The 57,353-nt window shown below is 55.1% G+C and carries 53 protein-coding genes, 3 tRNA genes and 1 pseudogene (1 of these 57 running past the window's edge); 23 read left to right on the top strand and 34 right to left on the bottom strand.

Features of this window, described 5'->3' with window-relative positions:
* Window positions 1-795: the 5' portion of an MFS transporter gene (locus HMPREF1144_RS11525; protein WP_009652825.1), read on the bottom strand. 567 nt of this gene lie to the left of the window's left edge; the window shows 795 of its 1,362 coding nt (coding positions 1-795); its start codon is at window positions 793-795; its stop codon lies off the left edge, out of view.
* Window positions 796-974: 179 nt separating this feature from the next.
* Window positions 975-1,889 carry a GntR family transcriptional regulator gene (locus HMPREF1144_RS11520; RefSeq protein WP_042927565.1) on the bottom strand — a complete coding sequence of 305 codons (915 nt, stop codon included), beginning with the start codon at window positions 1,887-1,889 and terminating at the stop codon, window positions 975-977.
* 139 nt (window positions 1,890-2,028) lie between these two features.
* Between HMPREF1144_RS11520 and HMPREF1144_RS11515 the strand changes: the two genes are divergently transcribed.
* From HMPREF1144_RS11515 to HMPREF1144_RS11470, 10 genes and pseudogenes are all read left to right on the top strand, one after another.
* Window positions 2,029-3,051, top strand: a complete 1,023-nt coding sequence (locus HMPREF1144_RS11515) for a zinc-binding alcohol dehydrogenase family protein (protein WP_004098339.1) — start codon at window positions 2,029-2,031, stop codon at window positions 3,049-3,051.
* Window positions 3,052-3,062: 11 nt separating this feature from the next.
* Window positions 3,063-4,508 carry a tagaturonate reductase gene (locus HMPREF1144_RS11510; RefSeq protein WP_004098341.1) on the top strand — a complete coding sequence of 482 codons (1,446 nt, stop codon included), beginning with the start codon at window positions 3,063-3,065 and terminating at the stop codon, window positions 4,506-4,508.
* A gap of 345 nt (window positions 4,509-4,853) precedes the next feature.
* Window positions 4,854-7,619 carry a sigma 54-interacting transcriptional regulator gene (locus HMPREF1144_RS11505; RefSeq protein WP_042927579.1) on the top strand — a complete coding sequence of 922 codons (2,766 nt, stop codon included), beginning with the start codon at window positions 4,854-4,856 and terminating at the stop codon, window positions 7,617-7,619.
* 99 nt (window positions 7,620-7,718) lie between these two features.
* Window positions 7,719-8,141, top strand: coding sequence for a PTS sugar transporter subunit IIA (locus HMPREF1144_RS11500; protein ID WP_004098345.1), 423 nt, complete (start codon window positions 7,719-7,721; stop codon window positions 8,139-8,141).
* A gap of 14 nt (window positions 8,142-8,155) precedes the next feature.
* Complete coding sequence (locus HMPREF1144_RS11495) at window positions 8,156-8,626, top strand: PTS sugar transporter subunit IIB (protein WP_009652836.1); 471 nt, start codon at window positions 8,156-8,158, stop codon at window positions 8,624-8,626.
* An 18-nt stretch (window positions 8,627-8,644) separates the two neighbouring features.
* Window positions 8,645-9,424, top strand: coding sequence for a PTS mannose/fructose/sorbose/N-acetylgalactosamine transporter subunit IIC (locus tag HMPREF1144_RS11490; RefSeq protein ID WP_004098347.1), 780 nt, complete (start codon window positions 8,645-8,647; stop codon window positions 9,422-9,424).
* Window positions 9,402-10,253, top strand: coding sequence for a PTS system mannose/fructose/sorbose family transporter subunit IID (locus HMPREF1144_RS11485; protein ID WP_009652843.1), 852 nt, complete (start codon window positions 9,402-9,404; stop codon window positions 10,251-10,253). The genes HMPREF1144_RS11490 and HMPREF1144_RS11485 overlap by 23 nt, the downstream gene beginning before the upstream one ends.
* A 12-nt stretch (window positions 10,254-10,265) precedes the next feature.
* A complete protein-coding gene (locus HMPREF1144_RS11480) occupies window positions 10,266-11,327 on the top strand; it encodes an SIS domain-containing protein (protein ID WP_042927563.1) in 1,062 nt (353 codons plus the stop codon).
* 18 nt (window positions 11,328-11,345) lie between these two features.
* Window positions 11,346-12,356 carry an SIS domain-containing protein gene (locus HMPREF1144_RS11475; protein WP_009652848.1) on the top strand — a complete coding sequence of 337 codons (1,011 nt, stop codon included), beginning with the start codon at window positions 11,346-11,348 and terminating at the stop codon, window positions 12,354-12,356.
* Window positions 12,357-12,555: 199 nt separating this feature from the next.
* Window positions 12,556-13,008: pseudogene (locus HMPREF1144_RS11470) on the top strand (Rpn family recombination-promoting nuclease/putative transposase); the annotation flags it as partial.
* Between the two features lie 53 nt (window positions 13,009-13,061).
* Here HMPREF1144_RS11470 and opgB read toward each other — a convergent pair.
* From opgB to HMPREF1144_RS11440, 6 genes are all read right to left on the bottom strand, one after another.
* Window positions 13,062-15,353 (bottom strand): phosphatidylglycerol--membrane-oligosaccharide glycerophosphotransferase, encoded by a 2,292-nt coding sequence (gene opgB, locus HMPREF1144_RS11465; protein WP_009652830.1) that lies wholly within the window; start codon window positions 15,351-15,353, stop codon window positions 13,062-13,064.
* A 257-nt stretch (window positions 15,354-15,610) separates the two neighbouring features.
* A complete protein-coding gene (locus tag HMPREF1144_RS11460; protein ID WP_004098358.1) occupies window positions 15,611-16,105 on the bottom strand; it encodes a DUF2501 domain-containing protein in 495 nt (164 codons plus the stop codon).
* Window positions 16,106-16,170: 65 nt separating this feature from the next.
* Complete coding sequence (gene dnaC, locus HMPREF1144_RS11455; RefSeq protein WP_014227813.1) at window positions 16,171-16,908, bottom strand: DNA replication protein DnaC; 738 nt, start codon at window positions 16,906-16,908, stop codon at window positions 16,171-16,173.
* A gap of 2 nt (window positions 16,909-16,910) precedes the next feature.
* Window positions 16,911-17,450 carry a primosomal protein DnaT gene (gene dnaT, locus HMPREF1144_RS11450; RefSeq protein ID WP_009652817.1) on the bottom strand — a complete coding sequence of 180 codons (540 nt, stop codon included), beginning with the start codon at window positions 17,448-17,450 and terminating at the stop codon, window positions 16,911-16,913.
* A gap of 108 nt (window positions 17,451-17,558) precedes the next feature.
* A complete protein-coding gene (locus tag HMPREF1144_RS11445; protein WP_004098364.1) occupies window positions 17,559-18,032 on the bottom strand; it encodes a threonine/serine exporter in 474 nt (157 codons plus the stop codon).
* Window positions 18,023-18,799, bottom strand: coding sequence for a threonine/serine ThrE exporter family protein (locus HMPREF1144_RS11440; RefSeq protein WP_004098366.1), 777 nt, complete (start codon window positions 18,797-18,799; stop codon window positions 18,023-18,025). Before HMPREF1144_RS11440 ends, HMPREF1144_RS11445 begins: the two co-directional genes overlap by 10 nt.
* A 283-nt stretch (window positions 18,800-19,082) precedes the next feature.
* Between HMPREF1144_RS11440 and pobA the strand changes: the two genes are divergently transcribed.
* The 4 genes from pobA (at window position 19,083) to bglJ (ending at window position 22,801) form a co-directional block, all read left to right on the top strand.
* Window positions 19,083-20,267 (top strand): 4-hydroxybenzoate 3-monooxygenase, encoded by a 1,185-nt coding sequence (gene pobA, locus HMPREF1144_RS11435; protein ID WP_009652860.1) that lies wholly within the window; start codon window positions 19,083-19,085, stop codon window positions 20,265-20,267.
* Window positions 20,268-20,289: 22 nt separating this feature from the next.
* Window positions 20,290-21,159: a helix-turn-helix domain-containing protein gene (locus tag HMPREF1144_RS11430; protein ID WP_009652839.1), complete on the top strand. Its 870-nt coding sequence runs from the start codon at window positions 20,290-20,292 to the stop codon at window positions 21,157-21,159.
* A gap of 278 nt (window positions 21,160-21,437) precedes the next feature.
* Window positions 21,438-22,160 (top strand): helix-turn-helix transcriptional regulator, encoded by a 723-nt coding sequence (locus HMPREF1144_RS11425; RefSeq protein WP_004098371.1) that lies wholly within the window; start codon window positions 21,438-21,440, stop codon window positions 22,158-22,160.
* Window positions 22,121-22,801, top strand: a complete 681-nt coding sequence (gene bglJ / locus HMPREF1144_RS11420; RefSeq protein WP_004098373.1) for a DNA-binding transcriptional activator BglJ — start codon at window positions 22,121-22,123, stop codon at window positions 22,799-22,801. The genes HMPREF1144_RS11425 and bglJ overlap by 40 nt, the downstream gene beginning before the upstream one ends.
* Before the next feature lie 13 nt (window positions 22,802-22,814).
* On the opposite strand, the gene HMPREF1144_RS11415 is transcribed toward bglJ, so the two are convergent.
* Window positions 22,815-23,273, bottom strand: a complete 459-nt coding sequence (locus HMPREF1144_RS11415; RefSeq protein ID WP_004098375.1) for a YbaK/EbsC family protein — start codon at window positions 23,271-23,273, stop codon at window positions 22,815-22,817.
* Between the two features lie 340 nt (window positions 23,274-23,613).
* Here HMPREF1144_RS11415 and HMPREF1144_RS11410 point away from each other — a divergent pair, with 340 nt between their 5' ends.
* On the top strand, window positions 23,614-24,957 hold the full coding sequence (locus HMPREF1144_RS11410) for a PTS cellobiose transporter subunit IIC (RefSeq protein WP_004098377.1): 1,344 nt from the start codon (window positions 23,614-23,616) through the stop codon (window positions 24,955-24,957).
* A gap of 46 nt (window positions 24,958-25,003) precedes the next feature.
* Here HMPREF1144_RS11410 and fhuF read toward each other — a convergent pair whose 3' ends face one another.
* Both fhuF and HMPREF1144_RS11400 read right to left on the bottom strand, forming a co-directional pair.
* Window positions 25,004-25,792, bottom strand: a complete 789-nt coding sequence (fhuF, locus tag HMPREF1144_RS11405; RefSeq protein WP_009652838.1) for a siderophore-iron reductase FhuF — start codon at window positions 25,790-25,792, stop codon at window positions 25,004-25,006.
* A 108-nt stretch (window positions 25,793-25,900) separates the two neighbouring features.
* On the bottom strand, window positions 25,901-26,947 hold the full coding sequence (locus tag HMPREF1144_RS11400) for a GGDEF domain-containing protein (RefSeq protein WP_004098379.1): 1,047 nt from the start codon (window positions 26,945-26,947) through the stop codon (window positions 25,901-25,903).
* Between the two features lie 263 nt (window positions 26,948-27,210).
* Here HMPREF1144_RS11400 and HMPREF1144_RS11395 point away from each other — a divergent pair, with 263 nt between their 5' ends.
* Window positions 27,211-27,450: a DUF1435 domain-containing protein gene (locus tag HMPREF1144_RS11395; protein WP_004098380.1), complete on the top strand. Its 240-nt coding sequence runs from the start codon at window positions 27,211-27,213 to the stop codon at window positions 27,448-27,450.
* Between the two features lie 19 nt (window positions 27,451-27,469).
* Here the strand turns inward: HMPREF1144_RS11395 and HMPREF1144_RS11390 are convergent.
* From HMPREF1144_RS11390 to trxA, 18 genes are all read right to left on the bottom strand, one after another.
* Window positions 27,470-27,555, bottom strand: a tRNA-Leu gene (locus tag HMPREF1144_RS11390).
* A 22-nt stretch (window positions 27,556-27,577) separates the two neighbouring features.
* Window positions 27,578-27,653, bottom strand: a tRNA-His gene (locus HMPREF1144_RS11385).
* Window positions 27,654-27,708: 55 nt separating this feature from the next.
* Window positions 27,709-27,785 (bottom strand) — tRNA-Arg (locus HMPREF1144_RS11380).
* A gap of 105 nt (window positions 27,786-27,890) precedes the next feature.
* Window positions 27,891-29,273 carry a bifunctional threonine/serine APC transporter ThrP gene (gene thrP / locus HMPREF1144_RS11375; protein ID WP_009652865.1) on the bottom strand — a complete coding sequence of 461 codons (1,383 nt, stop codon included), beginning with the start codon at window positions 29,271-29,273 and terminating at the stop codon, window positions 27,891-27,893.
* Between the two features lie 231 nt (window positions 29,274-29,504).
* Window positions 29,505-30,245: a lipopolysaccharide N-acetylmannosaminouronosyltransferase gene (gene wecG, locus HMPREF1144_RS11370; protein WP_004097530.1), complete on the bottom strand. Its 741-nt coding sequence runs from the start codon at window positions 30,243-30,245 to the stop codon at window positions 29,505-29,507.
* A gap of 11 nt (window positions 30,246-30,256) precedes the next feature.
* Entirely contained in the window at window positions 30,257-31,603 is a 1,347-nt protein-coding gene (wzyE, locus tag HMPREF1144_RS11365) for an ECA oligosaccharide polymerase (protein WP_042927556.1), read from the bottom strand.
* Window positions 31,600-32,679, bottom strand: a complete 1,080-nt coding sequence (locus tag HMPREF1144_RS11360; protein ID WP_004097528.1) for a TDP-N-acetylfucosamine:lipid II N-acetylfucosaminyltransferase — start codon at window positions 32,677-32,679, stop codon at window positions 31,600-31,602. Before HMPREF1144_RS11360 ends, wzyE begins: the two co-directional genes overlap by 4 nt.
* Window positions 32,676-33,926 (bottom strand): lipid III flippase WzxE, encoded by a 1,251-nt coding sequence (gene wzxE, locus HMPREF1144_RS11355; RefSeq protein WP_004097527.1) that lies wholly within the window; start codon window positions 33,924-33,926, stop codon window positions 32,676-32,678. Before wzxE ends, HMPREF1144_RS11360 begins: the two co-directional genes overlap by 4 nt.
* Window position 33,927: 1 nt before the next feature.
* Window positions 33,928-35,058: a dTDP-4-amino-4,6-dideoxygalactose transaminase gene (gene rffA / locus HMPREF1144_RS11350; protein ID WP_004097526.1), complete on the bottom strand. Its 1,131-nt coding sequence runs from the start codon at window positions 35,056-35,058 to the stop codon at window positions 33,928-33,930.
* A 4-nt stretch (window positions 35,059-35,062) separates the two neighbouring features.
* On the bottom strand, window positions 35,063-35,737 hold the full coding sequence (rffC, locus tag HMPREF1144_RS11345) for a dTDP-4-amino-4,6-dideoxy-D-galactose acyltransferase (protein ID WP_004097525.1): 675 nt from the start codon (window positions 35,735-35,737) through the stop codon (window positions 35,063-35,065).
* Window positions 35,715-36,596 carry a glucose-1-phosphate thymidylyltransferase RfbA gene (rfbA, locus tag HMPREF1144_RS11340; protein ID WP_004097524.1) on the bottom strand — a complete coding sequence of 294 codons (882 nt, stop codon included), beginning with the start codon at window positions 36,594-36,596 and terminating at the stop codon, window positions 35,715-35,717. Before rfbA ends, rffC begins: the two co-directional genes overlap by 23 nt.
* 17 nt (window positions 36,597-36,613) lie before the next feature.
* Window positions 36,614-37,681: a dTDP-glucose 4,6-dehydratase gene (gene rffG, locus HMPREF1144_RS11335; RefSeq protein WP_009652852.1), complete on the bottom strand. Its 1,068-nt coding sequence runs from the start codon at window positions 37,679-37,681 to the stop codon at window positions 36,614-36,616.
* Window positions 37,678-38,940, bottom strand: coding sequence for a UDP-N-acetyl-D-mannosamine dehydrogenase (gene wecC / locus HMPREF1144_RS11330; RefSeq protein WP_004097520.1), 1,263 nt, complete (start codon window positions 38,938-38,940; stop codon window positions 37,678-37,680). Before wecC ends, rffG begins: the two co-directional genes overlap by 4 nt.
* On the bottom strand, window positions 38,937-40,067 hold the full coding sequence (gene wecB, locus HMPREF1144_RS11325; RefSeq protein WP_004097518.1) for a non-hydrolyzing UDP-N-acetylglucosamine 2-epimerase: 1,131 nt from the start codon (window positions 40,065-40,067) through the stop codon (window positions 38,937-38,939). Before wecB ends, wecC begins: the two co-directional genes overlap by 4 nt.
* A gap of 56 nt (window positions 40,068-40,123) precedes the next feature.
* Window positions 40,124-41,170: an ECA polysaccharide chain length modulation protein gene (gene wzzE / locus HMPREF1144_RS11320; RefSeq protein ID WP_014227454.1), complete on the bottom strand. Its 1,047-nt coding sequence runs from the start codon at window positions 41,168-41,170 to the stop codon at window positions 40,124-40,126.
* Between the two features lie 21 nt (window positions 41,171-41,191).
* Window positions 41,192-42,286, bottom strand: a complete 1,095-nt coding sequence (wecA, locus tag HMPREF1144_RS11315) for a UDP-N-acetylglucosamine--undecaprenyl-phosphate N-acetylglucosaminephosphotransferase (protein ID WP_009652819.1) — start codon at window positions 42,284-42,286, stop codon at window positions 41,192-41,194.
* A gap of 242 nt (window positions 42,287-42,528) precedes the next feature.
* Window positions 42,529-43,788 (bottom strand): transcription termination factor Rho, encoded by a 1,260-nt coding sequence (rho, locus tag HMPREF1144_RS11310; protein WP_002883293.1) that lies wholly within the window; start codon window positions 43,786-43,788, stop codon window positions 42,529-42,531.
* Between the two features lie 329 nt (window positions 43,789-44,117).
* The gene (trxA, locus tag HMPREF1144_RS11305) at window positions 44,118-44,447 is read right to left on the bottom strand and encodes a thioredoxin TrxA (protein ID WP_004097507.1); all 330 of its coding nucleotides are present in this window, start codon (window positions 44,445-44,447) and stop codon (window positions 44,118-44,120) included.
* Window positions 44,448-44,788: 341 nt separating this feature from the next.
* Between trxA and rhlB the strand changes: the two genes are divergently transcribed.
* A complete protein-coding gene (rhlB, locus tag HMPREF1144_RS11300) occupies window positions 44,789-46,054 on the top strand; it encodes an ATP-dependent RNA helicase RhlB (protein WP_004097504.1) in 1,266 nt (421 codons plus the stop codon).
* Between the two features lie 125 nt (window positions 46,055-46,179).
* On the top strand, window positions 46,180-47,676 hold the full coding sequence (gppA, locus tag HMPREF1144_RS11295) for a guanosine-5'-triphosphate,3'-diphosphate diphosphatase (RefSeq protein WP_162933681.1): 1,497 nt from the start codon (window positions 46,180-46,182) through the stop codon (window positions 47,674-47,676).
* A gap of 78 nt (window positions 47,677-47,754) precedes the next feature.
* Here the strand turns inward: gppA and HMPREF1144_RS11290 are convergent, their stop codons facing one another.
* Complete coding sequence (locus HMPREF1144_RS11290; RefSeq protein WP_004097500.1) at window positions 47,755-48,495, bottom strand: GntR family transcriptional regulator; 741 nt, start codon at window positions 48,493-48,495, stop codon at window positions 47,755-47,757.
* Window positions 48,496-48,715: 220 nt separating this feature from the next.
* Between HMPREF1144_RS11290 and HMPREF1144_RS11285 the strand changes: the two genes are divergently transcribed.
* The 3 genes from HMPREF1144_RS11285 to HMPREF1144_RS11275 are packed head-to-tail and all read left to right on the top strand — an operon-like array spanning window position 48,716 to window position 52,112.
* Entirely contained in the window at window positions 48,716-49,732 is a 1,017-nt protein-coding gene (locus HMPREF1144_RS11285; RefSeq protein WP_042927554.1) for an ADP-ribosylglycohydrolase family protein, read from the top strand.
* 18 nt (window positions 49,733-49,750) lie between these two features.
* Window positions 49,751-51,166 (top strand): purine-cytosine permease family protein, encoded by a 1,416-nt coding sequence (locus tag HMPREF1144_RS11280; protein WP_004097496.1) that lies wholly within the window; start codon window positions 49,751-49,753, stop codon window positions 51,164-51,166.
* Window positions 51,150-52,112: a PfkB family carbohydrate kinase gene (locus HMPREF1144_RS11275; protein WP_004097494.1), complete on the top strand. Its 963-nt coding sequence runs from the start codon at window positions 51,150-51,152 to the stop codon at window positions 52,110-52,112. Before HMPREF1144_RS11280 ends, HMPREF1144_RS11275 begins: the two co-directional genes overlap by 17 nt.
* Before the next feature lie 3 nt (window positions 52,113-52,115).
* On the opposite strand, the gene rep is transcribed toward HMPREF1144_RS11275, so the two are convergent.
* The 4 genes from rep to HMPREF1144_RS11255 all read right to left on the bottom strand — a co-directional run bounded on the left by rep (window position 52,116) and on the right by HMPREF1144_RS11255 (window position 56,443).
* On the bottom strand, window positions 52,116-54,134 hold the full coding sequence (rep, locus tag HMPREF1144_RS11270; protein ID WP_009652864.1) for a DNA helicase Rep: 2,019 nt from the start codon (window positions 54,132-54,134) through the stop codon (window positions 52,116-52,118).
* 102 nt (window positions 54,135-54,236) lie between these two features.
* Window positions 54,237-54,965, bottom strand: a complete 729-nt coding sequence (gene pnuC / locus HMPREF1144_RS11265; RefSeq protein ID WP_004097491.1) for a nicotinamide riboside transporter PnuC — start codon at window positions 54,963-54,965, stop codon at window positions 54,237-54,239.
* On the bottom strand, window positions 54,965-55,714 hold the full coding sequence (locus HMPREF1144_RS11260) for a nucleoside phosphorylase (RefSeq protein WP_004097486.1): 750 nt from the start codon (window positions 55,712-55,714) through the stop codon (window positions 54,965-54,967). Before HMPREF1144_RS11260 ends, pnuC begins: the two co-directional genes overlap by 1 nt.
* A 24-nt stretch (window positions 55,715-55,738) precedes the next feature.
* A complete protein-coding gene (locus HMPREF1144_RS11255) occupies window positions 55,739-56,443 on the bottom strand; it encodes a Crp/Fnr family transcriptional regulator (protein ID WP_004097483.1) in 705 nt (234 codons plus the stop codon).
* 194 nt (window positions 56,444-56,637) lie between these two features.
* Between HMPREF1144_RS11255 and ppiC (HMPREF1144_RS11250) the strand changes: the two genes are divergently transcribed.
* Together ppiC (HMPREF1144_RS11250) and ppiC (HMPREF1144_RS11245) are read left to right on the top strand one after the other, a co-directional pair.
* Window positions 56,638-56,919: a peptidylprolyl isomerase PpiC gene (gene ppiC, locus HMPREF1144_RS11250; RefSeq protein ID WP_004127352.1), complete on the top strand. Its 282-nt coding sequence runs from the start codon at window positions 56,638-56,640 to the stop codon at window positions 56,917-56,919.
* A gap of 52 nt (window positions 56,920-56,971) precedes the next feature.
* The gene (gene ppiC / locus HMPREF1144_RS11245; protein WP_004097481.1) at window positions 56,972-57,253 is read left to right on the top strand and encodes a peptidylprolyl isomerase PpiC; all 282 of its coding nucleotides are present in this window, start codon (window positions 56,972-56,974) and stop codon (window positions 57,251-57,253) included.
* Window positions 57,254-57,353 lie beyond the last annotated feature (100 nt).

Below are 57,353 nucleotides of genomic sequence, written 5' to 3'. Positions count from 1 at the left end.
GCCCAGCATCATTCCCCACATGGTTTTGTTTTTAAACAGGCTGCGCCATTCGGCAAAGCTCAGCGGGTCGCGGCGAACGTTGACGCTTCCGGCGTTAAGGTAGGCCTGCTCATCGGCGGTGAGGGGGATATCCTCCCGGTTGCGATAGAGCATATACCAGCCGATAGCGACGAAGATCCCCAGTACGCCGATGGTAATAAACATCCAGCGCCAGCCCATCATCAGCATCATGGCGGCAAGGATCGGCGGGCTGATCGCGACGCCAATCGTCGAGGCGGCGTTAAAGAAGCCCATCGGGCGGCCGCGCTCTTTAATATTAAACCAGTCGTTGATCACCTTGACGCCGCAGGGGTTCATCGGCGCTTCGCCGATCCCCATGCCGATACGCACCAGAACGAACTGGGTAAAGCTGTGCACCATCCCCGAGACCGCCTGAAACAGCGACCAGAAAAACATCCCCAGCCCCAGCATGATGCGCGGACCTTTACGGTCCAGCAGCGGCCCGCAGGGGAGCTGGGCGATACCGTAGGCCAGCGAGAAAACGGACAGCAGCGCCCCGATTTCGGTGGCGCTGAGCCCCAGCTCCTCGCGAATCGTTAAGTTCGCGACGGACAATGAACTTCTGTCGAGGTAATTAATCACCGCCGCCAGAAATAACAGGATCATTGCCGTTGTCTGAATTTTTTTAATGCGAGTACTACGCGTTAACGTATTATCTAACGGAACAGTCATCGTCTCCGCCTTTCCTTTATCAAAGGTTGTCTGCGGGTCGATAGTGATATTTCGTGATTCCACGCCTGACTCCTGGTTATTCTATTTGAACGACAAGTGACATCGAATGGTTTAAACCCCACCCACCTATTTCACAGTAAAGTAAGTCGACTTGTTTTCAGCATAAATAACCTTTTTTATGGCGCTGGTTTATGTTTTGAGATCTGTGCTGCTGATTATCATTTTCTGTTTTTAATCGGTACTTAATAAGCCAGGGATTCGCTCTGCCTGAGCGAGTTAATCATTGATTGCTTCGCCGAGTTCAGGTGGTTACGCAGCGCCAGGTTGGCGTCCAGATCGCTACGGCAGATGAGCGCGCTCAGGATAGTCATATGTTCATCAATGGCGATGATATTGCGCTGTTTAAGGTCGCTCTCATCCCACTGATAGTGAAAGTGAAAAATCACGGAAATAATCTCAAGTGATTGATTAAAAAATATATTCTCAGCCGCGGACAGGAGCAGAGAATGAAAGTCGCGATCGAGCTGGGAAAACATACGAAAGCTGTCGCCGATGCTGTCGCGCAGGGCGCGATGGCGCTCAAGCAGGGTTTTCGCCTGCAGCCAGCGGGCGTCGTGGTCCGGGAGGTTGAGGAAGTGCTGTAGCGCGTGGGTTTCCAGCATTTCCCGCAGTTCGAACAGCTGCTCGGCCCAGGATTGCTCAAACTTCTTCATATTCCACTGGCCGCGCTTTTCGCTTTCAATCAGGTTGTAGCGGCTGAATTTCAACAAAAACTCCCTGACCACGACCGGGCTGACGCCGGCAGCACGCGCCAGCTGTAGCTCGGAAAATATCTCTCCGGCGCGCAGCTGGCGCTGGTTAATCATGGTGAAAAACGCCTGTTCGAAGAGACGGTTCTGTTCGGCCAGCGAGGCACTGGAGCCATCGAAGCCGTCCTGCATCTCCGGCTGGCGAAGGATCTGATAGTCCTGACCGCTCTGGCACAGCACGCCGCGCTGGCACAGGTGGCTGAGGATATGGCGCACGGTGGTGCGGCTGATGTTGTACATCTCCGCCAGCGCGCTTTGTGAGGGCAGCGGCGACGGAAGAAAGCCGCGCGCCATATCGTTAATCACCTGGTTAATGACGTTGTGACGAAGGTTTTGTGAGCGGCTCATCATGGTTCTCCTGTTATTTCTCTATTAAAACCGGATTTAAAACAGTTTTGTGCGCGAGATTTCACAATTTTTGCAATGAATTTATTCTCACCTCTGTTTTTCATCGATATCTAAACCAACAAATACGGAGGAAATTATTATGACGTCGATGAATACATTAGTGTGTCAGGAACCTAAAATATTGCGCTGGGAAAAACGCCAGATTCCCATTCCCGGCGATGATGAAGTGCTTATTAAAATAAAAACGGTGGGGATTTGTGGTACGGATATTCATGCCTGGGGAGGGAATCAACCTTTTTTTAGCTATCCGCGCGTGCTCGGTCATGAAATATGCGGTGAGATTATCGGTCTTGGTAAAAATATTCTTAATCTGAAAAGCGGACAGCAGGTTGCCGTCATACCCTACGTCGCCTGCGGTCAGTGTCCGGCCTGCCTGAGCGGCCGGACAAACTGCTGTGAGAAAATTTCCGTGATCGGCGTACATCGGGACGGCGGGTTTAGCGAGTACCTCTGCGTGCCGGTAAAAAATCTGCTGGTGGTGGATGACGTCGAGCCGGAAGCCGCGGCGCTGATTGAGCCTTTTGCCATCAGCGCCCACGCGGTGCGTCGCGCCGCAATCCAGCCGGGAGAGCAGGTGCTGGTGGTCGGCGCGGGCCCCATTGGTCTCGGGGCGGCGGCGATCGCCAAAGCCGACGGGGCGCAGGTGGTGGTGGCGGATACCAGCCCGGCGCGGCGCGACCACGTGGCGCAGCACCTTGGTCTGGCCACGCTCGACCCTTCCGACCCGCAGTTCACCGAACGGCTGTGTGCCACGTTTGGTGGTTCGCTGGCGCAGAAGGTGATCGACGCCACGGGGAATCAGCAGGCGATGAACAATACGGTGAATTTAATCCGCCACGGCGGCAGCATCATCTTTGTTGGCCTGTTTAAAGGTGAGCTGCAGATCCCGGACCCGGAGTTTCATAAGAAAGAGACGACCATGATGGGCAGCCGTAATGCGACGGAAGAGGATTTTGCCAAAGTCGGGCGGCTGATGGCCGAGGGGAAAGTGACCGCCGGGATGATGCTGACCCACCGCTACGATTTCAGGTCACTGGCCGAGATTTACGAAAACGACGTGATTAACAATCGCCAGCTTATCAAAGGCATCATTCATTTTTAGCAGGAAAGGCTATGAAATCGTTAAACAGAAAAGATTTTCCCGGGCCGCGGTACCCGACGCGCGTGATTCAGTTCGGCGAAGGCAACTTCCTGCGGGCGTTTATCGACTGGCAGCTGGACCTGCTGAATGAGCAAACCGATCTGGCGGCAGGCGTGACCATCATTCGCCCGATCAACACCGAGTTTCCGCCGTCGCTTAACATCCAGGACGGACTCTACACCACGGCGATCCGCGGGCTGGACGAACGCGGCGAGGCGGTGAGCGAGGCGCGGATTATTCGATCGGTGAATAACGAGATCAACCCGTGGCAGGATTTTGCCGGCTATCTGGCGCTGGCTCGTAATCCGGCGATCGCGTTCGTATTTTCAAATACCACCGAAGCGGGCATCAGCTATCACGCCGGAGACCGGCCTGACGATAAGCCGCCGGTCAGCTTTCCGGCGAAGCTGACCCAGCTGCTGTTCGAACGGTTCCGCCATTTCAACGGCGCAGCGGATAAGGGATGGACGATGATTCCGTGTGAGCTGATCGACTACAACGGCGAAGCGCTGAAGGCGCTGGTGCTGCGCTATGCCGAAGAGTGGCAATTGCCCGCGGCTTTTCGCGACTGGGTTGAGACCGCCAATACGTTTTGTTCAACGCTGGTTGATCGTATCGTCACCGGCTATCCGCGCGAGGAAGCGGAAAAGCTCGAAGCGGAGCTGGGCTACCATGATGCTTTCCTGGATACCGCCGAATACTTCTGGCTGTTCGTTATCCAGGGGCCGCAGGCGCTGGCGAAGACGCTGCGGCTCGAATGTTACCCGCTTAATATCCGTCTCGTAGAGGATATCCGGCCCTATAAAGAGCGCAAGGTTGCCATTCTTAACGGCGCGCATACCGCGCTGGTGCCGGTGGCGTGGCTGTGCGGCGTCGATACCGTTGGCGAAGCGATGCATGATCAGGCCATACGCCATTATGTGCAGCAAACTATCGACGAGGAGATTATCCCGGCGCTGGATTTACCCGCCGATGAGCTACGGCAGTTTGCCGATGCCGTGACCGGGCGCTTTCTCAACCCGTTTATTCGCCATCAGCTGCTCTCTATCGCCCTGAACGGCATGACTAAGTTTCGTACCCGGATCCTGCCACAGCTGCTGACGCGTATCCGCCAGCACGGCGCAATCCCGCCGCGGCTAACGTTCGCCCTGGCGGCGCTCATCGCCTTCTATCGCGGGCAGCGCGACGGGCAGGCATATCCGCTGCAGGATGATGACGTCTGGCTAAGCCGTTTTGCCGCAGGATGGGCGCAGGTGGCGCAAGGCCGTCCGCTGCATGAACTGGTCACCGAAGTCCTGCAGGATACCGGGCACTGGGGTGAAGATCTGACGGCAATACCGGGGCTTGCCGAACAGGTCACGCGGTATCTGGAAGTCATTTTGAGCGCGGGGATGCGGGAGGCCCTGTCGCGGCTGTAATCGGTTTGTTGTGCGGCGTCCGCGGATTTGGGCGCCGTTTTTTTTGTGCTCTGAACCGCAAAAAATAAATTAAGCGCCAATGGTTGGTGGATTTCCCGCATCATAAGATGCCTATCCCATTAGGGCTATTTTGCTTGCCATTTTGAACCTGGGCAGTGCTCAGACAAAACTCACAGAGTTTTGAACGCCCTTCAGGGCGGCCCGAAGGGGGAGCGTAGCGAATTATCCTCACGTACTACGTGTACGCTCCGGTTCTTCCGCGCTGGCCGTGTTCAAACTGCCTGCGCCAATAACGCCTACTGGAAGAGGCTCTAAGTACCTATGATGGCATTGATGGGGGATGCGATGCGTAAAACGGAACTGTTGGCTTTTCTGCAAAATCAGACCGATTTTTTTGATCCGGATAACCTGAGCGAGGTCTTCACCGCCGGCTACCTGGCCCGGCGTTTTGCGATGCAAAGAAACACCGCCAGCCACTATCTGAATCAGCTGGTGGCCCAGGATGTGCTGGTGAAGATTAATACCCGTCCGGTCTATTTCCTGCATAAGGCCGCCTTCTGCCAGCAGTTTTTCCCCCTTTCCCGCAGCGAGTACGCCAGCATGGCGGAGCTGCTCGCGGAGAGCGACCGGCAGCCGGAACAGGCGGATCATTTTTCATTGCTTACCGGCCATGACGGTAGCCTGCGCAAGCCTATCGAACAGATGAAAACCGCGCTGTTTTATCCCAACGGCGGGCTGCCGCTGCTGATCGTCGGCGATAGCGGAACCGGCAAAAGCTATATGGCGGAGCTGATGCATGAGTTTGCTATCGCCCAGGGACTGCTGGCGCCCGATGCGCCCTTTGTCAGCTTCAACTGCGCCCAGTACGCCAGCAACCCGGAGCTGCTGGCCGCCAACCTGTTTGGCTACGTCAAAGGCGCGTTTACCGGCGCGCAGGGGGATAAAGCCGGGGTGTTTGAGGCGGCAAACGGCGGCGTGCTGTTTCTCGATGAAGTCCATCGTCTGGATGCGCAGGGGCAGGAGAAGCTCTTCACCTGGCTGGATCGCAAAGAGATCTATCGGGTGGGAGAGACGGCGCAGGGGATGCCGATATCCCTGCGGCTGGTGTTTGCCACCACCGAAGATATTCACAGCACGTTTCTGACCACCTTTATTCGTCGTATCCCGATCCTCGTTAGTCTGCCTGATTTACAGACCCGCAGCCGCGGCGAGAAAGAAGCGCTCACGCTGCAGTTTTTCTGGCAGGAGGCCCGCACGCTGTCCGCCCGGCTGCAGCTGACGCCCCGGCTTTTACAGGTGCTGACGCACTACGTTTATCGCGGCAACGTCGGTGAACTGAAGAATGTCGTTAAGTACGCCGTCGCGTCGGCGTGGGCCAGGTCTCCGGGCAGCGAGAGGCTAAACGTCACGCTGCACGATCTGCCGGAAAATATCATGGCCGCGACGCCGGCGCTTAGTGAGCCGATGGGCCATGAAGAGCCGCTGCTTATCGAACCGCAGACCAGCCTGGTCTGGCTGCTGCGCGCGCGCGACCCGGTTCAGGGGCTGATTTATGATACTCAGTGCCGCGTTCTCGCGCTGTATGAGGCGGTGCTGAGCAAAAAAAGGCTCTGGGAAGAAGCGCAAAAAAGCATGGGCGAGGAGATTGAAACCCTCTTCGATCGGCTGATATTTGATAATCACGATACCCAGAGTTCGCATATGCTGCTGCTGATAACCCATCAGGTGCGGGAAGAGTTTTATCGCCTTGAAAAGCGCTTCAATATTCAGTTTAACGGCAACTGTATCTATGCCCTGAGCCACTACCTGATTCATCGTTCTCGCCAGGCGCAGTCGACGATGAGCAATGAGAAAAGCCGCCAGCTGGAGGATTTCCTGGCGCAGAAATACCCGCTGCTGTATCGCTTTTGTGAAGAGATCCTCGCCGCGCTGGCGCTGAAGCTGGATATTGAACCCCGACGCATTGACCTGCTGCTGCTGGTACTGTGGTTACAGAAAAACGGCGCTATCAGCCAGCAGCAGGTGACCCGGGCGATTATCCTCGCCCACGGTTACGCCACCGCCAGCAGCATCGCCAACGTGGCGAATCGGTTGCTGAAAAGCCAGCTGTTTGAGTCATTCGATATGCCGCTCGACGTGACGCCGGAGGCTATCGCCGATCAGGTGATGGCCTGGATTGAGAGCCACGCGCTGGCCTCCGGGCTGATCATCCTGGTCGATATGGGATCGCTGAACGCCATTCACAGCCACTTCAACCGCCGACTGTCCACGCCGATGGCGATTATTAATAACGTCTCGACCGGGATGGCGATGTACGTCGGGGAGCGGGTTTTGCAGGGCGATATGCTGGAAGATATCGTCCGGGAGATAGGCGATGACCTCGCGGTTGAGCATCAGCTCTATTACCCGCACACGGACAAACCGCGGGCGATTCTTACAACCTGCGCCACCGGTCTGGGGGCGGCGGCGAATCTGTCGGCGCTGTTAAAAGCCAGCATTCCTGAGACGCTCGGCATCGATATTGTGGCATGCGATGTGGAAACCCTCGCCGATCCCGCGCGGCGGGCGCCAATGCTCAGCCGCTATGAGGTGCTGGCGATCGTCGGCACCCTCGATCCGCATCTCGCCGATCTGCCGTGGATCTCGCTGGATTCGCTGATTTCCGGCGAAGGAAGCCGCCCGCTGACGCGTATCTTCGGCGAACTGGCCTCCGCTGAGCAGGTCAGCGAGATCAATAACCTGATCCTGAAAAATTTCTCGCTGCGCCGGGTGATCGAGTCGGTGACGATCCTCGATACCGGTAAAGTGATCAATCAGGTCGAGCAGTTTTTACTGCGCTATGAGCATCTGGCCGGCTGCGATGTGCCTAACGATCGCAAGGTGGCGCTGTACGTGCATATCAGCTGTCTGATAGAACGCCTGATCCGTAACGCTTCGCCATCCCACTATTCCGGAAAACAGTGTCCGGAGAGCGAGCTGGTTATTCTGCGCGAGGCCTTTAGTGTCATTGAGAACGGATATAGTGTCAAAATGCCCGCCGTTGAGCTGTATTACATTCACGATATCCTGACGCGAGAAACAGAATTTATTCAGGAAGATCAAGAGTTTTAAGAGTCTTCATCGGTTCGTCCTTGCGCTAACCGGCACGCCACTGTTTCTGGCACGCCGGTTGCAATTAAGAAAGCAGTGGAATGCGCTTTCGAGGTAAGGATGAAACGACACTATATTTTTGCCAGCCATGGCACCTTTGCTAACGGTTTGCTGAACTCCGTGGAGCTGATCCTCGGTAAGCAGCCGGATATTCATACTCTCTGCGCCTATGTCGAAGAGGAGGCCGATCTGACGCAGCAGGTGGAGACGCTGCTGGCGCGTTTCCCCACCCAGGATGAGCTGATTGTCATTACGGATATTTTCGCCGGTAGCGTCAATAATGAGTTTGTGCGTTTTTTATCGCGCCCTAATTTCCATTTATTGTCCGGTTTAAACCTGCCGCTGATTATTGATTTACTTATTTCCGCAGGCGAAGAAAATACCGAGAAATTAATTTCTGAAGCATTAACAAGCGCCAAAGAGAGCATTCAGTACTGCAATCAGACGATTGCCAGTGCGATGACTATTGATAAAGACTTCTGAAATGAGGGAACACCATGATTACGCTATTAAGGGTAGACCATCGATTACTCCACGGCCAGGTCGCTTTTTCCTGGACCCAGTATGTCGGCGCCGATTGCATTTTAATCGCCAACGATAATGTCCCTGAAGATGAGCTGCGGAAAACCACAATTAAGCTTGCTAAACCGCCTTCGGTAAAACTGGTGATTAAAAATATTAACGACGCTATCGAATCGATAAAAAGCGGCGTGACGGATAAATATCATCTTTTTATCGTCGTGGAATCGGTCAATGACGCCTGGCGTATTACCAGCGCCGTCGAGGGGATAAAAAGTATTAATCTCGGCGGAATAAAAGCCAAAGAGGGCAGTAAAAATATTTCTAAGGCGATTAATTTACTGCCGGAAGAAATTGAACAACTGCAGCAGCTGGTCGGGAAAGGCGTCGAAGTTGAGATCCGCCAGGTCCCTAACGATCGCAAACAGCTTTTTGCGCAATGCGTTTAACTCTGCGGAGGACAGATTATGGTAGAGGCTCTCTTACTGGGTCTGGTGGCGTTTATCGCGCAATCGGAATATGCATTAGGGACGTCGCTGATTTCGCGACCTATCGTCACCGGGCTGCTGACCGGACTGGTGCTGGGGGATGTGCAGACCGGCGTCATCATGGGTGCAACGCTCGAGCTGGCGTTTATTGGATCTTTCTCCGTCGGCGCGTCGATACCGCCTGACGTGGTAACCGGCGGCATTCTCGGGGTGGCGTTCGCCATTACCTCCGGCGCGGGAACGGAAACGGCGCTGCTGCTTGGCCTGCCTATCGCCACCCTGACGCTAATCCTGAAAAACGTTTATCTGGGGATGTTTATCCCGCTGCTCAGCCAGAAGGCTGACGGCTACGCGGAACGGGCGGATACGCGGGGCATTGAGCGGATGCATCTGATTGCCGGCTTCGGGCTGTCGCTGATGCTGGCCACGGTGGTGACCGTTTCATTCCTGGTCGGCAGCAACGCGGTGAAATCCCTGCTCGATACCATCCCGGAATTTATCAAACACGGGCTCAGCGTCGCTACCGGCATTATTCCGGCACTTGGCTTCGCAATGCTCGCCAGGCTGTTGATTAATAAGAAAGTCGCGCCGTACTTTTTCCTCGGCTTCGTGCTGATGGCCTACCTGAAAATCCCGGTGACCGGCATCGCCATTCTTGGCGCAATCGTGGCGGTGGTCATGGTTAACGTCACCGCGTTGAGCTCACCTCGTACGACGACAGAACAAGGAGTCAGCGATGACGACGAAGATGATTTCTGAAGAAACTCTGCAACCGCAGGCGCAGGAAGAGACCCGTATTACGCCGCGTGATTTACGCCGGGTATTCTGGCGCTCCTTCCAGATGGAGTTTTCGTGGAACTATGAGCGGCAGATGAATCTCGCCTTTGTTTACGCGCTGATTCCGGTGCTGAAAAAGCTCTATCCGCGCAAAGAGGAGCTGGCCGGAGCGTTGAAACGGCATCTGGTGTTCTTCAATACCACGCCGCATATCGTCACGTTGCTGCTGGGGATCACCACGGCGATGGAGGAGAAAAATAGCCAGCAGAAAAACATGGACGCCAACGCGATTGATAACGTTAAAGCGTCGCTGATGGGGCCGCTGGCCGGGTTGGGGGACTCCTTTTTCTGGGGCACGCTGCGCCTGATCGCTACCGGCATCGGCACCAGCCTGGCACTAAAGGGCAACATTCTCGGTCCCATTCTGTTTCTGCTGGTGTTTAACGTGCCGCATATCCTGGTGCGCTGGTTCTTTACCCGCTGGGGCTACGTGCTGGGCACCGGGGTGCTGCAGCGGATCCAGAAGAGCGGAATGATGGAGAGCCTGACCTACGGGGCGTCGATTATCGGCCTGATGGTGGTCGGGGCGATGACCGCCTCAATGATTGATATCACCATCCCCCTCTCATTCGGCGCCGGAGAGGCGAAAACCCAGGTACAGGACATTATCAACGACATTCTGCCCTGCATGCTGCCGTTGCTGAGCTTTGGCATCGTTTACTGGCTGCTGGGGCGTAAGGTCAAACCGCTTTCTATTATTGGCGGGATGGCGCTGGTGGGCATTCTGGGTTCGTGGATTGGCTTGTTTTAACGGGAGTCGAAAATGGTACCAACAATGATGACGTATATCAGCGAAGAGCCGGCCTGTCTGGCGCAGATCCTGCGCGACTACCGGCAAAAGCTGGCGGCGATTGAGGATTTCGCCCGCCAGCATCCGGTACGCCGTATTTTGCTGCTGGCGACCGGATCGTCGCTGAACGCTGCGCTGTGCGCGCGCTATTTCTTTGAGCAGCGCTTCGGCGTGCTGGTTGAGATTAAAGAGCCGTACAACTTTACGCACTACGAGGCGGTCGATCCGCATACCGATCTGGTGGTGGCGATTTCGCAGAGCGGAAAAAGCGCCTCGACGCTGGCGGCGATGCGCAAGGTCCAGGCATTGAGCCTGCCAGTTTTTGCCTTGACCTCCGACCCGCAAAGCCCGATCGCCCGGGCCTGCGATGGGATACTGGATATCAATACCGGGATTGAGAGCGTGGGGTTTGTCACCCGCGGGTTTAGCGCGACGGTGCTGAATTTGCTGCTGATGGCGCTGATGATTGCCCGTGCCCAAGGGAAAGCCAGCGAGGCCGAGGAGCAGCGCTATCTTGCCGAACTACAGCGGCTGGCGGCGGCGATCCCGGATGTTATTTCCCGTACGGCATGTTTTATCGACAAACATAGCGAAGCGCTGCGGGGCGGCGAGCGCTTTGTCGCCACCGGCTATGGCGCGCTGGTGGGCGTGGCGAAGGAGTTCGAAACCAAATTTACCGAGACGGTGCGGGTCCCTTCTGGCGGATTTGAGCTTGAGGCCTACATGCACGGCCCCTATCTGGAGGCGAACGCCCGTCACGTGATGCTGTTTATTGAAGATGCGCCGGATGCGCGGACCCGGGCGCTGCGGGACTATATGGCGCCGTCCATTGCCCGCGCCTTTACGCTGACGCTGAGTGACGAAGAGGATGAGCAGGCGCTGGCGCTGAACTGTCCGTGTGACCATCACCTGGCACCGCTGCTGCTGATTGTTCCTGTTCAGATGCTGGCCTGGCATACCGCCGGCCTGAAAGGCATCGATTTGGCAAAACGTATTTTTGACGATTTTGACCGCGTATTAAAAAGTAAAATCTGATTATTCAGGAGAATAACTATGTTGGGTTTTAATCAGGACGAGTACCTGACCAGTGCTCGCGAGATCATCGCTGCGCGTCTGCAGGCAGAAGCCGTTGCCGACGATATTTATCACAGCGGCTGTAGCGCCTTATTTTTCGCCTCGGTGGGCGGTTCTTTGGCGCCGATGATGGCAATAAATGAGTTTGCAAAAGAATTAACCAGCGTGCCGGTTTACCTTGAGCAGGCGGCGGAATTAATTCATCGCGGACATAAAAAATTAAATAAAGATGCGGTGGTGGTGACGTTATCCAAGTCCGGCGATACCAAAGAGTCGGTGGCCATTGCCGAATGGTGCAAAGCGCAGGGGATTCGCGTGGTAGCCATTACCCGTAATGCCGATTCGCCATTAGCCGAGGCGGCGAGCTGGCATATTCCGATGTGCCACAAGAACGGCGTGGAATATGAATATATGCTGCTCTACTGGTTATTCTTCCGCGTCATTTATCGTCACGGTGATTTTGCCAATTACGATCGTTTTGCCAGCCAGCTGGAGTTGCTGCCAGAGAATCTCCTGCAGGCCAAACGCCAGTTCGATCCGCAGGCGGATAAAATTGCCGCTCAGTATCACGGCTGCGACTATATGATGTGGATCGGCGGGGCGGAAATGTGGGGCGAGGTCTATCTGTTCTCAATGTGTATTCTTGAAGAGATGCAGTGGAAGCGGACCAAGTCGGTGAGTTCAGCCGAGTTTTTCCACGGCACCCTGGAGCTGCTGGAAAAAGAGGTCCCGCTGTTCCTGGTCAAAGGCGAGGGTAAATGCCGGGCGCTGGATGAGCGCGTCGAACGCTTCGCTGAGAAGATCACCGACCATCTGGTGGTGATTGACCCGCGCGACTATCCGCTGAACGGCATTGATGACGCTTTCCGCTGGATTATGGCGCCGTGCGTGGTTTCCACCCTGCTGGTGGACAGGCTGGCGGCCCATTTTGAACACCATACCGGGCACGACCTTAATATCCGCCGTTATTACCGTCAGTTTGATTACTAAGCTTTGCTAATGGCGGCCAGCCGGGCTGGCCGCTGCGCGATTCTCCGAGGCGCTTCCCATAAAATCATCGCTAAAACCAACGAAGTAAAAACCGATGGTAGAGTCCGGCTTTCCTTCTCTTTCGGGCAAGCGGACGGCCATGAAAAAAGGGATGACCTCGATGCCGCACGATGCGGTCTTTAAGCGATTTCTTCGCCACCCGGAGACGGCGAGGACGCTGTACGCCTGCCCGTTTCCGCTGATTGACGTAACGGTGATGCCGGACGATGAAATCGTTCAGCTCCGGCGGGTCGCTCTGCTGGAGCTGATGCAAAAGCATATTCGTCAGCACGATCTCAGCGGGATTACGGGGTCGTTGGCGACCCTTGTGATGCTGGGATACACTAACCGCAGGCAGTTAAGAGTGCTGTTTCATTATATGCTGCAGTACGGCAATAGCGCCGATCCGAGCGTGTTTCTCCGCCGGTTGGCCCGCCGTCTGCCACACTATGAGGAGAGGTTGATGTCTATCGCTCAAAAGCTCAAGCAGGAAGGGAGCCGGAGGGAAGCCCTGCGCATTGCCGGCAGTATGCTGCAGAACGGTTTAGATATCGAGACGTTACAGCGGATTACCGGACTGTCTGCGGATGAGCTAAAGCCGCTGCATGGCTAATTTCCACCCATCGTCACCACGGCCCGGCGCAAAAAGCCGCCGGGCACGATGACTTATCCTTCGCTTTTCACCACTTTGATTTCAACCATGCCGATGCCCAGCTGACGCGGAGAGTGGCCGAGAATATTGCCCTCGTTCGTGGACTGCGGGTCCGGCGGCGCAATCGTCAATGTACTGCTGCGCGACGGATTATCGAAATGCAGGGTGGTGGTGGTGACATCATTGGCCAGCGTTAGCGTTTGTTCGCTATTGCCCACCCGTACCGGAATCGGTTTATTGGCATTCGGCCCGTAGGCTTTGGCGGTAATCACCAGATCGAATTTCTCCGGCAGCGGCTCTTTGTATTCAATTTTTACTTCACTGCCGAGCTGGGCATTAGACCAGCGCCCCCAGGTTTCCGGTCGGGAGATGCCGCTGAACTGCTTCACCTCTTCCGGCGCGCCGGCGACGTTAAACAGGAAGCTGTCGGCTTTATAGCGAATATCGTTATCGACGATCTTCAGCGTATCGACGTTGACTTTATAACGCTCCATATCGATAAGGGTATCTTTGAACGCGGTTTTACCTTGCCACTGGGCTTTGTCGACGCGCTGGACTTTCTGTTCGCCTCCCAGCTGGCCCTGCGAGACGCACCAGTCGGTGGAGAGCGCCACTTCCGGCGACCACAGCTGACCCATCTTGTAGCAGCGGTCAACCCAGACGAAGTTATCGCGCGGCGCGAAATCGGCCAGCTGGAAGCGCAGCGGTGCGGAGTATTCGCTTTCCGGCAGCGGCTCAACGCGCTTATCGGAGATACGCAGCAGCAGCGGCAGGCGGAAATGGCTGCCGGAGAAGGAGATCATATTCTTCTGTGAATCCACGGTGAAATTCTTCATCTCTTTGGGGAAATTCCACAGGCGGATGATATCCGGCTTCCACGCCAGCACTTTCTCTTTCATATTGAGGAACACCGCGGAGAGCGACTCGCCGGAAAGGCTGCTGCGTCCAAGGCCAATAAAGTTATCGCCGCCGAGGATATCGAGCACCGTCGCGCCGTTATCCATGGTATTACGCTTGATGGCCAGCGTATCCTGCCGGGGCTCATCGCCGCGCAGAACGAAAAACAGGTTGCTGCGATCCTGCTTATTCAGATAGTCCCAGGCGCTGTTTTTCATTGCCAGGTGATCGGATGACACTACGATGACCGTATTTTTGAACCACGGCGAAGCTTTAATCTTCTCAATTAACGCCGCGATATGCTCCTGACTACAGGAGACGGCGCTGAACGAAAGATTCTTTTTACCGTCCATATCGTAGCTTTTACGCTGGCAGGTTCGGGAGATAAAACCATCCGGATGATGGGTGTCGACCGTCAGCGCAAACAGCGAAAAGCGTTTTCCTGACTGCGAAAGCGCTTCGAATTTTTTCCAGGTTTCATCAAGAACCGTATCATCGTAGAACCCCCAGTCGTTACGATAGGCCGGATCGGCGACCGTGGTTTTTAGCTCTTCCGCGCCGTACAGATGATCGAAGCCGTGAGATTTAAGGAAAACGTCTTTTCCGGCGAAGCGCAGATTAGCACCCTGCACAAAGTAGTTCTCATAACCCGAGTTTTTCAGGATATCTCCAAGGCAGATATTCTGCGGGAAAAAGCTGGAAACCGAGGCCGAGGCGTTGCCTTCAAACGGCGCAAACAGCGGGATCCCGCACTGGGAGGCGACCATTCCGGCAATCGTGTAGTCGGTACCGGGGAGCTGGGCGGTGTTGCTGAAGTCCAGTCCCTCGCTTTTCAGTTTGCCGAGCTCTGGGGTCAGGTTCGGGAACGCATCGTTATCAAAATAAGTGCGCTCAAGGCTTTCGCCGTAAATGTACACCAGGTTCAGTTTCGGGTTGGCGATGCTTTTTGACGGTTCTTTGTAGTAAGCCACAAAGTCAGGATCGCCATCGCGGGACTGGGATTTAACCAACTCACTAATCTGGCGGAAGGCGGGGCTGGCATCCACTGACGCCAGCGCCAGAACCAGCGCCACCAGACTGTAACCAAAGTGATGAGGATGATGCCGGCGACGGCGGAGCACCCAGCCGAGTGCCCCAAATACCGCGACCAGCGCGACGACCAGCCCCACGCCCGGCAGAATATATTTGCCCACGCCGGCGCCCGTCAGGCTGTTGGTCAACGTATAAAGTACCGCGTCATTGATACCGTCGCCGGTGAAGTAATTGCTGGCGTAGAGGGTAATATTCAGAACAACGAACAGGCCCAGCACCGTGAGGGTGGCGGCGAACCACCAGGTATTACGACCGGCTTTTAATGCGTAAATCATCACCGAAGCAAGAAACAGGGCGATGGATAACAACTCTGACACAGCTCATCCTCATTCACGCCAGCTGTCGGCTGGCCAGATAGATCTTTTTTCACGCTACACTGTAATTGCAGCGCAATATTGCCGCAATTGTATCGTCATGAATTTGTGCTGTGGTTCAGAATTGGTTTAGAAATCGCCGTTTTTGAACTGCCTCACATCCAGTCAGCCAGGGGATTTGGGGGAAAGATGTTAAAAAACAGACGTTGCCGCCGCGCAGGCCAGGGTAACGCGCCAAACGCGGCATTAAGAGGATAAAATCAGGAGAGGAAGCTCACGCCCTGTTTTAAGACCAGATCGCAGGCTTTGGTTTTCACTTTTTCCGCCAGCGGGCTGCTGCCAAGGGTGTTCAGATTCAGCTGCTGGCCGTCTTTACTGGTCAGCAAGCCCTGAAGGCCCTCAAGATAGCTGGTGTCCTGTTTTTGTTTTTCCGGCGTGCTGAGACCCAGCTTATCCAGAACCTGATTTTTAACGTTTTCGGTATTGGTAACCGAAGCCAGCTTCTGTTTCGCGCAGTAAGACATAATCCCGGCGGCATTATTCATGCTGCTGGAAGTCAACGACTGGCTGCCGCCGTTGAGCAAACCGGTCAGCGAAGAGAGGGACATACCGCCGCTTTGCTGGCTTCCGCTCTGACTGCTGAGCTGGTTAGCGGCGCTGGAGAGCGAATCCTGCCAGGAGGTGGCGTGCGCGCCAAAGGTCAATAAAGCGCCGGCCACCATTGCCGTGCGGAACAACGTTTTTGCAGATTTCATAGACGTACTCTTCGCCGTGACTGAATAATCCCCTGATTATAACGCCGGCGGGGTTCAGAAATATCTTAATACTCTTTTCCGGTTACGCGATCGCGGTAGCTGTCCCAGTTGAAGTTAACCCACAGGCTATTGCCCAGCCGCATCCGGTCCATCACGCGCTCGCCGAGCAGCTTGTTCATCTCGTCCATGGTGCTGTTGGTTAACATACCTGTAGGGCGCTTTGACGAAGAGCGGCGATCGACGATCTGGTTAATAATCACTTTTTCGTAGCGTGATTCCGTTTGCATGCCGATTTCGTCAATAACCAGCAGGTCCACCTTGCTCAGGTCGGTGAGAAGCTGCTCTTCGCTGGTTTCCCGGTTGCCGAAGGTATCTTTCATCGCTGACATGATATCGGCGACGGTGATAATCAACACCGACTTACCCCGAAGCAGCAGTTCGTTGCAGATAGCGGCGGCGAGGTGGTTTTTTCCGGTGCCCGGTTTGCCGGAGAAGATAAAGCTGGCGATATTGCCGTCGAACTCCTCGACGTACTGGCGCGCCCGGGACAGCGCAATCATCTGGCCTTCACACTCCACCCGGTAGTTATCCAGCGAGCAGTTCTGATGCAGCGGGCGGATGCCGGAGCGGTTAAAGGTTCGCTGCATTTTCATGGCCCGGTTTTCGCGTTCCAGCGCCTCAGAACGCAGCTTGCCCTGTTCTTTTTGCCATGCCAGCAGCTCCTCACCTGTCTTAAACGCGGGTTCGACATGGGCTGGCATCATCTTTTGCAGGCGCTTCATTAAATCGCCGACATTTTTCATGCTCATCCTCGGAATCCTCGTGGAATGTGATTATCAGGTTCGCTAATCGCGTTGACGTCCCGGCGCGGCTGGCCGCCGTTGCTGGCACGGCCAATCTGTACGCTGCGCGCCAGCTTCTGCTGCCACTGGACATGATGAAAGACTTTACCTTCCGCCTGCCAGTAAGCGACAAATGCCGCTAGCTCTTCCGGCGTAACGGGCTGGCTCAGGGCGATACCCCACAGCGCGGCCAGGCGCTGAAAATCCGCATCCGGCTGCCAATCGGCGTACATCGGAAATTTCCCCATCGGAACCGCAACCGGGGTCGCCGTCGGCTCGTCAAAAAACTGCGCGTCCAGCGCAATATCGCTGTTAGGACGCGCGAGTTTTGCTTCCAGCTCCAGCAGCTGCGCCAGACGCTCCGGCGTCAGCGCATAGAATGCGGGGGCGTTGTTGGCAAATACGGCGACGGCGCCGCTGGCCGATTTTGCCAGTACCGCTGCGTGATCCTGCATGAAGTCATCCAGACCGCTAAAATCGGTAGTTAATATTCGTGAAGACATAAATCAATCTCAACTCTGAACAACTAAAAAGAGAGGGGTAGCTGCACACATAGTAGCATAGAGGTCGCTCAGGAAGGAGCGCCGCGGGCGACCCGGCGGCGCGATTAGCTAGACGCGCGGACGCTTGCGATACAGCCAAAGGCCGGGGATAGACAAGCCAATGGATAATGCGCCAACGATCGATGAAGCTTTAAGAAAGTTGCTCAGCAGCATAATCATCATCTCTTCCGAGTAGCCGAAATGGCTGATTTTCACCGCTGAAATCATCGCGGTGTAGGCGGAGATGCCGGGGAACATCGGGATTACCGCCGCTACGGTAAAAATCTTCGGGTGCGCCAGATACCAGCGAGACCACTGGATACCGATGCTGCCAACCAGCAGCGCCGCCATAAACGTCGCCCACTCAATATTAAAACCCGCCGTCATCATGACCATGCGCGAGCCGTGGCCGATAGCGCCCAGCAGCGCGCACCAGCGCAGCGCCCGCTGCGGGACGTTGAACACCATGGCGAACCCGACGGCGGGAATGGCTGCCAGCATCATATCCAGCGCCAGTTCGTAGAGATAGAAAATTATGCCCATCCGCGTAGCCCCCACATCGTCATCGCCATCACCACGCCGATACAGGTGGCGAGCGTCAGCAGGCTGGCAATGGCCCAGCGCGCCAGGCCGGTGTTGATATGCCCCTTAAACATGTCGGCAACGGCGTTGATCAGCGGAAAACCGGGTACCAGCAGCAGCACGCTGGCGGCCATCGCGATCGTCGGCGTGCTGACGAAAGCCGGCAGGCGCAGCATCAGCCCGGAGATAGTCGTTGCGACGAAGGCGGTGAGGCAAAAGTTGATTTGCGGATGCATTGAACGATGGGTGAGTACCTGGCGAATATACATGGCTACCGTACTGGCGCAGAAGGTGACCAGCGCACCGTCCCAGCCGCCGTTGTTAAGTTTGCAAAAGCAGGCGCAGGAGAGGCCGACCATGAAAACCAGCAGCCAGCGCGGATAGCGCAGCGGCTTGATTTGCGCGAATCGCTTTTCGACATCCTTATAATCCAGCAGCTTATGCTCTGCCATAATCACAATATGCTGAACCTCCGTGACGACGTGCATGTTGATGCCGCGATCGGTGTTTTTTCGCGTTGAGGTCAGACACTCCCCGTCTTTAATAGTGGTGAGAACAATCGCATTCGAAGAGATGGCGCTTTCCACGCTATCCATCCCTAAGGCCAGACCCAGACGGGTTGAGAGCTCCTCAACCAGCGCGCTTTCCGCGCCGTGTTGTAATAAGAAAAGACCACACTGAATACACAATCGCGTGATAGCGCGCTGAGTTGCCCGATCTGCTTGCATAAATACCTGCTGTCCATGATGCCCGTTGCCGTAGTGTCTGGCGATACTTTTACCTGAAGTCTTGTTTTAGCTGAGCGGTCAGGATCAAACAATGTGTAAAAAACCACCCGCTCTACGGGAACCCTGAAATTTGAACTCTGCCACACTTCCGCAAGATTGGTGAAAAGTCCAATTTTTGCACCCGTTTCTCCCTTCTTTTTCCCATCAGAGTTATCAAAAATGCAAATTCAAACTTTTAATAAACAAAAAACAAACAAATAATTAACCATGCTGAGGCGATGCGATGAAAACACAGGTGGCGATTATCGGAGCGGGCCCGTCGGGACTTCTGCTGGGACAGTTATTACATCACGCCGGGATTCAGACCGTCATCCTTGAGCGACAGACGCCTGAGTATGTACTGGGGAGGATCCGCGCGGGAATTCTGGAGAGCGGAACGGTAGAACTGCTGCGCGAAGCCGGGGCGGCCCGGCGAATGGATGCGGAAGGGCTGGTCCATCACGGCGTCGAATTTTTGTTTGAGGGCAAGCGCGTCCCGGTTCCGCTAACGGAACTGACGGCAGGCAAAAGCGTGATGGTGTATGGCCAGACAGAAGTGACGCGGGATTTGATGGCGGCGCGGGAGGCATGCAAGGCAGCGACGATTTATGGCGTCAGCGATGTCACCATTAATGAGGCAAAAAGCGATCGACCGTCGGTCTCTTTTATCAGCAATGGCGAAAACTGCCGCCTTGAGTGCGACTTTATCGCCGGCTGCGACGGCTTTCACGGGGTGTCCCGCCAGAGCATCCCGGCAGGGGTGCTGAAAGAGTACGAGAGCGTCTGGCCGTTTGGCTGGCTCGGGCTGCTGGCCGATACGCCACCGGTGCACCCGGAGCTGATTTACGCCCATCACGAACGCGGGTTTGTGCTCTGTAGTCAGCGCTCACTAACTCGAAGCCGCTATTATCTGCAGGTACCGCTTAGCGAAAAGGTGGAGGAGTGGTCTGATGAGCGCTTCTGGACTGAGCTCAAGCGGCGTCTCCCTGAAGAGTTGACCAATAAGTTAGTAACCGGTCACTCGCTTGAGAAGAGTATCGCGCCGCTGCGCAGCTATGTAGTGGAGCCGATGCAGTACGGGAGGCTATTTCTGCTGGGGGATGCGGCGCATATCGTACCGCCTACCGGGGCGAAGGGGCTGAATCTCGCGGCGTCCGATGTGAACTATCTTTGGCGGATCCTGCGTGAGTATTATCACCATGGCCGTACTGATCTCTTAGCCAGCTACTCGCGTTTGGCGCTGGATCGGGTGTGGAAAGGTGAGCGATTCAGCTGGTTTATGACGCGTCTGCTGCATGATTTTCCGCAACAAAGCGAGTTCGACAGAAAAATGCAGGCGGCGGACCGTCGCTACTATCTTGAATCACGCGCCGGGTTAACCACTATCGCTGAAAACTATGTGGGTCTGCCGATGGAACGCGTGGTGTAATAGAAAAGGCTCTGGAGTCGTGATGCAGGCAGCGAGTACCATTCCCGTTTTCAAACTGTATGGCGAAGATCAGGGCTGGCCAACGCCCGATCTTCTGCACTGTGAGTCCATACTCCAGCGCAGCCATCTTTATGAATGGCATATTCGCGTGCATCAGCACGCAGAGCTGGTGCAGCTACTGTATCTGCATAAAGGGCGAGCAGAGATTGAAATCGAAGGTGCGACCACCGTGATGACGGAGTCCTGTATTCAGGTGGTTCCGGCGCTATGTATTCATGGATTTCGCTTTTCGCCGGGTACGGAGGGCTACGTTTTGTCGTTGGCGTTGCCGCTGCTCGGAAGCCTTGAAAATCAGTTTGGCAGTCAGCTGGATGTTCTTGGCCACCCGCGTTGCGTGCCTGTGAAGACCTCCCGGGGCCATATCCGGGCGCTGTTTACCGCTTTGCAAGAGGAATACCGCGAAGATTACGATGCGCGCGAAATGATGCTGCATTCACTGCTGGGAGCGCTGTTGGTCTGGCTGAATCGGCAATATCAACCACAGCTCATAACGGAGGACAAAGCGGAACGTAAGCGGAGCGTCATCCGTCATTTCTCGCGTCTTATCGAAAGCCACTATCGTGAACATATGCCATTAGCCGGGTATGCCAGGGAGGTGGGGGTGTCTGCGACTCATTTGAATTATTTGTGTCATGAATTTTATGGCTGCAGCGCACTGGGGGTTTTACATCAAAGGTTAATGCTTGAGGCGCGTCGCAACCTGCAGTACACCAGCATGACTATCGCTCAACTTTCTGATTACTTAGGCTTTACTGATGCGGCCTATTTTTCTCGCTTCTTTCGCCGCTATAGCGGTGAATCACCAAAAGTATTTAGGAAAAAAATAAAATAAATAAATTTTTATTTAATATATCTTAAGTTAGCGTATCTAACGACGATGTTAACCATTTCTAATTTATTGATGACAACTACCTGTGTTAATGTTAATCATTGGTATGGATAACAGCAATATGTTACTCCTCATTATTAAGTTGGCTTTAGGGTGCGATATCGCGCACCCGCCAGGGATGATAAAGATTCATTTGGGCTAAATAATTACGATGACTATTAAATTATGCATCCGATTGTTTTTCCGCCGGCGGTGAGTCTTCGACAGGAAGCGGAGGGTTTATGTTACCAGGACAAGGTAAGTTCGGCATTATTATCAGCAGAATACCGGTTATGCAGTCCGGCTTAAAAGCCATCGTTGGGGAGCATCTCCCTGATTATGAATTGAGTTTTTGTCGTTCTCAGGATGAGCTAACCCTGCTGCAGCTGCGTCGTGCGGTGTTAGTCATTGCAGATCTGTCCGGTGAAATAGAGCATCCAAGAAATATTTGCGAACATTACTACTCTTTAATGACTCAATACAGGGATATACACTGGGTCTTTATGGTAGGAAACGCCTGTTTTCCGTTAGCTGTTCAATTATTAATGCGTCCTGAAAGTACATTAATTTCGGACAGTGAGCCGGTAAAACGTCTCATTGAGGTTGTGCGCGCGGGAGGGCTTGCCGCTGAACGGATTAGCCAGACGTTGTTCTCTCCTGAGGTAGAACGCATCGATGAAGAACCGCAAAATCTGGTTATTCTGACTCTTTCTGAGCGTAAAGTGTTGAGGCTTCTCGCAAAAGGATGGGGAATCAATCAAATTGCTGCTTTATTGAAGAAGAGCAATAAAACCATAAGTGCGCAGAAAAATAGTGCTATGCGCCGCTTATCTCTGCGTAGTAATGCTGAGATGTATGCCTGGATTAATAGTGCACAGGGAATGAAGGAGCTGAATATTTATTCAGCCTATGGAGATCAAACAGAATGGAAAAAGACCTCACAACAAGATATGTCGCTATCGTAGAGAAATGTGCGATGACAGAAGTGGCGCTTCGCCACATATTTATTAATGAAAGTGGTAAGAATTATCGTATTCAGTTCTTTAAAGATACGATGGTATTAAAACGGGAGTTTCAGGCTAAAGATTTTTCTGCGATTATTTTTTCACTTTCAGGTAACCGCAGATCCCGACTTGAAAGCTTACTTTTTCTCCATGAGATCGCGCGTTATTGTCCCGATACGCAAAGAATTATCTTAGCCAATGATGAAGCGGAAATGCGTTTGGTTAGTCATCTGACGCCTTCTCGCTTACACGGTATTTTGAATAAATCGGCCTGTCGGCTACAGCTGCAGGAGTGCTTGCTTCAGCTTCTCGATCGTAGCTATCCGGCGAATGAGAGCTCGTTAAGCCAAAAGCAGAGTATCTATAGCCAACTTTTGAGCCCAACGGAACATACCATCCTGCGATATATGTCTTATGGCTACTCGTTGCCGGAAATAGCGACGCAGCTGGAACGAAATATCAAAACGATTCGGGCCCATAAGTTTAACGCCATGACCAAGCTCGGCGTCAGTTCTGATATGGGGCTACTGAGCGCGGCAGACATACTCATGCGCCTGTCGGCGAATAATGATGATGCCACGGTGATGCGCCTTGCTCAGTAGCGTCAATGGTTTGTTACAGACAAACGTCAATCCATTTAGCATCAGTCAACTGCGCCAGCCGCTCGGGTGAAATGCGAACGGCGCTATATATTGAACCTGCTGCTGGCAGCACTTCCGGGTACTGCCTCAGTGAGATATCGCAGTACACAGCCAGCGGAACTTCCAGACCAAATGGGCAGACGCCGCCAATGGGATGTCCCGTCAGCGTAATAACCTCATCGCTGGTTAGCATGCGCGCTTTGGCGCCAAAGGCTTCCTTTAGCTTTTTATTATCCAGGCGTGCATCGCCTTTCGCGACAACGAGAACAACCCTTTCTTTTATTTTTAAAGACAGGGTCTTGGCGATTTGCCCGGGTTCAACGTTATGCGCCGCAGCGGCTAACGCTACCGTGGCCGTGCTCTGAGTAAGTTCGATGATTTCGATATCGGGGGCGTGGTCAGTAAAAAACTGCCGCACGGACTGCAGACTCATTGGAATCTCCTGATTAAGGCTTGTTAAAAATCTGTCACAAGCTTCGCAAAGTGTAAATATCCATGGTAGAGAATCAAGATTCTTTTTAATTTCTGGATCTCCTTCACATTCGCCGCAACCGGTTACTGTAACCGGTTGCGGTTATTCACGGAGACAGGAATACTGACAAGGTAACTTCCCAGCGTCACCTATAACAAAGAGCCGAAGATGAATCGAACCTGGTTGAGCAGTCGGGCAAGCAGGTTATCCGATTGGGTAACCCCTTCGCCGAAGCGGGTTCATCATAACGGCAAGATAATCGTTGTTGGGCCTTTTCATCTAGCCTGTCAGGAGGGCTGCTATGTCTGCTAACCATGCTGCATTTAATCTGATATTTCGCTTCGTAGAAAATTACATCAGCCCTGTCGCCGGACGCATCTCGTCTCAGCGCCACGTTATGGCAATCCGCGACGGTTTTATCTCCGCCATGCCGTTTATGATTGTCGGCTCTTTTCTACTGGTATTCGCTTATCCGCCGTTTTCACCGGATACCACATGGGGATTTGCCCGCGCCTGGCTGGATCTGGCAAAAGAGTTTGAAGGGCGAATTCTGACGCCGTTTGATATGACGATGGGCATTATGTCGATCTACATTTGCGCCGCGATCGCCTATAACCTCGGCAAGCATTACGAAAAAACCAATCAGCTCGACCCCTTTATGTGCGCCATGCTGTCGATCATGGCCTTCCTGCTGGTGGCGGCGCCAAAAACGAACGGCAACCTGCCGGTAGATAGCCTGGGAGGAACCGGGATATTTACGGCGATTCTGGTGGCGGTCTACTGCGTTGAAATGATGCGCTTCCTGAAGGCGCATAATATTGGTATTCGCCTGCCGGATCAGGTGCCGCCGATGATCAAAAACTCGTTTGATCTGCTGATCCCGGTACTGGTTGTCGTCCTGACGCTGTATCCCCTGAGCCTGCTTATTCAGCATCATTTTGATATGCTGATCCCTCAGGCGATTATGGCTATCTTTAAGCCGCTGGTTTCCGCCGCGGACTCCTTACCCGCAATTTTACTGGCGGTCCTGGTGGGCCACCTGCTGTGGTTTGCGGGGATCCACGGTGCGGCCATTGTTTCCGGCATGCTGCAAATGTTCTGGCTCACTAACCTCGGCATGAACCAGCAGGCCCTGGCTCAGGGGGCTCCGCTGCCGCATATCTTTATGGAAGCGTTCTGGACATTCTTTATTGTGATTGGCGGTTCAGGGGCGACGATGGGGCTGGTATTCTGCTATCTGCGCAGCCGCTCCGCGCATCTGCGTTCGATTGGCCGTCTGAGCGTGGTGCCAAGCCTGTTTAACATCAACGAGCCGGTTATTTTTGGCACCCCTATCGTGATGAACCCGGTGTTCTTTATTCCCTTCCTGCTGGCGCCGATGGTTAATGCCGTACTGGCCTGGGCGGCAATGAAGCTGGATCTTATCGGCCGGGTGATTTCGGTTGTTCCGTGGACTGCTCCGGCGCCGATTGGCGGCGCGTGGGCGCTGGGGTGGGATTTCCGGGCGGCGATTCTGGTGGTTGTCCTGGCCTGCGTTTCGGCGATTATCTACTTCCCATTCTTCAAGGTTTACGAGAAACAGCTGCTCGCGCAGGAGGCTGAAGAGGCGCAGCGCATGGCGGAAGAGACCCAGCAGACGGCATAAAAACAAACGGGCGGCTGAATAGCCGCCCGTTTGTTTTCACCATCGATTATTTCAGCGTACAGTCCCCGCACTGCTGTACGTCCGGCAGGCGATAGCGCTGGCAGCAGGTACGGCGCACGAGCTGCCCTTCACGTAAAACCACCGTACGCCACAGCGGGTTATCCTCACCGCCTGATAGCTGTTTGTTGAAGAAGAAGAGCTGACGCAGCGCGGCCACTTTTTCATCTCCGACCAGGGTTCTCATTTCCCCGAGATACCAGTTAATCAAATAACCCGTATTGCTCCAGATAAGTTTGCCATTGATATCGCCAGTGGCTTCAAGCGCCTGTACCACGGGTTGCAAAGCGGTAGTGACCAGCTTTTCCATCCGGGACTGCGCGGATTCTGCCGGGGAAGTACCTGCTGAATGGATATCGATCCAGAAACAGGCGGCACGGCCTGTTTCATGAAACTCGACGCGAAAATGCTGCGGCGCCAGGCTAACGGCGCGTTCTTCACTCAACAGCGCCAGCATTAAAGGGGGCACCAGTAAACCGATGTACCATTGTGCCCAGAGGGATAGCAGCGGTTTTTGCTCACGGGCTTGCCCGGGCTGGTTACGATAAATATGGTCAGACCAGGTCGCGATTAACGAACTCAGCGTCGCAGGCTGCGACCACTCAGCCAGGGTGAGGGCATGATGAGGGGCTTCTTCATTCAGACGGATAAAATCCAGCAAATGCGGACGTAACGCGGTAATGTTGTCCCGTATTGCGTTCGCCAGTTCACGCTCAGCCGAAGGGAGCGGAGCCCGCCAGATGATCTCATTGTTGAATGCGAGTGAACGGTAAGCCATCGGGTGCAAGATACAAATCTAAATGATAATGATTTCTGATACTAATGCCGCGACACCGGCTTGGCAAGAGATTTGTCCGCGCGGCGACGCCTGCCGCGCGGTAAAGGCCTAGCTGGCGAGAATAATGTTACGTCCCATATTTTTGGCTTCGTAGAGCGCGTTGTCCGCCCGTTTCAGCGCGCTGTCGATATCCGCATCCACCAGCGGCGTCATGCCGATACTGATGGTCACGTTGGTGGCGACGCTTTCATTAAACATATGCGGGATTTTCAGATCGTAGACCCGCTGGCGGATTCGCTCTGCGGCCTGAAGGGCGTTCTCCGCACTGCTGCTGGTCAACAGCACCATAAACTCCTCGCCGCCAAAGCGGGCAACGATGTCGCGCGAGCGCACGGCGTTACGAATGGCGGCGGAGACCTGAATCAATGCCTGGTCGCCCATCATATGCCCGTAGTGGTCGTTGTAGGCTTTGAAATGATCAATGTCCAGCAGCAGAACGTAATGCCCGGCGCTGTCGAGAGAAAGAATGGTGTCCAGCCGGTTTTGTAAGCCCCGGCGATTATACAAACCGGTAAGCGGGTCCAACATACTGAGATCGTTAAGGGTATTGCGCTCCTTCAGCAGCTTATCCATGAGTCCCTGAGTGAATACATCGCTGCGTTTCTGAATAAGGCTTTGCAGGGTGATACCGGCAATAGGCAACAGAAAGCACCAGGACATGCGCAGCCATTGTTCTCCTCCGCCAAGAATCAGGCAGATGAGGTATGTGGGTAAAGAGTGCAAAGTAAAGCCAATGATATTGCTGGAAAAAGCAATGGTGCCAATAAATAACACGCTTAATAAGGCGATCACCAGGTAGTTAAAATGCGGCGGCCCCATCACTATTGCTTTTAGCGCAACGTGCCACGCCCAAAGCAGGCCAAATAGCAGAGAAATAACCGGAATATTTATTTTGTGCTGAGAGAATTTACAGTGCCATAGCAGCAGGACCGTGCTGCAGGCAACTATCAGAAAACAGGGTAATGTAAAAGTGATGACGGTAAAGAGCGGGCTGACAAGGGATAAGACGGATGAAACTAAATTAAGCAGTAAAAATAGCCGTAAGGAATACTGATATTTCTGCTCGTAATGGGAGCGCCAGGATTGTGCAGTCATGTCGGAGTTGTCATTATTAATCGTTAAAATTCAATGTGATGTTAGTTTGAAGTGAATAATAAAAAACAGTGCGCAAAATAAGGTTTTTACGAAATAATCAGATAATTTAATATATTATTTTTTGCCGCTTAATTTATCACCTTCATGAATGTATGTCATTACCACAAACGTAAAGAATAAGGACGCGCTATTTTTCCCGGATGACAAATGATAAAGATTATCATATGATATTGGTTATCATTATCGTTGTGAGAGGCGAAAACATGTTGCAGCGGACTTTAGGGAGTGGATGGGGCGTGTTGATCCCTGGCGTACTGATTGCCGTCCTCGGGTTTGCCGATTTGTCGGTAGATGCCTGGCGCGGATTGTTGACGCTGGGAATGCTCATGTCAGCGGTGATGATTTGGCACCGTCAACTAAGGCACTTTGTTCTGCTGCCATCATGCGTGGCGCTGGTCAGTGGGATAATGCTGGTAATAATGAATTTGAAGCTGATGGGATAAAACGGAAGAGTAAGAATATTGGTGCGAGGGGGGGGACTTGAACCCCCACGTCCGTAAGACACTAACACCTGAAGCTAGCGCGTCTACCAATTCCGCCACCTTCGCAATATCACAACTTTCTAAATAATGGGGTGGCTAATGGGATTCGAACCCACGACAACTGGAATCACAATCCAGGGCTCTACCAACTGAGCTATAGCCACCACTGCAAATCTTTTACGCGGTATTGAAACCACCGCAGCTCCAGCACCGGGTAAATGGTGCGCCCGACAGGATTCGAACCTGAGACCTCTGCCTCCGGAGGGCAGCGCTCTATCCAGCTGAGCTACGGGCGCTTAGCGCCGTTGCGGGGTCGGATAATACGGACTTCCTACCCCGCTGTCTAGTGCCTTTTTAAAGAAAATTATTGTTTGCTCATGCTTTGTGCGTTTTGTTGCTTATTACGCCACATTATCAACATTTCCACGTCGGCCAAGGCCAAATATCTTATAAATAAGCGTCACGGCGGCGAGGAAAATCATTCCGACAAAGAGCGACATACGCGTATCTTCGTTAAATCCCATCCCTATCAGCACGCAAATCAGGAACGCCATGGTCAAATAGTTCGCCCACGGGAACAGCAGCGAGCGAAACGGATGGCTGGCCATCGCTTCTTTATGCACGAGACGAAAACGCAGCTGGCTAATCAGAATCACGAACCACGGCACCATCCCCGGCAGCACGCTGGCGCTGTAGACGTAGACGAAAACGCGCTGTGGATTAGGGATAATGTAGTTCAGGCACGAGCCGACCAGCAGAATCAGGATCGACAGCGCCACGCCCGCTGACGGCACGCCGTTGCGCGAGACTTTGGCGATGGCCGCGGGCAGCTGACGGTTTTTTGCCAGCGCGTAGAGCATGCGTCCACAGCTGTACATGCCGCTGTTACAGCCGGAAAGCGCCGCCGTGAGCACCACAAAGTTGATAATGCCCGCCGCCGCGGTGATGCCGATTTTGGCAAAGGTCAGTACGAACGGACTGCCGTTGGAGCCAATTTGATCCCACGGGAAAATAGTGACGATCACAAAAATCGCCCCTACATAGAAAATCAGGATTCGCCACAGCACCTTGCCAACCGCGCTACGCAGCGTAACCTGCGGGTTCTTCGCTTCACCGGCGGTAATCCCGATAAGCTCGACGCCCTGATAAGACGCGACCACGATGCACAACGCCGTCAGGAAGCCCTTCCAGCCGCCGGCGAAGAAGCCACCGTGCTCGGTCAGATTGCCAAAGCCAATGGCGTGCCCGCCGTTGCCAAAGCCAAAGAAAATAACGCCCAGCCCCACCACGATCATCACAATAATGGTGGTGACCTTAATCATGGCAAACCAGAATTCAATTTCGCCGTACAGCCGTACCGCCGCGAGGTTCGCCAGCGCCACCAGCCCGACGGCAATCAGCGCCGGAATCCACTGCGCCATATCCGGGAACCAGAACTGGACATAGACCCCGATAGCCGTAATTTCCGATATCCCGACCGCCATCCACATAAACCAGTAGGACCATGCGGTGAGATAGCCGAAAAACGGGCTCATATAGCGGTGGGCGTAAACGGCGAACGATCCGGTTACCGGTTCGAGGAACAGCATTTCGCCCATCGAACGCATAATAAAGAAGACAAAGAGCCCGGCGATAATATACGCCAGCAGAACCGAAGGTCCGGCCCACTTCAGCGTACTGGCCGCGCCCATAAATAACCCGACACCAATTGTCCCACCAAGAGCGATTAGCTCAATGTGCCGCGCCTCCAGTCCCCGCTGAAGTTCCGCTTTTTTCTCAGTCATATAGCCTCTTGTGTTTGCCCTGCTCCGGGTTTAAGCGCATCCCAACAGGGATGTGTCTATGCCGGTTATTTTTATTGAATGAATAGCCCTGCCTGCGCGACGGTAAACTGACCGTCGCGTTTTAAGCATGCGAATGGTTAATGAATTTGAGGGAAATGGCAAATAAAGTATCAGGCAAGTGAAAACATTACACAGAATACCCAGGTAAACCCGCCCGCTTGCAGTGGAATGTCACAGCTTATCGGTGTAATGCCAGCGTAAATAGCGCAGCAGGCGCGCCTGCCTTTTTATGCGGCTCGGCTGCGAAACCAGGCGATAGAACCACTCCAGACCCAGGTCCTGCCAGAACTTCGGCGCCCGCTGAACGTGGCCGGTAAAAACATCGTAGGTGCCACCCACGCCCATATACAGCGCCTGCGGATAAACGTCCCGACAGTCGCGCATCAGGATCTCCTGACGCGGCGAGCCCATCGCCACCGTGACGATCTTCGCCCCGCTATCGCGGATACGTTCAAATAGCGCCTGACGCTGGTCAGCGGCAAAATAGCCATCCTGGCTCCCAACGATATTCACGTTCCAGCGCTGGCGAAGCTGCTGCTCCGTCTGCGCCAGCACCTCAGGCTTGCCGCCGATCAAAAATACCGGCGTTCCCTGAACGCCTGCGCGCGCCATCAGGGCTTCCCATAAATCGGCGCCAGCAACGCGCGACACCTGAGCCTGAGGGTATTTTTTACGTAGTGAACGTACTACGCTGATGCCATCAGCGTATTTGAATTCTGCCGCTTCAATCAGCGCCCGGACCTCGGGGCTGTCTTCTACCGCCAGCATCTTCTCTGCATTAATCGCCACCAGCGTTCCCGTGCGGATCTCACCATCGGCGTACAGATAATCCAGAGCGTGTTGCATATCGCGCCAACCAATGAGTTGTAGCCCTCTCAGCAGGTACAACGGCGCGGATGTGGTCTCAGTCATGTACACCCTTATCAGACTTGAGGTTGCGTCAGCGGTTTGGCCCGCCGGTGAATCAGCCCCACGCTATCCAGGAACCAGTACAGCAGTTTTGCCGCCAGCAGGCAGATCCCAAAGATAACGAGGAAAAAAACCACGCGAGAGCCAAATGAATCCAGCCCTTCACGCGCCAGCACGATCATGTTGAAGATAGCGCCAAAACAGAAACTGTGCAGAATCGCTGCTTTATAGCGGTTCGTTTCCCGGTTGCCAAGCTCGTACAGCCAGTCAAACCATTTAATAATCAGCCCAACCGCCACCGCGCCCAGCGGGACGAACCAGACGCCGCCCATCACCACCAGCGAGCCAATCAGGGTCGGCGAAATCGCCAGACCAGAATGATTATTCAATACTTCCCAGGTGAAATAGTTCGCGGTATTAAGCACCATTGTCGGACGACCGTGCCACAACCAGCTGGGGATAAAGACGTAAAAATCCCGGATGATTGGCGCCAGCCCCTGGAACTCAATCTTGTCGTAATTTTGCAGCAACAGGGCCAGATTCTCCCACGGCGAGAAGGTGTCACGGGTCAGATAGAGGAAAGTATAAAACGCCTCATCGCCGCTGACGTTCATGCCATAGCGCTTGAGGGCCAGCCAGAACATACCGACGATGCCCAGCACGCCCGCCGCCGCCAGCATCCACAGGCTGATCCAGCCGCGAATGATGCCGATAAACAGGAAGATGGCAAACGCGATGATGATATTCGCCCGGGTGCCGCCAACGATGGCGTAGGTCAGCAGGCCAAAGGCGACGGTGCTGACAAGGAAGAATATCCACGCTTTATAATCCTGACGCAGAAAATAGACCACCAGCATTGCCGGGATAAAAAAGTAGAAGAAGCGCTTTAGCGCCACGCCGGAGACTTCGCTGGAGAAGATCTGGCTATAGGAGTTGAGCTTGAATAACAGGAAGCCGTTATGCGCAAAGAAGATGCCGACGCAAAGCAGCGCCAGCCCCAGCAAAATACCCCAGGTGAGGTGGGTCTCCACGCGATTCATCGTAAACAGCTGACGATGCGGATGACCGTGCGTCGCCGACCGTAGCCGCGTTTTATAAGTCACGTAATAAACCGCATAAAAGCAGACGGAAACCAGCAGGGTTTGCAGCAGAATTTCCGGCGGGGCGACCGCGACGTCAAAGCGGAACACCAGAATACTGGTCAGCGGGAAGCCAAAGAAAAATGTCAGCAGATACAGCAGCGAGAAAAAGACGTTGAAGTTGAAGCGTACGCGACGAAATTCAAAGTACGTGGCGGTGGCGATAAAGAGCGTCGACAGCAGCCAGACCAGCAGCAGCCCGCTAAATTGCATTAATGTCATGCGTCCACCCCCGCAGCAATTCGCAACGCTCGTCGCCAGCCCGTCAGGTAATTCGGCCGGAAAAAGGCGATTTGATTTTTATCCACGCCGGCCAGCTGGCGCTGCGCTTCACGCACAACGCTCACGTCCAGCGCATCGCTGGTAAAGAGTACCGGAATATGCTGCTCCGACATATCCTGCCAGAAGGGATTCTCCCGGTTCAGCACGCAGGGGATCCCCGCCTGAATCAGCAGGCACAGCGTGCCGATACCCTGCTGGCGAGCAAAAAGGAAGTAGCCAAGATCGCAGCGGCGCAGCAGGGCAAGGTAGTCATCAAACGCCAGCTTGTCGCTCAATACCTGGAAATGCTGCGGGCTGAACAGCGCCGTGCCGGCCGCGCGGACTTCGTTGATGTAGTCGCCATTATTTGCCGGATAACCCATAGGCACGACAACGTTAACCGTATCGCCAAACTGCTGCCGAATCGCACGCAGCGCCGCAATATGCTCGTTGCTACGGTCGCCGGAATTACCCACCAGGATAGTCAGCGTGTCGCCGCGCGGCGCGCTATCGGCGAGCGAATTCAGCGCCGGATCCATGCGGGTCGGAAAGTAGAGTAGCTCTCCCGCTACGCCAGAATGGCGGGTGGCGAACCAGCTCAGATCGCCCCGGGTCGCAAACACGCGACCTACCCGGCCCTGCGCCAGGCGCCGCAGGGGATAAAACAGGCGAAACTTCAGGCTGGCGGAGTTCTCGTACAGATCCGCTCCCCAGATATGCCAGTTAAACTGCGCCGGGCGGATCCCGCCGCTGAGCAACGCCAGCCACAGGCCAGTATTAAACTGGCCGTGAAAGAAAAAGCGCTGCTGCCGGTTCGCCTTTGCCAGCGCGATAACCGCCTTTGCCAGCAACTTTTTCCCCGGATAGCAGCGAATGGAGAGTGCGGGATAAGCGGCGCAAATTTCTGTCGCATCACCGACGACCATAAACAGGCGAGCCTGTTCGTCATCCACGGCCAGCTCATCATTAAAGAACCGCAGCACGGTCTGGTTGTGGTGCGGGATATCCGATCCCAGTACATGTATCAGTGCTGTCATGCCCGTTTACGCCAAAGTAAAAACACGCCGCTGCAGAGGGCGAAATAAACAATATAGGTAGCCATATACGCCTGCGCCGCGCCGATTGCGCCGTGCGCCGGGATAAGCCAGTGCGAGAATGCGGTCAACAGCGTGAACTGGCTGATTTCCGTCAGAATATAAAAACGCAGCGAGGCTTTGGCGATCACCAGATAGCCATAAACATAAGCCCCGACCTTTAATACATCGCCCACCAGCTGCCAGGCAAACAGATCGCGCATCGCCGTAAAGCGGTCGGAAAAAAGTAGCCAGATAGCGAAATCACGCAGCAGCCACACCGTTAAGCTCGCTGCCGCCACCGCCGGGAGGACAAATTTTAACGATTTACCAATCTCGCGGGTGATATCGGCTTTCGCCGTCAGACGGGACAGCGTTGGTAAAAGATAAACGCTAAATGACGCGGTAATAAACTGCAAGTAGGCGTCGGAGATGCTGCTCACCCCTTGCCAGATCCCCACCGCGTCCCAGCCATAGTGGACCGCCAGCAGGTTACGCATCATCACGTAGGCGACCGGCAGCGTCACCGAGGTAATCAGCGCCATCAGGGTAAATTTCGACAGCTGCCCCGCCAGGCCGTTGTCCCAGCGCGGGCGCAGCGCGCTTAGCGGAATATTGCCGCGACGCCACAGTACGATAGCCGCCGGCACCACCACCAGCGCCGGCACCAGCGCCAGCCCCAGCAATGCGCCCTGATAACCGCCAAAACGGTAGCAGGTATAGTACGCCGCCACGCCAATCAGGCTCCCGGCGATAAGCGACAACGCATTACCCGCCGCATCGCGAAAGCCTTTCATCAGCGCTAACAGGAAATTCGCCCAGGCAATCCCCATCTGCACCAGCGCCACCAGCCGTACCAGATTCTGGTAATGTTGATGACCGAATAGCCCCTGGCTTATTGGCGCGGCCGCCACCAGGAAGATCAGCGCCAGCAGGGTGGAGAAACCGAGTACCATTGCTGAAGCGGTGCCAACGACGTTGTTCAACTGCCGGCGATCGTCATGATGCTGCGCCACCAGCTTCGTGACGCCGTTGAATATCCCGGCCCCCGCCAGCACGCCAAGCACGGTCACCAGCTGGCGGAAGTTACCCGCCTGCCCCACGCCAGCCGGGCCGAACGACACGGCAAGCAGTTTTACCACCAGCAGACCGGCGCCGATTTTGACCAGCGTGGACGCCGCAGTCCACAGAGACGCTTTTGCCAGCGACATATCAGGAGAAATAGCTCAGCAGCGAGTTAATCACCGTGCGCTGGTTAACGTTCGACAAATTGTAGAATAACGGCAGGCGCAGCAGGCGTTCGCTCTCCTGGGTCGTGTAGCGATCCGTCCCGTGGAACTCGCCGAAGTTCTCCCCTGCCGGGCAGCTGTGCAGCGGGATATAGTGGAATACCGCCAGAATTTCGGCCTCTTTCAGCCAGGCGATCAGCTTGCTGCGATCGTCAATATCGCGCAGCTTGATATAGAACATATGCGCATTTTGCCCACAGTCGGCAGGCACGATGGGCAGATCGATACGCCCGGCGCGCGCCAGCGGCAGCAGGGCGTCGTAGTAGTTCTGCCACAGCGCCAGACGCTGCTGGTTAATCCGCTCCGCCGCTTCCAGCTGCGCCCACAGATAGGCCGCCTGTAAATCGGACATCAGGTAGCTGGAGCCGATATCGCGCCAGGTATATTTATCCACCAGGCCACGGAAAAATTGGCTACGGTTGGTGCCTTTTTCACGAATGATCTCCGCGCGCTCTATCAGCGTGCGATCGTTAATCAGCGTTGCGCCACCTTCACCGCCCGCGGTGTAGTTTTTGGTTTCATGGAAGCTGAAGCAGCCAATATGGCCGATAGTGCCGAGCGCCCGGCCTTTATAGGTCGACATCACGCCCTGAGCGGCATCCTCCACCACAAACAGATTATGCTTGCTGGCGATAGCCATAATGGTGTCCATCTCGCAGGCCACGCCGGCGTAGTGGACCGGTACAATCGCGCGGGTTTTCTCGGTGATGGCCGCTTCAATCAGCGTTTCATCGATATTCATGGTATCGCGACGAATATCAACGAAGACGATTTTCGCGCCGCGCAGCACAAAGGCGTTGGCGGTGGAAACGAAGGTATAGCTCGGCATAATCACTTCATCGCCCGGCTGAATATCCAGCAGCAACGCCGCCATTTCCAGCGAAGCGGTACAGGACGGCGTCAGCAGCGCTTTCGCGGTGCCGAAACGCTGCTCCATCCACTGCTGGCAGCGGCGGGTAAAACCGCCATCGCCGCACAGCTTGCCGCTCCCCATCGCGGACTGCATATAATCAAGCTCGGTACCCACCACCGGCGGCGCGTTAAATGGAATCATCATGTCACCTGTATAACCAGTACGCGGTGCTTTCGACATTGGCACCGCTAAGAATGTAACGTTTAAGCGCGGCGGTGTTGCCCATCTGGGTCGCCACCCGCAGTGTCGTCAGCTCGCGCAGCGCGGCCCAGCGCTGCGCCGCCTGCATTAATTCCGCTCCGGCGCCGCGTCCGGCCAGCAGGCCAATCCTCGCCTCGCGCTCGCTGAGCTGGCGCAGGGAGACAAACGCGCGGATATCGCCGTCAGGGGCGCGAAGCACCAGACACTGGTGATCGAAGGTTCCGCGCACCGCATTTTCAATCCACTGGGCATAGAAACGACCGCTGGCATCATCGGCGTACCAGGGGGCGCGAAAACGGCTCTGCGCAAAGGCCAGCGCCGCCAGTTCGCGCAGCCGGGGGATATCCACCTCAGTCGCCGGCTCGGCGCCGATATCATCAGAAGCCGCGGGCGAAAGCGCAAGATCGACCTCGCCCTCCACCAGCCGGAAGCCTAATGCCTGCAGCGCATCCAGGCGCGCGGCATCATCCGCCGCGACTTTCGCCTGCACCCGCGACCATCCCGCCAGCGCTTGCACCGTCAGCGGCGGCGCATCGTCGCCAAAGCGGAGAATGGCGCTATTGACGCCGAAGAAGCGGTTTTCCCACTCAAGGGGCTCAATACTGGCGCGGGCGGGCACGGAGCAAATCCAGTAAGTATTGGCCGTAGCCGGTTTTTTCCAGCCGTTTCGCCGCTCGCTTCACGCCGTCGTCATCCAGCCAGCCATTGCGCCAGGCGATTTCTTCCAGGCAAGCAATTTTAAAGCCCTGACGCTTCTCCACCGTCTGCACAAACATGCTGGCCTCGATCAGGCTATCGTGCGTGCCGGTGTCCAGCCAGGCAAAACCACGTCCCAGCAGCTCCACCGTCAGTGCACCATCGTCGAGGTACATTTGATTGATGGAAGTGATCTCCAGCTCACCGCGCTGTGAGGGTTTAACCCGCTTCGCGTACTCTGCCGCTTTACCATCGTAAAAATAGAGGCCGGTTACCGCCCAGTTAGACTTGGGCTGCCTGGGCTTCTCTTCCAGAGAAATGGCGCGGAATTCGTCATCAAACTCCACCACGCCAAAGCGTTCCGGATCCATCACCTGATAGCCGAACACCGTCGCCCCGGTCATGCGGGCCGCGACGCTACGCAGCTTCGGGCTAAAACCCTGGCCGAAAAAGATGTTATCACCCAGCACCAGACATGATGGTTCACCGTTGAGAAACGCCTCACCGATGATAAAAGCCTGCGCCAGCCCGTCCGGGCTTGGCTGCGCAGCGTAGCTTAGCTGCACGCCGAACTCCGAACCATCACCAAGCAGTCGTTGGAAATCTCGCTGGTCATCCGGAGTGGTAATGATCAACACTTCGCGAATCCCGGCTAGCATCAGCACCGAGAGCGGATAGTAGATCATCGGCTTGTCGTAGATAGGTAGCAGCTGTTTTGAGACGCCGCGCGTGATCGGATGCAGGCGAGTACCCGATCCGCCTGCCAGAATAATGCCTTTCATTTTTCCCCCTCAAGCGCTCAGGCATGCAGCCCCAGGCGTTCGCCCTGATAGCTGCCGTCCAGCACCTGCCGCCACCAGTATTCATTGGCCAGATACCACGCAACGGTTTTGCGCATCCCGCTGGTAAACGTTTCATCCGGCGTCCAGCCCAGCTCACGCTCTATTTTCGTCGCGTCAATGGCATAGCGCAGGTCATGGCCGGGACGATCGGCAACAAAAGTGATGAGATCGCGATAGCACGCCAGGCCATCCGGCTTGTGCAGCGCCAGCTCTTCCAGCAGATCGCAAATGGTTTCTACCACCTCGATATTCTTCCGTTCATTATGGCCGCCAATATTGTAAGTTTCGCCCGGCTCACCGCGCGTTGCTACCTGATAGAGCGCCCTGGCGTGATCTTCAACAAACAGCCAGTCGCGGATCTGCTGCCCGTTGCCATAAACCGGCAGCGGTTTGCCCGCCAGCGCATTCAGGATGGTCAGCGGGATCAGTTTTTCCGGGAAATGATACGGCCCATAGTTATTCGAGCAGTTAGTGACCAGCGCTGGCAAGCCGTAGGTCCTCTGCCAGGCGCGAACCAGATGGTCGCTGCTGGCTTTCGAGGCCGAATAGGGACTGCTGGGCGCATAGGCCGTTGTTTCGGTAAAAAACGCGCCGCTGTCGTGTAGATCGCCATAGACCTCATCCGTTGAGATGTGGTGGAAACGAAAGGCGGATTTTTTATCGCTCGCCAGCGTATTCCACCAGGCACGAGCAGCTTCCAGCAGCGTATAGGTACCGACAATGTTGGTTTCGATAAACGCCGCCGGGCCATCAATAGAGCGGTCGACGTGGCTTTCGGCAGCCAGATGCATCACCGTATCGGGTTGATAATGGCGAAATACCCGATCCAGTTCGGCGCGATTGCAGATATCCACCCGTTCAAAAGCAAAACGCGGATCCCCGGCGACAGGCGCCAGCGACATCAGATTCCCGGCGTAGGTCAGCTTATCAATAATCACCACGTTATCGCTGGTTGCGGTAATGATTTCGCGCACCACCGCCGAACCGATGAATCCGGCGCCGCCGGTGACCAGAATCGTGCTCACCGCCACACCCCTTTGGTATCGACGATAAACTGCTGGCTAACGCTATTCCCGCCAACCGCTTTAAATTCTTTATGATCGACCAGCATCACCAGCACATCGGCGCTCGCCAGCGCCTCGTCCAGCGACGCCAGAGCGCACAGTCCGTCGAGCTTTTTCGGCAGCTGATGAATATTTGGCTCAACGACCAGGGTTTCGCCGCCGTGCCAACGGGCGATCTGGGCGGCAATGGCCATGGCCGGGCTTTCGCGCAGGTCATCAATATTCGGCTTAAACGCGAGGCCAAAACAGGCGATTTTTACCTCGCTGGCGCGTTTGTTGCTGGCGGCGAGGCAGTCGGCGACCCGCGCTTTGACCTGATCAATCACCCATTCTGGTTTGTGGTCGTTAACTTCACGCGCGGTCCGGATAAGCCGCGCCTGCTGCGGGTTTTGCGCCACGATAAACCACGGGTCGACCGCGATGCAGTGGCCGCCAACGCCCGGCCCCGGCTGGAGGATATTGACGCGCGGATGGCGATTCGCCAGACGAATCAGTTCCCAGACGTTGATCCCCTGATCGGCGCAAATTAGCGAAAGTTCATTGGCAAAAGCGATATTAACGTCGCGGAAGCTGTTTTCAGTCAGCTTGCACATTTCGGCGGTGCGCGAGTTGGTCACCACGCATTCGCCTTCGAGGAAAATTTTATACAGCTCGCTGGCGCGGGCTGAGCAAACCGGCGACATGCCGCCAATCACGCGATCGTTTTTAATCAGCTCAACCATCACCTGCCCCGGCAACACGCGCTCCGGACAGTAGGCGATATTGACGTCCGCCGCTTCGCCAACCTGCTGCGGGAAGCTCAGATCGGGGCGCATTTCCGCCAGCCAGCCCGCCATCTGCTCGGTTGAACCCACCGGCGAGGTGGACTCAAGGATAACCAGCGACCCTTTCTTCAGCGTCGGTGCGATAGATTTCGCCGCCGACTCGACGAAAACCATATCCGGTTCATGCAGGTCTTTAAACGGCGTCGGCACCGCAATCAGGTAAGCGTCGGCTTCTACCGGCGCGGTAGTGGCGCTCAGGTAACCCTGTTCGACCGCCGTTTTTACGACGCTCGCCAGATCCGGCTCCACGATATGAATTTCACCACGGTTAATGGTCTCCACGGCGTGTTGATTGATATCAACGCCGACCACCCGCTTTTGCCGGGAGGCGAACGCGGCAGCGGTTGGCAGGCCAATATATCCAAGGCCAATCACTGAAATGGTAGAAAAATTCATAGCGTTACCTGATTATTTTTAAGTGCAGACAAAATACGATGACACGCATGTCCATCGCCATACGGGTTATGCGCCCGGCTCATGGCCTGATACGCGGACTCATCTTGCAGCAGGCGCGTGACTTCATTGACGATGCGCTGGCTATCGGTACCCACCAGGCACACGGTGCCCGCGCTGACCGCCTCCGGGCGCTCAGTCATTTCACGCATCACCAGCACCGGTTTCCCGAGCGAGGGCGCCTCTTCCTGGATACCGCCGGAATCGGTCAGGATCAACCACGCGCGGTTCATCAGCCAGACAAACGGCAAATAATCCTGCGGCTCAATAAGTATGACGTTCTCAACGTGGCCGAGAATGCGCTTCACCGGTTCGCTGACGTTCGGATTCAAATGCACCGGATAGACGATCTGTACGTCCGGATTGTTCGCGGCGATCTCCGCCAGCGCATGGCAGATTTGCTCGAAACCGCGGCCAAAGCTTTCCCGACGGTGTCCGGTGACCAGAATCATCTTCTTGCCGTTGGCGAGGAAGGGATAACGCTGTGTCAGCTCGTTGTGCAGGGCTTCATCGCTCAAAACCCGGTCGCGCACCCAGAATAGCGCGTCAATAACCGTATTACCGGTTACCGTAATCCGATTGTCGGCGATATTTTCCCGCAGCAGGTTCTGCCTTGAGGTTTCGGTCGGCGCAAAGTGGTACGTCGCCAGATGCCCGGTCAACGTACGGTTCCCCTCTTCCGGCCATGGCGAGCTCAGATCGCCCGTGCGCAGCCCGGCTTCCACGTGTCCTACCGGGATCCGCTGATAGAAAGCGGCCAGGCTTGCCGCCATCGTCGTGGTGGTATCGCCATGCACCAGCACCACGTCTGGCTTAAACGACTCCAGCACCGGCTTTAAACCTTCAAGGATGCGACAGGTAATCTCCGTCAATCCCTGACCCGGCTGCATAATGTTGAGGTCGTATTCCGGAACAATAGAAAAAAGTTTCAACACCTGATCGAGCATCTCCCGATGCTGCGCGGTCACGCAAACTTTCGCCTCAAAATGAGGATCCTTTGCCAGCGCATGAACCAGAGGCGCCATCTTGATAGCTTCTGGTCTCGTGCCAAATACCGTTAGTACTTTCACATCGATTCTCTTCGATTAGGCGATGAAGGCGACATATCCTTCACCACAGGCCGCATTCACTGGACACGGCGACGCGATAACGCAACGCCTGCGCCGATGAGCGCGCCCACAATCCCCCACATCACCATCAGAAACACGCGGCGCGGGCTATCGCGTTTTACCGGTTCTTCAGGCGTTCGCAAATACCTGTAAGTCTGAAAACGCGGATCCAGGGTCGGCCCCACGTTCAGCGTCGTTAACATGGCGCGGCTTTGATCATAATCAAGATCGTACTGCGGCCCCACCGCCTGCAGATTTTCCAGCCGGGCCTGCAGCATTGGCCGCCCCAGTAAAAACAGCTCGGAATCCGGCAGCTGGTCTGGTGGAATATCGGTTTCGCTGCGGGAGATGTTGTGCTGCTGCGCGACTTTCAGCGCCTGTTCCACGCTGTGCATGCGGCGATTGAAAATCTCTCGCGCCACCTCTTCCTGGCGCTTCACCTGCGCTTTCATCTGTACGGTACGCGCGGCCCAGGCGCCTTTGAGCTCATCATTCAGATGCCCTGCCGCACGCTGGCTGGCGAAAGCCACATACTGGCGCAGCAGATTGTTGGCATCAGGCGCGGTTTCTGCCGTCAGCTTCACGCTATCGTTGATGCTTTTTAGCGCATCGCCGGGCATGAACTGGATATCGTTAATCAGGTCATCCAACAGCGCGGCATCGGCGCGAGCGTTACCCGACTGGCGCTGCTTGTAGTAGTCCGTTTGCAGCCAGAAGTCGCGGCGGGTATCCCACGAAGCCTGCTGCATGATGAACTCTTTATATGCTTCGTCCATGACCGAAGGCTGATCGACAGAGACGAGATTGGCCTTGATATCGAGATTGCGTAAGAACTGCTGTTGTGAATAGTATCCCCCCAGCATGTTCACCGTCGGTCGGTCGGTAATCGCCGTCGCGCTCCACTCCTGACGAGCAAAAAAGGTATAAACCAGAACAATCAGTGCAAAGAGCACTGCGATACCTGCTATCCAGCTTTTTCCGGCCCATAAGGCGCGAAACAGCCCGCGAATATCCAGCTCGTTCTCAACGTTCACTGTTTGTGCTCCCGGTAATGGTTGAGTCATCACGTCCCCAGATTGACTTGGTTAATTTGAATTATTGCCGCTGTGTCGCCGTATTCTGCGTCTAATGCGCTTAACCATGCGCGCCACTTTCCAGGCGCGTTTAATGCAGTAGCCATAAAGAAAAAAGGCTAACAAAAAGAGTATTAACATCACCCATTCAGGAACAATGCGGGTGTATTCCGCCACCACGCCAACCAGGGCCAGCAGCGCGGCGGCCAGGGTGATCAGCACAAACGCCTGACGGGAAGTAAACCCGGCGCGCATGATTAAATGATGAATATGCTGACGGTCCGGGGAGAATGGGCTCATCCCTTTGCGCAGGCGACGGTACATAATCGCCACCATATCCATCAACGGAATAGCGATAATCCACAGCGCCGTGACCGGGCTGATAGGATGCGTTTTTCCCTGCGTGGTCTCCAGCAGGATCCAGATGATAGTGAAGCCAATCATGGTGCTGCCGGCATCACCCATAAAGACCTTATAGCGACGACCAAGCGCACCGAGGTTAAGTAAAATATAGGGCAAAATGGCGGCGATCATCGCAAAACACCACATCGCCAGGCTGTACTGGCCATCAAACCACAGGATAATGCCCGTTGCCGCGAAAGAGACTGACGACAGACCGCCAAGCAGCCCATCGATACCATCAACCATATTGAAGGCGTTGATCGCCGCCCAGACGGCGAACAGCGTGAGGAAGAAGCCAAAGGGGCCGAGCACCAGCTCCCATGAGCCGAATATAAAACCCAGGCTACTAAGATGAAGATTACCCACCATCATCATAATGACGGCGATAGCGGCTTGAATAACCGCGCGAATTTTTACGCTGATATCAAAGCGGTCGTCCAGCGCACCGACCAGCACGAGCACCCCGGCACATCCCAGGTATAACCGAGCGTGGGGAATGTAATAATCGGCGATAGCAAACGTAAAACAAATACCTGCGAAAACTGAAATACCACCGACTAACGGAATCAAACCCTGATGCCGTTTGCGATAGTTAGGTTTATCCACCAGCCCAACTCTTTTTGCCGCCTTGCGAGCGATAAATATAAACAGGGTGGTGAATAAGAAAATACTGATTAATTCAGTAATAGCAGTGAGTAAATTCACAACGCATGTGCTCTCAGCATAGTTAATCCGGGAAGTATAACGATGATGCCTCAACTCCAGAAGGGGCAAAGCAGAACATTACAAATTTATTGTAGAAATTTTAGACTGTTAAAGCCGTCTCTGCCTGCCATCATCCTGCACATATCATACGTTAAGACCCATTTTGTTTTCCCTTCCTGGATCATACAAACCCGGAAAACAAAACGCCACGCAATAGCGTGGCGTTCTCTGGCGTTTTTAGCTTACGAGCGCTTCATCATGTCGAAGAAGTCATCGTTAGTTTTGGTCATCGCCAGTTTATTGATGAGGAATTCCATCGCGTCGATCTCACCCATCGGGTGAATGATTTTACGCAGGATCCACATCTTCTGCAGCTCTTCCTGAGTGGTGAGCAGCTCTTCTTTACGGGTACCGGAACGGTTGTAGTCGATAGCCGGGAAGACGCGTTTTTCTGCGATCTTACGAGAGAGGTGAAGCTCCATGTTACCGGTGCCTTTAAACTCTTCGTAGATAACTTCGTCCATTTTAGAACCGGTATCGATCAGCGCCGTAGCGATAATCGTCAGGCTGCCGCCCTCTTCCACGTTACGCGCGGCACCGAAGAAACGCTTCGGACGATGCAGGGCGTTGGCGTCCACACCACCGGTCAACACTTTACCGGAAGCCGGGACAACGGTGTTGTAGGCACGCGCCAGACGGGTAATGGAGTCGAGAAGGATGATAACGTCTTTCTTATGCTCAACCAGACGCTTCGCTTTCTCGATAACCATCTCGGCAACCTGAACGTGGCGAGATGCCGGCTCGTCAAAGGTAGAAGCGACAACTTCACCTTTAACCAGACGCTGCATCTCGGTCACTTCTTCCGGACGTTCGTCGATCAGCAGTACCATCAGAACGCAATCAGGATGGTTGTACGCAATGCTCTGCGCGATATTCTGCAGCAGCATGGTTTTACCGGCCTTCGGCGGCGCAACAATCAGACCACGCTGGCCGCGGCCGATCGGCGATGCCAGATCCAGGACGCGAGCGGTTAAGTCTTCCGTTGAGCCGTTACCACGTTCCATACGCAGACGTGAATTTGCGTGCAGAGGGGTTAAGTTCTCGAACAGAATCTTGTTACGCGCGTTTTCCGGCTTATCGTAGTTAACTTCGTTAACTTTCAACAACGCAAAGTAACGCTCACCCTCTTTAGGAGGACGAATCTTACCGGAAATGGTGTCACCAGTGCGGAGGTTGAAGCGGCGGATTTGGCTGGGGGATACGTAGATGTCGTCGGGACCGGCGAGGTAGGAGCTGTCTGCTGAACGGAGGAAACCAAATCCATCCTGCAGTATCTCCAGTACGCCATCGCCAAAGATATCCTCGCCACTCTTCGAATGCTGCTTGAGGATGGCAAAAATAATATCCTGCTTACGCATACGGGCCAGGTTTTCCAGCCCCATATTTTCGCCGAGAGTAATCAGCTCAGAAACCGGCGTATTCTTTAATTCGGTAAGATTCATAATGGTGTGGGTTCTTAAACTCGGGGTAATTCTCGAACTTAATGTTGTGAATGGTATGGCAGGAACATCCATGCCTGTTAACGGCCTTCATCTCGTGTCTGTACGTTGCCTGGTCACAGGAAAGAACGCAGAACTGAAACGACTAAACGGAATGAGTGATAAGCCCGGATTATAAGCCTCACGCGCATTTTTGCGGGACGCTTTGGGTAAAACAAGATTCAAACAAAGGTATGTTTAAAACGAAGTCTGAGATTAACTTAGCACGACTCTCGCCGGGCGTCCAGAGATCCGCAAAAAATTGGACGCTGGACGCCAGGAGAACAAGCCGCTTACGCCAGGTTGGCGTCGAGGAACTCTTTCAGCTGGCCTTTGGACAGCGCGCCAACTTTGGTCGCTGCCACTTCGCCATTTTTGAACAGCAGCAGGGTCGGGATGCCGCGAATGCCGTATTTCGGCGCAGTACCCGGGTTCTGATCGATGTTCAGTTTCGCAATGGTCAGTTTGCCCTGATACTCTTCAGCGATCTCATCCAGAATCGGGGCGATCATTTTGCACGGACCACACCACTCTGCCCAGAAATCGACGAGGGTTAGCCCGTCAGCCTTGAGTACGTCCGTGTCAAAACTGTCGTCAGTCAGGTGAATAATTTTATCGCTCATATTTAACTCCACAGGAATAAGCCTGGTGTGTTGGTGTCGCGGCCATCAACGACGTGTCGATGCTACGTTATGCACGCTGTTCTTCAGAATGCCTCTTTTATCTCTCTGCATCACAATGCCCATCATGAACTTTGCCCCGCAAAAGATAAAGCAACCAGCGTTCAAACCGGCTTATCGCAGATTTGTCACCCTCGCCTCGCTTAGTAGTCTAAGCTTTCGAAGATTCGTTCAGTTGCCGCAGACGCACCTTGAATAATTTCATACATAGCCAACGAAAGGTTGACGTTATTTCACCGGATACGCTTTCTTAATGCAATAGTTAGCTGATATTCTACCACACTATGAGCAAAACACATTTAACAGAACAGAAGTTTTCCGACTTCGCCCTGCACTCGGCAGTGATTGAAGCCCTTGAAAAGAAAGGGTTTCATAATTGTACACCCATTCAGGCACTCGCCCTCCCGCTTACGCTGGAAGGTCGCGATGTCGCCGGGCAGGCGCAAACCGGTACCGGTAAAACGATGGCGTTTCTGACGTCAACGTTTCATTATCTTCTCACTCACCCGGCGATCGCTGACCGCCAGGTCAACCAGCCGCGCGCGCTGATCATGGCGCCAACGCGTGAACTGGCGGTACAGATCCACGCTGACGCCGAACCGCTGGCGCAGGCTACCGGTCTGAAACTCGGCCTGGCTTACGGCGGCGACGGCTATGATAAGCAGCTGAAAGTGCTGGAAAGCGGCGTGGATATTCTGATCGGTACCACCGGTCGCCTTATCGACTACGCCAAACAGAACCATATTAACCTCGGCGCCATTCAGGTTGTCGTGCTTGACGAAGCCGATCGCATGTACGATCTCGGCTTTATTAAAGATATCCGTTGGCTGTTCCGCCGTATGCCGCCAGCGAATCAGCGCCTGAACATGCTGTTCTCTGCCACCCTTTCTTATCGCGTCCGTGAACTGGCGTTCGAACAAATGAACAACGCCGAGTACGTCGAAGTTGAGCCTGAGCAGAAAACGGGCCACCGTATTAAAGAAGAGCTGTTCTATCCTTCCAACGAAGAAAAAATGCGCCTGCTGCAGACGCTGCTGGAAGAAGAGTGGCCGGATCGCGCGATTATTTTCGCCAACACCAAACATCGTTGTGAAGATATCTGGGGTCACCTGGCGGCGGACGGCCATCGCGTTGGTCTGTTAACCGGCGACGTCGCGCAGAAAAAACGCCTGCGCATTCTCGATGAATTTACCCGCGGCGATATCGACATTCTGGTCGCAACAGACGTTGCCGCCCGCGGTCTACATATTCCGGCCGTTACGCACGTCTTTAACTACGACCTGCCGGACGATTGCGAAGACTACGTTCACCGTATTGGCCGTACCGGCCGCGCTGGCGCCAGCGGTCACTCCATCAGTCTGGCCTGTGAAGAGTACGCGCTGAATCTGCCGGCAATTGAAACCTATATCGGTCATTCAATTCCGGTCAGCAAATACAATTCGGACGCGCTGATGACTGAACTGCCCAGACCACTACGTCTTACGCGCCCGCGCCCGGGCAACGGCCCGCGTCGTAACGGTCCGCCACGTAATCGTCGTCGTTCAGGTTAAAGCACTATGCCATACACAAAATCATTCAAGTTGCATCAAGGCCGCCGGAAAGCGAATCGCGGCGAGCTGACGCTGGTAAGTGATTCGGGTAAGAGAACGCAGCCAACACAGAGGCAACTTGAAGGATGAAGTGTATGAGCTCCACCTCGCTCTATGCCGCTATCGATCTTGGCTCCAATAGCTTTCATATGTTGGTTGTACGCGAGGTTGCCGGAAGCATCCAGACCCTGAGCCGTATCAAACGCAAAGTCCGTCTGGCCGCTGGCCTCAGCGGCGACAATACGCTCTCGGCAGAAGCCATGGAGCGCGGCTGGCAATGTTTACGCCTGTTTGCCGAGCGTTTGCAGGATATCCCCCCGACGCAAATCCGCGTGGTCGCCACAGCGACGCTGCGCCTGGCGGTTAACGCCGGTGAGTTTCTGGAGAAAGCGCGGGAAATCCTCGGCTGCGCGGTTCAGGTTATCAGCGGTGAAGAGGAAGCGCGCCTGATTTATCAGGGCGTTGCGCATACAACAGGCGGCGCAGATCAGCGTCTGGTCGTGGATATTGGCGGCGCCAGCACCGAACTGGTTACCGGTACCGGCGCGCAAACCACCTCGCTTTTCAGCCTGTCCATGGGCTGCGTGACCTGGCTGGAACGCTACTTTGCCGATCGCAGCCTGACCAAAGAGAACTTTGACCAGGCCGAAACCGCCGCGCGTGAAGTTTTGCGTCCCGTCGCCGATGTGCTGCGCTATCACGGCTGGAAAGTGTGCGTCGGGGCATCCGGTACGGTTCAGGCGTTACAGGAAATCATGATGGCGCAGGGGATGGATGAACGCATCACCTTAGCCAAGCTACAGCAGCTCAAACAGCGCGCCATTCAGTGCGGTCGTCTGGAGGAGCTGGAGATCGAAGGCCTGACGCTTGAACGGGCGCTCGTCTTTCCCAGCGGCCTGGCGATTCTTATGGCCATCTTCAGCGAGCTGAATATTCAGTGTATGACGCTCGCCGGCGGCGCGCTGCGTGAAGGTCTGGTCTACGGCATGCTGCACCTGTCGATCGATCAGGATATTCGCAGTCGTACCTTACGCAATATTCAGCGCCGGTTTCTGGTTGATACCGAACAGGCACAGCGCGTTGCCCAACTGGCCGCCCATTTTGTTCATCAGGTGGAAAACAGCTGGGAAATTGAGCCACTATGCTTCGATTTGCTGCAAAGTGCCTGCCAGCTGCATGAAATTGGTCTGAGCGTGGAGTACAAGCAGGCCCCCCTGCACGCCGCCTGGCTGGTGCGCAATCTTGACCTGCCCGGCTTTACCCCCGCACAAAAGAAGCTGCTGGCGACGCTGCTCTTAAACCAAACCAACGCCGTCGACCTTTCATCCATTCATCAACAAAACGCGGTGCCTCCGAGAGTCGCGGAGCATATGTGCCGTCTGCTGCGTCTGGCGATTCTGTTTGCCAGCCGCCGACGCGACGATCTGCTGCCGATGCTAACGCTGGCTGCCGAAGATGAAAATTTGACGTTAACGCTGCCGAAGGGCTGGCTGGAGAATCATCCGCTGGGCCGGGAAATGGTCGAACAGGAGTGCCAGTGGCAGAGCTACGTTCACTGGCCGCTGCGGCTTAACGAGCAGTAGTCGGATATGATCCGCTCTCGCATAAAGCGATGGCGGGTTTAATACACCGACCATGCCAAAATAACTGGCCGACTGCGCTTATTGCAGCTTCACTCTGAAATCAAAATTAAAGTAATTGCTCAGGCAGAATGCGGTTCCGTACTCAAGCACCTCTCCCTGAGCATTGCGGCTTTTCAGCGTAATTTTCATCAATGGCACGCCTTGCGGCAGGTCGAGCAAATTCAGCTCTTCCGCCGAAGGAATATGCACCGTCAGTGAGTAATCCTGAAGATCGGGATAAATATCATTTTCCGCCCAGTGCGCGTACAGCGAACCTTCAAGTAGATCCGGGCGGGGTAAGAAACGCTCGGGGATAAACATGGTTTCGATAGACACCGGGAGGGCATCGACCAGACGGACGCGTTTGATTTTCGCCACCCGATCGCCGACCGCGATCTCCAGCTCACGGGCCAGAAAATCATCCGCCGCCAGCTTTTCCCTCACCAGCCATCGGTTGGACACCGTGCCTGAATTTTGTAGCTGGGCAGAAAATCCGCCGCTGGCAAGGTTATAGCTTACCGGCAGATTCACCTCGGTCCCTTTTCCGTGGCGTTTAATAACCAGCCCGGCCTCCAGCAGCGCATCAAGCGCCTTTACGACCGTCACGCGCGATAGCTCAAGCGTCTGCGACATTTTGCGTTCGGAAGGCAGGATGCTGCCGTGCGTCAGCAACCGCTCGGTCATTGCCGCTTCAATAGCTTGTTTAAGTTGAATATAAAGCGGCGCGGGAGCCTCTGCATTCAGACGCCCTTTTATATACTCAAGCAGCGATTGCGGCATAATGTCGTAGTCTTCCGGAATTCAGTGGCAGTGGATTTATCATAGTGGATCCATACTGGAATCAATAGCCCCCTTATAACGTCTCCCACCCTTTTTTAGCTTCTCACTTTTCTTTCATAATGCGTCTTCGATCACAGCATGGCCACAAAGGACTTTAACTGGACTTAATCTGGATCTACTTTTAGTATAACTTTTATTCATTTCTTCCAGGGAGCCGATGATGTCTGATATTCGCCCTACCTATACCACCGAAAGCCGCATCCTCGGCTGCCTTTATGGGCAAGCCATCGGTGATGCGATGGGTATGCCTTCCGAACTGTGGCCTAAGCGCCGAATTATCAACCATTTTGGCTGGATTGAGCGCTTCCTCCCCGGACCGAAAGAGAATATTGCGGCCTGCGAATTTCGCGCCGCTGAGTTCACCGATGATACCCATCAGTGCATCGCACTCATGGATGCCCTGAATGAAACCAACGGCGTGACCGATCCACTGGTCATCGCCAGGCATATTCTGCTGTGGGCCAGACGCTGTCAGGCCTTTGAAAAAAATATTCTTGGCCCGACCTCGAAGGCTTCCCTGATCGCGCTTGAACAGGGGCAGCCGCTGGAGGAGATCGCGGCCAACGGCGTAACCAACGGCGCGGCAATGCGCGTGGCGCCGATGGGCTGTCTACTGCCCACCGGGGACAGAACGTTTTTCATTGAGCAAGTGCGGCTATCCTGCCTGCCGACGCATAAATCAGACATCGCTATCGCCGGCGCGGTGGTCATTGCATGGGCGATCGGCCGCGCCATTGAAGGGGCCGAATGGCCGTTAATCAAAACGGAGCTGGCGTCGCTCGCTAATGAGACGCAGCGCCATTATGAGTCCACTTTTAGTCCACTACTGGGAAACCGTATCCACCTGGCGCTGGAAACGATCGCCGGGGAGACTGACCATCTGACGGGTATTGAACGGATTTATGAGGACATCGGCGCCGGTATGGATATTATCGAGTCCGTCCCCGCAGCGATTGCTCTGGTTGAGCTGGCAAAAACGCAGCCTATGAAATGCGCTATGCTGGCAGCCAATTTAGGTGGCGACACCGACACCATTGGCGCGATGGCCACCGCCATCTGCGGCGCGCTTCATGGCATAGAGGCTTTTCCTGAAGAACATATACAACGGATTAAGCAGGCCAACAGCATCGACTTCGCGCCTTACGCACAGCGGCTTGCAGGCTACCGCTTCGCATAATTCACAGAGGGTATCACTATGGACAGCAAAGCTTCATACGATGGAAATATCCAGGCGACAGATCCCGGAATGGCAGAATTAGGAATCGGTCTGGTCCCCCCGGTCCACCAGACCCAGAAACCGGTCCAGCTGTTTTTCGTCTGGTGCGCCGCGAATATTGGCATTCTTGGCGTCGTTTACGGCGCGGTGATTGTGTCGTTCGGCCTCTCATTCTGGCAGGCGATTCTGGCCGCCGTGGCGGGCGTCGCCTCCTTTGCGCTGGTCGGCATCACCAGCATCGCCGGGAAAATTGGTCGTACGACGACGCTAACCCTCTCCCGCGTCATTTTTGGCAAACGCGGTAATATCGCCCCCACCAGCTTCTGTTGGGTGAATTTGATGGGCTGGGAAGCGGTCAATATCATTACCGGCACGCTCACCCTCGTCGCGCTGTTTGCCGCCATGGGTTTTGAAGAGAGTCTGACCACCACCGCGCTGTCGCTTTTCTTGTTTGGCGGGCTGACCGTACTGGTCAGCGTGCTCGGGCAAAACGCCGTGCTGATGATGCAAAAATGGATCACCCGGATCTTTGGCGCCATGACGCTGCTGGTGGTGATCTATTTACTCTTCACCGCGGACTGGCAGGCCATCCTCGCGCTGCCTTCAGGCAGCTGGCTGACCGGCTTTCTGCCGGCCGTGTCTATTATTGCCGCGGGCACCGGCATCAGTTGGGCTATCGCCGGCGCCGACTATAGCCGCGATCAGCGCCCTGACTCCGGGGAAAAACCTATTTTTCTCGCCGTGGTCAGCGGCGCCGCCCTCCCCCTGCTGTTGCTGATGCTCACCGGAATACTGCTTACCGCGCAGATCCCCGATCTGGCCTCCAGCGAGAACCCCATTTCAGCGATCGGTAAACTGCTGCCTTCGTGGATGGCAATCCCCTATCTGGCCGCGGCTACCGCCGGAGTCGTGACCATCGCCGTGTTGAGCCTCTATTCCGCCAGCCTTAACCTGTTAAGCATGGGGATTAAGCTACAGCAGCGTTCCGCCGTGGCCCTCGACGCCGTGCTGGTGCTGGGGATTGCCCTCTACGTGCTGTTTGTCTCGAAAGATTTTCTCGGGCCGTTCATCGCGTTTTTGATTTTCTGCGGCGTATTTCTGGCCGCCTGGGCCGCCATCTTTATGGTCGATTTTTATCGGCTGCGCCGCCGTGCCGGATATCCTGAAGCTGATTTATTCAGGGAGAGTGGCGCAAACCGTACCGCACTGGGCTGCTGGATTGTCGGTGCGCTGGCAGGATTGATGGTCTCTAAAACCGGTTTTATCGACGGACCTTTCGCGGTCGGTATTTTCGCGGACTCCAGCCTCGGGTTATTCGTCTCTTTTATTCTGAGCCTGGCGCTGTATCTCGCCTTCGGAATGAGAAAGGGGGCCTGCCGTGACAATCAGCGCTGACCTGCTATCGCCTCAGCGGCCGATCGTGGTTATCGGCGCCGCTTTTGGCGACATTATTCTCCATCTCGATGCGCTGCCGCAAAGCGGTGGCGATATCTCCGCCCGCGACGGCGGACGGCAGATTGGTGGCTGCGCGTTCAACGTCGCCCGCGCGCTCTCGCGCCTCGAACTGTTTCCCATTAACGCCATACCGATAGGCAATGGCGACTGGGGGCAGGCCGTTGCGCAAAAAATGGCGCTGGAAAACTTGCCCGTCCTCTTGCGCCATCCCACCCACGATAACGGCTGGTGTCTGGCTCTTGTCGAAGCCAGCAAAGAGCGGACGTTTATCACCATTGAGGGCTGCGAACAGCACTGGACTGATGAACTATTAGCGCAAATACCGCTGCCGAAGGAGGCGATTATTTACGTCTCGGGATACGAACTGGCCAGCGAAGCGCTGCGCCAGTGGATCCTTGCCCAGACGGAAGATAAAACGCTGTTCGTCGATTTTGGCCCGCGTCTGTGCGACCTGGATATTCACTTTATCCAGGCGCTGCTGCGCAAACGCCCCCTGCTCACCCTGAATCGCGATGAACTCAGCGTGCTTTGCGCGCGTTTATACGATTTGGATAGCGCGACCCTTGATGCCGCCTCACGGCTCGCCAGCGACTGGCATATTCGGGCGATCTGTCGGTTTGATAAGGATGGCGCATGGGTGGTTGAACCTGACGCAGCACCGCAGCATATTCCGGCCTGCCGCGTGAAGGTCCACGACACGATTGCCGCAGGAGACAGCCACTGTGCCGGTACGATCGCCGGGCTGGCCTGCGGGATGGATCTGCAGCAGGCAACGCGGCTGGGCAATGAAGTGGCGGCCATTGTCGTCAGTCAACCCGGTTCAGACGGCGCACCCGATCGCAAAGCGCTACGTCAGTTCCAGATTCAACAGCAAAACAGCCGCTAGCCGCTATTTACGCGCTTTCGCCAGCATCGCCCGGATGTTGGCGACGTTCGCCTGGCCTTTATGCATGCGCTCTTCCGGCGAAATCACTTTGCGCTCCTGCTCCCAAATCAGGTCGTCCTGCGGCAGTTCCAGCAGGAAACGGCTCGGCTCCGGTCGCACCAGCTCGCCGTACTGACGGCGCTCTTTGCACAGGGTAAAAGTCAGCTCTTTCTGCGCGCGAGTGATACCCACGTAGGCAAGACGGCGCTCTTCATCGACGTTGTCTTCATCAATGCTGCTCTGGTGCGGCAGCAGCCCCTCTTCCATACCAACCAGGTAGACGTAGGGGAACTCCAGCCCCTTTGACGCGTGAAGCGTCATCAGCTGCACCTGATCCGTCTCCTCATCCGACTCGCCGCGCTCCATCATATCGCGCAGGGTAAAGCGGGTAACGACCTGAGTGAGCGTCATCGGTTCATCGATCTCGCTGCCTTCGAGCATTTCGGTCATCCACGTGAACAGCGTATTGACGTTTTTCATCCGCATTTCGGCGGCTTTCGGGCTGGGCGAGGTCTCATAGAGCCAGGATTCATAATCCACGCCGCGGATCAGATCGCGGACGGCGGCAATCGGTTCACGCTCTGAAAGCTGCTGGATCTCCCGCAGCCAGTGGGTAAAGCGGGTCAAAGACTCATAGCCGCGTCCGTTCAGGGTCTGGGTCAGGCCCATATCGAAGCTGGCGGTAAACATGCTTTTATTGCGCCCCATCGCCCATTCACCCAGCTTTTTCAGCGTCGCCGAACCGATTTCACGCTTTGGCGTATTGACGATGCGCATGAAAGCGCTGTCATCATCGGGATTAGTCAGCACGCGCAGATAGGCCAGCAGGTCTTTAATTTCCGGGCGGGAAAAGAACGACGTGCCGCCGGAAATTTTGTACGGAATGCGGTTTTGCATCAGCATCTTTTCGAAAACCCGCGACTGATGGTTGCCACGATACAGGATCGCGTAGTCCTTATAGGCGGTTTTATTAATAAAGTGATGCGCGATGAGTTCACCGGCAACGCGCTCCGCCTCATGGTCTTCGTTATTGGCAGAGAGCACCTTCAGCTCTACGCCATAGCCCAGTTCGGAAAACAGACGCTTCTCGAAAACGTGTGGGTTATTGGCAATCAGGATGTTAGCCGCCTTCAGGATGCGCCCGGAAGAACGGTAGTTTTGCTCCAGCTTGATCACCTGCAGCGCCGGGAAATCCTGGCTTAGCAGGACCAGGTTCTGCGGCCGCGCGCCGCGCCAGGAGTAGATCGACTGATCGTCATCGCCGACCACGGTAAAGCGCGCCCGCTGTCCCACCAGCAGTTTCACCAGCTCGTACTGGCTGGTGTTGGTATCCTGGTATTCATCCACCAGCAGATAGCGAATCTTATTCTGCCAGCGCTCCCGCACCTCTTCGTTACGCTGCAGCAGCAGGGTCGGCAGCAGGATCAGATCATCGAAGTCGAGTACGTTACAGGCTTTCATATGCGCGTCGTACAGCCCGTAGCAGTGAGCAAAGATCCGATCCCGCTCCCCTTTCGCGCCAGCGGCGGCCTGGACAGGGGTTTTCAGATCGTTTTTCCAGTTGGAGATCGTCGAGATCAGCTGCTGAAGCACCACTTTATCGTCTTCGATCAGCCCTTCGGTGAGCTCTTTTAACAGCGCCACCTGGTCGGTATCGTCGAACAGCGAGAAGTTTGATTTCATCCCTAACGCGGCGTATTCGCGTTTGATGATATCCAGCCCCAGCGTGTGGAAGGTGGAAATCATCAGGCCGCGCGCCTCTTTGCGTCCCAGCGTTTGCCCGACGCGCTCTTTCATTTCGCGCGCCGCCTTGTTGGTAAAGGTGACCGCCGCGATATGACGCGCCTGATAGCCGCAGCCGCGGATCAGGTGGGCGATTTTATTGGTAATCACGCGGGTCTTACCGGAACCGGCACCCGCCAGCACCAGGCACGGTCCGGTAACGAATTCGACGGCTTGTTGTTGGCCAGGATTTAAACGCATGGGAGTCTTTTGCTCAATCTTCGAACGGGGTGGGGATTGTAGCAGAAAGAGGGGCACAGAGAGCAACAGGCTGCCCATTCAGGCAGCCTGGAAATCGGTCAATCAGGATGCGGCCGCGGCAAGCGGCGTATAGCCGTTACGCTGTGCGCTTTTGATCCAGCTGTATGAGCCCATTACCGCGATCGCCGTCAGCAGGACATACTCAAGCGACATGGCGTAAACGCCCTGTACCGCGTAGATAACCACGCTAATCACGTCGATAACCACCCACAGCAGCCAGTTTTCGACGAATTTACGCGTCATCAGCACCATGGCGGCAATCGACAACACCAGCATGGTGGAATCCCAGAACGGGAAGGCGTCGGGCTGGAGGTCGGGCATCGCGACCTGCATACCGAACGTTTGCAGCAGAGCAATCATGATACGAGTGAGCGTCGCGAAAACCGGATCGATAAACAGCGTCATCAGCACAATCGCCACCGCGCAGACGCCGCCCAGCGCCAGCGTTTGCTGACGGGAAAGCCAGCGTACCTTGAGCGCGGCCTCCTGCGCCTCGTTTTGCCGGCTCCACGCGTACCAGCCGTAAATATTGGCAGCGAAGAAAAAGACCTGCAGCAGCAGGCTGGCATAGAGCTGGATCTGGAAAAAGATCGCCGCAAACAGCGTGACGTTAATCAGGCCAAACAGATAGTTGATGATTTTTTCCCGGCTGGCGCACCAGATGCACAGCAGGCCGAATACGGTACCGATAGCCTCAATCCACGATAGCGCATAGCCGCCTTCGCCGAGGGGAATGTTGACCATCACATTGTTAATGCTAAAAAAGTCCATCACAAACCTCCTTGCTGGCTAGCGGAATAAATGGCGCGCAGCGCCAGGGTAATTTGCCGTTCTTCGCCCTGCTGGCACAGCGCCTCCTGCTGGACATAATCATTGATGCTGCTATCCAGGCAACCGTTGTGGGCAACAACCACGTTGAGTAATGATGCCGTACGTAGGCCGCGCAGCGCGCCGATAGTCATCAGAGCGGCGCTCTCCATATCCGCGCCCAGAACGCCTCGCGCCGACCACTGCGCATCCAGTTCCGCCTCACGATCGGTATAGAAACTGTCGTGGCTGCGCACCAGCCCGCACGCGGCGGGGATGTTCATTTGCCGCGCCTGCGCCACCAGTTCCCAGGTCAGCAGCGGGTCGGCGCAGGCCGGATAGCCCGCCGGCGCATAGGTTCGGCTGGTACCATCATCCATCACCGCAGCGTGAGCGATAATCACATCGCCGAGCGCAAGATTATCCTGCAATGCGCCGCAGCTGCCGATACGAATCAGGGTTGTTACGCCAATCTGGCGCAGTTCTTCAATGGCGATCGCCGTGGAGGGTCCGCCGATGCCGGTGGAGAGCACCAAAATCTCGATGCCCTGATACCAGCCGCGCGCGGCGCGAAACTCCCGGTTCTGACCGAGCAGCTGTGGATTATCAAGAAAATTGACGATGCGGTCGACCCGCTGCGGGTCGCCCGGCAGCAGCGCGTACCGCGCGCCGGTCATCTCTTTGCTTAACTGGATATGGGGTTGCAGCGACATTCTCCCGCCTCCTTACTCTTGCGGTTATCCGATATCAGCCTCCTGCTTCAGTTTTTCAGGAGCTAACAACACAATGCGTTCACCATCGGTATCAATAATCTGTAGCGCTTTCAGATCATGCAAAATACGGTTAATGCTGCGGGTCGTCGCCGCGAACTCCTGACTGAGATTCTGCTTATCCAGCAAGATTTCATTCGCGCCATCCTGTTGATAACGCAGCCATAGCGCCTGACACACCCGCTGATGCAGCGAGTAGAGATTGTCGCTGCTGGCCTTTTTCGACAGCTGATAATATTGCTGGCTAAAGAAGCGCAGCATTCGCTGGTTAAAGTGGTTATCCAGCGCCAGCCAGCGGCAGAAATGTTCCTGCGACAGGCTCAGGAGTTGCACATGGTCCACCGCCACCACCGAGCAGATGTAATGACGCGACTCAAAGATCTCGAGTTCGCCCACCATGTCGCCTTTACGGTAGCGGGCCTGACGGTAGCGGCGCCCGTCTTCAGCCTCATAGAAAACGTCCACCTCACCGGCGATAATCAGCGAAAAACGCTGGCACACTTCCCCCTGTCGGCAGATAAAATCACCGCGCGGAATGTCTTCGAAGCGCCAGCGCCGCATGATCTCCAGAGGACAATATTTCAGTAATTCATAGAGCAGCGGATCGCGCACAATCTCGCTCAGCCCGGAAAGCCAGCCGACTGAAAATTCAGGTTTTTTCATTGTATCCATGTTATCTCGCTCCACGACGATAAGGACAGGACGGCTGTCCCCGGCCAGAAGGAAAACGCCGAAGAAAAGTGTTGCCCATCTCCCGCTTCCGTCTATCAGGCGAGACACCTGTCCCGCGATGGCGAAGAGTATAGGTCCGCGACCAAAGCGGATGGTAAAGTAACGGGATATCTTTGAGACATGAGAGCAAAATAATGGCAAAGAGCGCAGCAGCCCTGCATATCCTGGTAAAAGAAGAGAAGCTGGCGCAAGAGATCCTCGCCAAACTGGAACGTGGCGTGAGCTTCGATCATCTGGCAAAACGCTATTCAAAGTGCCCATCCGGACGCAACGGCGGCGATCTCGGGGAGTTTAATCAAGGCGTTATGGTCGGGCCGTTCGATAAGGCGGTCTTCAGCTGCCCGCTGCTAAAGCCTTACGGACCGGTCAAAACCAAATTCGGCTACCACATCATTAAGGTGCTGTATCGCCGCTAGCCCATGCTACTATTGCGCCCTGATTCATCTCCTATTCCATCAAGGTACGATCATGGCAAAAACGGCAGCAGCACTGCATATCCTGGTTAAAGAAGAGCAGCTGGCACTGGATCTTCTGGAGCAAATTAAAAACGGCGCCGATTTCGGTAAACTGGCGAAGAAGCACTCGATCTGCCCGTCAGGCAAACGCGGCGGTGATTTAGGTGAATTCCGCCAGGGCCAGATGGTGCCGGCGTTTGATAAAGTCGTCTTCTCCTGCCCGGTGCTGGAGCCGACCGGCCCGCTGCACACCCAGTTTGGTTATCACATCATCAAGGTGCTGTACCGCAATTAAAAAAACCGGTGTCTTATTGCACCGGTTTTTTATCTCACAGCTTTCCCCTAAGTATTTCAGCTTGCAGGAAGGCGGCAAGTGAGTACAGCCCCAGGAGCAT

The organism is Klebsiella sp. OBRC7 (assembly GCF_000293135.1).
GTDB classification, from domain to species: domain Bacteria; phylum Pseudomonadota; class Gammaproteobacteria; order Enterobacterales; family Enterobacteriaceae; genus Klebsiella; species Klebsiella michiganensis.
Note: the sequence above shows the minus strand (reverse complement) of the source record. Positions and strands in the feature narration are given on the sequence as shown.

Coding starts and splice junctions, on each gene's coding strand:
- HMPREF1144_RS11520 (WP_042927565.1), bottom strand. CDS start 1,889: ATGAGCCGCTCACAAAACCTTCGTCACAACGTCATTAACCAGGTGATT.
- HMPREF1144_RS11515 (WP_004098339.1), top strand. CDS start 2,029: ATGACGTCGATGAATACATTAGTGTGTCAGGAACCTAAAATATTGCGC.
- HMPREF1144_RS11510 (WP_004098341.1), top strand. CDS start 3,063: ATGAAATCGTTAAACAGAAAAGATTTTCCCGGGCCGCGGTACCCGACG.
- HMPREF1144_RS11505 (WP_042927579.1), top strand. CDS start 4,854: ATGCGTAAAACGGAACTGTTGGCTTTTCTGCAAAATCAGACCGATTTT.
- HMPREF1144_RS11500 (WP_004098345.1), top strand. CDS start 7,719: ATGAAACGACACTATATTTTTGCCAGCCATGGCACCTTTGCTAACGGT.
- HMPREF1144_RS11495 (WP_009652836.1), top strand. CDS start 8,156: ATGATTACGCTATTAAGGGTAGACCATCGATTACTCCACGGCCAGGTC.
- HMPREF1144_RS11490 (WP_004098347.1), top strand. CDS start 8,645: ATGGTAGAGGCTCTCTTACTGGGTCTGGTGGCGTTTATCGCGCAATCG.
- HMPREF1144_RS11485 (WP_009652843.1), top strand. CDS start 9,402: ATGACGACGAAGATGATTTCTGAAGAAACTCTGCAACCGCAGGCGCAG.
- HMPREF1144_RS11480 (WP_042927563.1), top strand. CDS start 10,266: ATGGTACCAACAATGATGACGTATATCAGCGAAGAGCCGGCCTGTCTG.
- HMPREF1144_RS11475 (WP_009652848.1), top strand. CDS start 11,346: ATGTTGGGTTTTAATCAGGACGAGTACCTGACCAGTGCTCGCGAGATC.
- HMPREF1144_RS11460 (WP_004098358.1), bottom strand. CDS start 16,105: ATGAAATCTGCAAAAACGTTGTTCCGCACGGCAATGGTGGCCGGCGCT.
- dnaC (WP_014227813.1), bottom strand. CDS start 16,908: ATGAAAAATGTCGGCGATTTAATGAAGCGCCTGCAAAAGATGATGCCA.
- dnaT (WP_009652817.1), bottom strand. CDS start 17,450: ATGTCTTCACGAATATTAACTACCGATTTTAGCGGTCTGGATGACTTC.
- HMPREF1144_RS11445 (WP_004098364.1), bottom strand. CDS start 18,032: ATGGGCATAATTTTCTATCTCTACGAACTGGCGCTGGATATGATGCTG.
- HMPREF1144_RS11440 (WP_004098366.1), bottom strand. CDS start 18,799: ATGCAAGCAGATCGGGCAACTCAGCGCGCTATCACGCGATTGTGTATT.
- pobA (WP_009652860.1), top strand. CDS start 19,083: ATGAAAACACAGGTGGCGATTATCGGAGCGGGCCCGTCGGGACTTCTG.
- HMPREF1144_RS11430 (WP_009652839.1), top strand. CDS start 20,290: ATGCAGGCAGCGAGTACCATTCCCGTTTTCAAACTGTATGGCGAAGAT.
- HMPREF1144_RS11425 (WP_004098371.1), top strand. CDS start 21,438: ATGTTACCAGGACAAGGTAAGTTCGGCATTATTATCAGCAGAATACCG.
- bglJ (WP_004098373.1), top strand. CDS start 22,121: ATGGAAAAAGACCTCACAACAAGATATGTCGCTATCGTAGAGAAATGT.
- HMPREF1144_RS11415 (WP_004098375.1), bottom strand. CDS start 23,273: ATGAGTCTGCAGTCCGTGCGGCAGTTTTTTACTGACCACGCCCCCGAT.
- HMPREF1144_RS11410 (WP_004098377.1), top strand. CDS start 23,614: ATGTCTGCTAACCATGCTGCATTTAATCTGATATTTCGCTTCGTAGAA.
- fhuF (WP_009652838.1), bottom strand. CDS start 25,792: ATGGCTTACCGTTCACTCGCATTCAACAATGAGATCATCTGGCGGGCT.
- HMPREF1144_RS11400 (WP_004098379.1), bottom strand. CDS start 26,947: ATGACTGCACAATCCTGGCGCTCCCATTACGAGCAGAAATATCAGTAT.
- HMPREF1144_RS11395 (WP_004098380.1), top strand. CDS start 27,211: ATGTTGCAGCGGACTTTAGGGAGTGGATGGGGCGTGTTGATCCCTGGC.
- thrP (WP_009652865.1), bottom strand. CDS start 29,273: ATGACTGAGAAAAAAGCGGAACTTCAGCGGGGACTGGAGGCGCGGCAC.
- wecG (WP_004097530.1), bottom strand. CDS start 30,245: ATGACTGAGACCACATCCGCGCCGTTGTACCTGCTGAGAGGGCTACAA.
- wzyE (WP_042927556.1), bottom strand. CDS start 31,603: ATGACATTAATGCAATTTAGCGGGCTGCTGCTGGTCTGGCTGCTGTCG.
- HMPREF1144_RS11360 (WP_004097528.1), bottom strand. CDS start 32,679: ATGACAGCACTGATACATGTACTGGGATCGGATATCCCGCACCACAAC.
- wzxE (WP_004097527.1), bottom strand. CDS start 33,926: ATGTCGCTGGCAAAAGCGTCTCTGTGGACTGCGGCGTCCACGCTGGTC.
- rffA (WP_004097526.1), bottom strand. CDS start 35,058: ATGATTCCATTTAACGCGCCGCCGGTGGTGGGTACCGAGCTTGATTAT.
- rfbA (WP_004097524.1), bottom strand. CDS start 36,596: ATGAAAGGCATTATTCTGGCAGGCGGATCGGGTACTCGCCTGCATCCG.
- wecC (WP_004097520.1), bottom strand. CDS start 38,940: ATGAATTTTTCTACCATTTCAGTGATTGGCCTTGGATATATTGGCCTG.
- wzzE (WP_014227454.1), bottom strand. CDS start 41,170: ATGACTCAACCATTACCGGGAGCACAAACAGTGAACGTTGAGAACGAG.
- rho (WP_002883293.1), bottom strand. CDS start 43,788: ATGAATCTTACCGAATTAAAGAATACGCCGGTTTCTGAGCTGATTACT.
- trxA (WP_004097507.1), bottom strand. CDS start 44,447: ATGAGCGATAAAATTATTCACCTGACTGACGACAGTTTTGACACGGAC.
- rhlB (WP_004097504.1), top strand. CDS start 44,789: ATGAGCAAAACACATTTAACAGAACAGAAGTTTTCCGACTTCGCCCTG.
- gppA (WP_162933681.1), top strand. CDS start 46,180: ATGAAGTGTATGAGCTCCACCTCGCTCTATGCCGCTATCGATCTTGGC.
- HMPREF1144_RS11290 (WP_004097500.1), bottom strand. CDS start 48,495: ATGCCGCAATCGCTGCTTGAGTATATAAAAGGGCGTCTGAATGCAGAG.
- HMPREF1144_RS11285 (WP_042927554.1), top strand. CDS start 48,716: ATGTCTGATATTCGCCCTACCTATACCACCGAAAGCCGCATCCTCGGC.
- HMPREF1144_RS11280 (WP_004097496.1), top strand. CDS start 49,751: ATGGACAGCAAAGCTTCATACGATGGAAATATCCAGGCGACAGATCCC.
- rep (WP_009652864.1), bottom strand. CDS start 54,134: ATGCGTTTAAATCCTGGCCAACAACAAGCCGTCGAATTCGTTACCGGA.
- pnuC (WP_004097491.1), bottom strand. CDS start 54,965: ATGGACTTTTTTAGCATTAACAATGTGATGGTCAACATTCCCCTCGGC.
- HMPREF1144_RS11260 (WP_004097486.1), bottom strand. CDS start 55,714: ATGTCGCTGCAACCCCATATCCAGTTAAGCAAAGAGATGACCGGCGCG.
- HMPREF1144_RS11255 (WP_004097483.1), bottom strand. CDS start 56,443: ATGGATACAATGAAAAAACCTGAATTTTCAGTCGGCTGGCTTTCCGGG.
- ppiC (WP_004127352.1), top strand. CDS start 56,638: ATGGCAAAGAGCGCAGCAGCCCTGCATATCCTGGTAAAAGAAGAGAAG.
- ppiC (WP_004097481.1), top strand. CDS start 56,972: ATGGCAAAAACGGCAGCAGCACTGCATATCCTGGTTAAAGAAGAGCAG.